The sequence below is a fragment of the Brevibacterium sp. LAARM3_SD1 genome (assembly GCF_057364765.1).
This window is the reverse complement of the sequence record NZ_JBNFOL010000030.1, coordinates 1-51,214: the sequence shown is the minus strand read 5'-3', so window position 1 is coordinate 51,214 and position 51,214 is coordinate 1. Positions and strand designations below refer to the sequence as shown.

Genomic DNA, 51,214 nt, shown 5'->3' with positions numbered 1-51,214 from the left:
GCCCTCTTCGCCGCGGCCGACCTTGGGCGAGACGTGGTGCCGCCGTCACGGTCATCACCCTCTTCGACCGCACTCACGACGAAGGGCTGGCTGCGGCACGGGCAGCCGGGGCACAGGTCGTCACCTTCACGACGGCCGAGTCCGACGCCGATCGTGCCGATGCCCTGAGCGAACTCTCTCGTGCGGACCTCGTCCTCGACGGCATCCTCGGCACCGGCGGTCGGCGCGGACTGCCCGAGCACATCTCCGCACTCATCGCCGACTGGGCCCCGCACCGCACCGGCCGCCTCATCGCCGTCGATGTTCCCTCCGACCTCGACCCGAACCACACCGGGGCAGAGAAACGACTCCACGCCGACCTCACGGTGACCTTCGGCGGCCTCAAGACCGAACTCATCGATCCGCGCGTGGACGAGTTCATCGGCACCATCGACGTCATTGATATCGGACTCGGTCTCGACCCCGGGCAGACGACCGCGGAGCTGCTCGATCACGATGATCTCGTCACCGGATTCCCGCGCCCCGATGCGACCGGGCACAAGTACTCCCGCGGTGTCACCGGGGTCCTCGCCGGCTCCGAGGACTACCCGGGCGCGGGCGTGCTCACCACCACCTCGGCGGTGAACACCGGAGCCGGAATGGTCCGTTACCTCGGCTCCCCGCTCGTCGCCGAATTCGTTCTCGGCCTCCACCCCGAGGTGGTCAGCGCGTCCGGACGCATCGACGCCGTCGTCCTCGGCCCGGGCGATCCCGAGTCCGAATTCGTGCAGGGCGTCGCCGACGCCCTGACCGGTAACCGCACACCGGTCGTCGTCGACGCAGGCGGCCTCGACATGATCGCCCGCGCCGAATCGATGGCCGACACCTGGCTGGCCGACCGGCCGCTCATCATCACCCCGCATGCCGCCGAGCTGGCGCGGCTGCTCAGCCGCCTCCTCGGCGAGATCATCACCGCGGGTCGGATCGGGGCGAACCCGATCCGGTGGGCGCAGCGAGCCGCGGAGCTGACCGGTGCGATCGTCCTGCTCAAAGGCCATCACACGGTCATCGCGGCCCCCGACGGGCACGTCGTCCTACCGACACCTGGGCCGGGCAGCCTCGCCACGGCAGGGTCCGGGGACGTGCTCGCCGGGATTCTCGGCACGCTCGCCGCGATCGCCGCCGCCCACGGACGCTACGACGGTGACGACCGGACACGTCCGCCCCGCGAGTGGGCGCGCCTGGTCGGGCTCGGAGTGCTGCTGCACAACGAGGCCGGCCGGCGTGCTGTGACCGCGTCCGGGTTCGCCGACGCCCTCGCCGAGGTGGTCAGTGAACTCATCCATGGTGCGGACTGAATCCGCTCGATCGGCCTCAGTGGATGAGGATCTGCGTCTTCGTCGATCCCTGCCACTTCATCGCTTTGACGAGGCTGGACTCGTACATCGACACGCAGCCGGCGGTCTTCATCGACTCCGTATTCGCGTGCAGGAAGATCGCCGATCCCTTGCCCGGGGTGCGCGCCTCGTTGTAGCCGATGACCTGGGCATACTTGTACGGCTTCGGTTGGTAGAGCGATTCGCCCTCAAACCCTTCCGACTTCAGCTGCATCGTGTTGTAGCCCTCGGCCTTCGTTGCATCGCCGTCGACCCAGACGTGGTCGCGGGTGACCTTCGTCCACGGTTTGCTCAGTCCGGGATTCGACGAGGTGCCGAAGCCGTCGCGCATCCAGAACACGCCCTTCGGGGTCTTCCCGTCGCCTTCCCGCTTGTTCGACGTCGTTCCGTTGTGGCCGAGGCGAGCCTTAAACGGGCCGCTGTCGCGGACGTACCGGTCGCCGGACTTCTTGCACAGGTAGATATCGGCGGTGATCGTCGACCGCTGCTTGACTTCGATGGCCTTCGCGGCAGTGACCGACGAGTTCGCCTCGACGCCGGTGCAGTACTTCGCGGCCGCCTCGGCGGGGCCGGTCTGACCGGCCACGGTGAGGACCGCAGCGAACAGGACTGCCGTGATCACCATTGCGAGGGTGCGGGCTGATGTGGTGTGCATGATGTCTCCTTCTTCATCGAATGACTCGTCGAGCCGGTCTTCGCCGAACGCGTCGTCGGCTGCACCTGCGACGACGGCACCAAAAGTGCTGACGGTCGCGGGGGACCAGCGTAACGAAGTCGCTGACCGGGGACGGAGCATTCTCACGATGACGATCCGGACCTCCGCACCCGTTGTGGGATCGGCCTCGTCCGGGTCCGACAGCAGGTCCCGATACTGCTGGTCGGCAAGGGTCGGCGGTAGTCTTATCCAGTGACATCTTTCGACATCCCCGAGGCTCTCGTCCGGGCCGAGATCGACGAGGCTGCCCTGTGCGGCAACGCCGCCGTCCTTGCCGATCGCCTCTCTCCCGCCCGCCTCAAATGCGTCGTCAAGGCCAACGCCTACGGCCATGGCATCGACCTCGTCGCCCCCGCCCTCTACTCGGCCGGGTGGCGCGAGTTCTGTGTGGCCACGATCCCCGAAGCCCTTCATCTCCGCAGCCTGCTCGGACCCGAAGCGCAGATCCTCGCCTGGCTCTATGGGCCCACCACCGACCTCGACGAGGCTGTGCGCGCCGACATCCAGCTGGGGATCTCAACGGTCGACTCCCTCGACCGACTCGCCGAGACGGCCCGCCGCACCGGCATCACCGCCCGCGCCCACCTGAAGGTCGACACCGGACTCGGGCGCAACGGACTGTCCCCGGAGGCCCTCGTCCGCGCCTTCGACTGGCTGCGCCGTCACGCCGAAGACAGTCTCGCCGCTGACACCGACCCTGATGCTGCTGCCGATATCCGCATCGTCGGGATCATGAGCCACTTCGCGGTCGCCGACGAACCCGAACGTCCCGAGACCGCAGCGCAGAGCGCGGTCTTCTCCTCCGCCCACGGGCAGCTGCGGGCAGTGCTCGACGCCACGGACGGCCGCCTCGGCGAATCGGATGACCTGGACGTCCACATCGCGAACTCACCGGGCGCACTCACCCTGGGACCGTGCCCGGGCACCTCGGCGAGGGTGGGACTCGCGCTCTACGGCCTGTCCCCGCTCGGAGACGGGGATCCGGCGGCTCTCGGGCTCCGGCCGGTCATGCGGCTGACCTCCAGCGTCATCAATCTCAAGGACATTCCCGCAGGTCACGGCGCCTCCTACGGGCTGACGTTCACCGCTGCGACCGACACCCGGTTCGCGCTCGTGCCCGGTGGGTACGGGGACGGACTGCCGCGGGCGGCATCGAACCGCGCCGAGGTGGCCATCCGCGGTCGTCGCTATCCCGTCGTCGGGCGCATCGCCATGGATCAGATGATCATCGATATCGGTGCCGGCAACACTGAGGTGGCGATCGGCGACGAGGTCGTCCTCTTCGGTCCCGGTGGGCCGAGCGCGGCCGAGTGGGGGACCTGGGCGAATACGATCAACTACGAGATCGTCACCCAGCTCAGCGCCCGCGTCGACCGGGTCGTCAAGAAGGAAGAGGAGTAATGAGGGTCCATCTCGAATCCCTGGAGCAGATGCGCACGTTCGCTGCGGCCGTGGCCGACCACCTGTGCGCCGGTGACCTGCTCATCCTCACGGGCAACCTCGGGGCGGGGAAGACGACGTTCACCCAGTCGTTGGGCAAGGCCCTCGATGTGACCGGGCGGATCACCTCGCCGACGTTTGTCATCGCACGCGAACACCTGTCGCGCACGGGCGGCCCTGCCCTCGTCCACGTCGACGCGTACCGGTTGGCCGATGGGGAGGAGCTCGAAGACCTCGATCTCGACTCCGAACTGGACGAGTCGATCACGGTCGTCGAATGGGGTGCCGGGATGGCCGAGCAGCTCAGCAGCGATCACCTCGACATCACCATCACACCGGTGGGGGACGTAGATGCCAGGGTTGCCGGGGACGCCGGGGACGCCGGGGGCGACGAGTTGGTCAGTGCAGATGACGAACTGGTCAGTGCAGACGACGAGGACGCACTCGAGGACGAACGGCGCACCGTCGACATCACCGGTCATGGAGCCGCCTGGGTCGCCCGCATGCCTGAGGTTGAGGCCGCCGTCTCGGCTCTAGCGGGCATCAGAGTCGACGGCTCGACCTCCGCAGACCGACCCGGTGAGGACTCGGCGAATGAGGGAGACGAACCATGATCATTCTGAGCATCGACACCTCGCAGTCGGCTTCTGTGGCGCTGGTCGACACAGACACCGGTTCGGTCATCGCTGCCGAACAGGCCGATGACCAGCGTCGACACGTCGAATTCATCGGCCCGGCCCTGGCCCGGATCCTCGCTGAGGATGCCCGACCCGAGCTCGTCGTCGTCGGCATCGGGCCCGGCCCCTTCACCGGATTGCGCGTGGGCATCGCCGCCGGAATCGCCGTCGGCCAGGCCCGCGGAATCCCCGTCAAGGGTCTGCTGTCCCAGGCGGCGATCGCCGAAGAATTCGTGCGCACCGAGGCGGATGAATCGGGCCGCCCCGTCCTCATCGCCTCGGACGCCCGACGCAAAGAGGTGTATTTCAGCGTCGTCGATTCCGCCGACGCCACGCTGAGCGCCGGACCGTTCGTGGCGAAACCGGCTGAGGTCGCCTCGGTTCTTGCCGACAACGGCTTTCAGCTCGACGCGATCGAGGAAAAGCTCGGCCGAGGGTTCCTCCTCTACCCGGACATCCTCGGAGGGCCGAGCGTCGAGTCGATCACCGATCCTCGCGCCGAGTACCTCGCCCTCGCCGCGGCACGGGAACTCGCCGCCGGCCGAGAGTTGCGCGAACCGATCCCCGAATACCTGCGCGAACCCGATGCGAAAGCGACCCCGGTACGCGAGAGCTCATTGAAATGACCTCCACGACCATCGCCGAGCTTCCCTGGTGGGACCTCGCCGAGGTGGCCCACCACGATGCGGCGATCTTCGGTCCGACCGCATGGACGCTCGGCTACTACTGGTCGGTCAAGGCGCAGAACGGCACGGTCATGCTCGCCGCCAGGACCGCCTCGGCGGGGGACGCGGACTCCACTTCCGCCGACAGGGACCACACCGCCTCGGCGGGGGAACTGGCGGGCTGGATCGTCATGTCGGGGGCCGGCGCGGAAGCCGACGTGATGACGATTGCGACCACCGGGGCGGCTCGCGGCAAGGGAATCGGCCGCGACCTGCTGCAGGCCGGAATCGATTGGGCGCAGGACCGCGGCTGCGAGGTCGTCCACCTCGAAGTCGATGAACGCAATGCCGCGGCGCTGGCGATGTACGCCTCGTTCGGATTCGAAGAGTGGGGACGACGCCCCGACTACTACCCGGGTGCGGCGGCAATCCTCATGCGGCTGCGGATCGGCGACTAGGTGTACTGACCGGACACGTTGATCAATCGTGAGAAGGGCGGCTGGTTGCCGCAGGCCGTGTGCGGACGATGTTGGTTGTACTGGTGCAGCCAGGATTGCAGGGCGTCGCGGCGATCCTGCTCGCTGCGGTAGCAGCGGGCGTAGGCCCACCCGTCGGCCATGGTGCGGTGGAACCTCTCGACTTTCCCGTTGGTCTGCGGGCGGTAAGGCCGTGTGCGCTTCGGTGTGATCGAAAGTTCCTCGCAGGTGTCGCGCCACAGGAGGGAGCGGTACGCGCCGCCGTTGTCCGACAGGACGCGTTCGATGGTGACGCCGCGGTCGGCAAACCAGTTGACCGCCCGGTGCAGGACGGCGACGGCGGTGATGGCGGTCTCGTCGTCGTGAACTTCGGTGTACGCGACGCGGGAGTGGTCGTCGATAACGGTGTGCACGAACGCGTACCCCAGCTTGGGGTTGTGCCACTTGCTGCGGGGCTTGCCTGGGGTGGCGGAGCGGTTCTTCTCGCCTTGGCGGCGGCCGACATAGCGCCAGCCGCCTCCGTCGGGGATGTTCCCGAGCTTCTTCACATCCACGTGCACGAGCGACCCGGGGTAGTCATGCTCGTAACGGCGGACAGGTTCGCCTGTGGCGCGGTCTACGTATGCGAGCCGGTTCAGCCGGGCGGTCGTGAGGATTCGATGCACGGTGGACGGCGCGATTCCGAGCCTGCTCGCGAGTTGGACCGGCCCTTCGCGAAGTCGCAGGCGCAGGCTCACGCACCGCTTCGTCGTCGCCTTGCGCGTCTTGTGCGGCGAGGTCTTCGGTCGCGAGGACCGGTCGTGCATCGATTCGCCATTTGCGTAGCGGCCTACCCACCGCTTCACTGTCGGCCAGGACACCTGGAAGCGAGCGGCGACCTCGCTGATCGGCCAGCCGTCATCTACGACCAGGCAAGCGACTTTGAGGCGGTGGCGGGGAGTCAGAGCGGCATTTGCGTGGGACATGGGACTCCTTAGGACTGTCGGACGGTCAGCAGGGTTACCCTGCTGACCGTCCGAGATGAGGTTCAAAAAGGGGAAAACGTTATGCGACAGCGGTTCCTTCGAGCTCGACCATCTGGCCGGGGATCGCCAGGCGGGTGACGCCGAGCATCGTGGTAGTCGGGGCGACTCCTGCCGCCCCGAGCTTCCCGGCGAGCACGCCGTAGTGCGGGAACATCGCGTCCACGTCGGTGGTGTAGACGTTGAGGCGGACCAGGTTCTCCATCGACATACCGGCCTCGGCGAGCACGGCCTCGAGGTTCGCCACGGCCAGCGCGAGCTGGGCCTCGACGTCCCCGTCATGCTCGGGCCGACCATCCTTGCTCATCGCTGTCTGTCCCGAGATGTACAGCGTCCGTGTCTCCCCTGAGATGACTTCGCCCTGGTTGAAGCCCATCTCCTGCGACCACGTCACCGGATTTACTGCCGTGCGTTCCATTGCTGCTCCGTTCATTCGTTCCGCAGCGCCCGGCCGCCCTATGGCCGCCGTCCTCGACGCTGCGCTACTAGCCTCCCAACGAATCACGACACCTTGTGTCGTGTTTTCTGGTAAAGATGGATGCATGCGAGCAGACCGACTGGTCTCGCTGGTGCTCTTGCTGCGCCAGCGAGGCCGAGTAACCGCCGACCAGCTGGCCAGTGAGCTCGAAGTGTCCACGCGCACCGTGTTGCGCGACATCGACGCCCTCTCGACTGCGGGCGTCCCCGTTTACGCCGACCGTGGTCGACACGGCGGCTATTCACTCCTTCCCGGCTTCCGCACCGAACTGACCGGGCTGAACCATGACGAGGCACTCGCGCTGCTCACCGCCGGATCAGACCGCGGCGAGAAGGTCTTCGGCCTCAGCGCACCGCTAGCCTCGGCGATGCGCAAGATCGTCGACGCGCTGCCCGAGGGGCACCAGGTGAGTCTCGGCGATGCGGCCAAACGGTTCCTCGTGGAGCCGGAGACCGACATGCTCTCTCGCCGTGCCCCCACCGAAGACCTGGCCGACGGCGTCATGAGCGAGGTCCGAGCCGCGGTGCTCACCGGCCGCCGGCTGCGATTCAACTACGCGGCACCTGGTAAAGCACCGAGTCGTCGAACCGTCGATCCGATTGGACTGGTCACCGTCCGCGGGCGCACCTACCTGCTGGCGACGAGGTCTGGAGACGATCGGACTTACCGTCTGTCTCGGATGCTCAGCGCCGAAGCGCTCCCCGAACCAGCGCAACGCCCCGCGCAGGTCGATCTCGACCGCATCTGGGCCGAGCGCACCGCACAGTTCCTCTCCGAGAAACACATCCCCGTCGTCGTCCGCATCAAGACCTCACGTCGTGAGGAACTGCTGGAGAATGCCAGCGCTGTCCGGGCCGAGGAACCGGAGCCGGATGATTGGATCCGCCTCGACGTGACCTTCGAAGACCTGCGCCACGCGGTGTGGGCAGTGTGGCGGCTTGATACGGACGCCGAAGTACTAGCGCCAGAATCCGTCCGCGATGCGATGTACGTGCGTGCCGAAGCATTGACGGCACGTTATCGATCCCGACGATCCGTACCGACTAACGTGTCCGGTCAGTGCAACTAGGCGACTGGAACCGTACGTGTCTGCAACGTTGGGGAATACGCGAATGCAGATCGCCAAAGCAGGCGGAGCATTGCGGCGACGCGAAGTCACCTGACAGCACTGATGAACTCAGTAACCGCAGTTCCGAGTACGTCATCCGGCACGCCATGCCAGTCACCGGCCAGCGTCCTGACCTCGCTTGTCGGCGCGTGCGACCCCACGAACTCCGAGAATTCCCTGAGCTGTGGTGGGCTGGCTTCGCTGGCCACGGCCAACACGGGGGCATTGATCTGTGCAAGTATCTCCGGCGTCAGGAGTTCGGCGATGCGGAGGTCGACAGGGATCGTACCGGCGTATGGTGCGCAGGCTTCGGCGAAGTCGGTCATGTGGTTGATCACGTCCTCTGGCATCCCTTGGTAGACGTAGAACTCGCGGACGGCCTCGACGTTGTGTCCGTTCGCGACTAGGGTTTCGGTCCTTGCTATGACGGTTTCGACGTCAGGGGGGTTCGACGGTGGCTCCATCACGACGAGAGCGCTCATCGGCACACCTCGCCCGCTTGCCAGCAGCCCGAGTGAACCTCCGGACGACAGTCCGTACACGGCAGGAGGGGCATCAGGAGAAGCCGCGTTGATGACCGCGCGTAGGTCAGCTATCTCGGAATCCGGCGTGATCGGACCCTCGCATGCAGAGTCGCCTTTGCCGCGGCGGTCGTAGCGGATCACAGTGAACGCCGAGGCGAGCTCTGCCTCCAGTGGGCCATTGGGGCTGAGTCGGCGGTCAACCATGATCGGGTCGATGACGACGACTGCGGGGCCGGTGCCTTCGGCCGACCACGAGATCGGTGTCCCGTCGGTGGATCGGATGTGGCAAGACATGATCACTCTTCTCTAGTGTCGGTGTGCAGCGGGGTAGGTGAGACGCTCGAGCTGGGCGACCGGACGACCGTCCCGTCGCCACCATGCCCCAGTCGTGGTCTGTGGCCAGCCCGCCGGCGAGTCTTCCCAGGTCTCCTGGCGCCCGAAGACGGTGCGGTCGAGGAGGCCGAGGATCGGGTCCATCACCTCGGTGCCTCGATCGGTGGTCTCGTAAGTGAGATAGGCGTCATCGCCGTCGCGTACGTAGCAACGTAGGAACTTCTCTCCTGCAACGGCGGGATTGCCGTAAGCGGCGGAGGTGGAATACCACGGCTGCGTCCAGCCCATGAATTGCCGGTATGAAGCGAGTTCGGGCCAGGAGCCTTCGGACATGACGGCGAGGGTGACGTCACGCTCGGAGAAGTAGGTCTGTGGGGGCAGCTGTGAAACTGAGAAGGTGCATCCCATGCACTGCTCCGAGGCTGGTCGGCCGTGGTTCCACATGAAGGTATAGGCGATGAGCAGTCGACGGCCCGCGAACGCTTTCGTGAAGGGGATCCTCCCCTCGGGGCCGATCAGCGTCGCCTCGCCGACTGGGGTGACGGGCAGTCGTCGCCGTAATGCGGCGAGGGCGTCACCAGTACGTGTGTGTGCTTTCTCCTGTGCGGTCACCTCGGCCAGGGAAGTGATCCAGCTTCCGCGATCAACGATCTTCAAGGGCAGGTCAGACGACGCTGTCTCATTCATGAAACTATGTTAAACATAGTAGGTGGTATGTTGTAAAGAGTCGTTTGGTACGATCGAACAATGCCAGTGAAGAAAACGTACGCGGATCATGGCGACGCATGCCGCACCGCTCATGCGATGGAGCTGATCTCCGAGCATTGGGCGTACATCGTGATCCGCGAGCTTTTCCTCGGGCCGAAGCGCTTCAGCGAGTTGCAGTCATCGGCACATGGCATCACTCCGGCGGTCATGACAACTCGGCTTCGAAGCCTCGAGGACCGGGGGATCCTCGAATCACGGGAGCTCGACCCGCCGGCGAGGGTTAAGGTCTATGAGCTCACCGCTTGGGGGCATGAGCTCGAGCCGATCATGCACGCTCTCGGACGGTGGGCTCAGCGCTCCCCGACCGTACCCGCCTCCGGCGGTCTTACTCCGGACGCGGCTGTTCTCGCGATGCGTTCGATGGCCTCGAACACTCGACTTGCCCGTGGCGTGCAGATCCAACTGCGCCTCTCTGATGTGAGGGGCCGCCAATTGTCGACATATGACTACGCCCTTGAATGTAACAGCAGAGGGCTGCGCATCAGCCGCGGAAGCCTCGAGCATCCTGACGCGCGCATCGACACAGTCGCTACCGACTGGGCAGCGGCGGTATTCGACGACGCTCCTCTGCCCGGGGGCGCCGTGTCTGGCAGCAGGGGCGAAGTGGAACGACTCCTGAAATCATTGCGCCAAGAGGTGGCCGCCAATGCGAATAGTGTCGGCGAAGGTCTGGCCGGCAACACTTAGGCGACGGGAACCGCGCGGTTATCGGTCGCCTCGGTGAGGTCGACGAGCAGCGCTCCATTGAGTCGGAACGCTTCCATCGTCTCGTCGACGACGATCTGCTCGTCACCGCCGGTCGCTGCAACCTGGTCGAGGAGTCGACGGTAGGCGTCCTTGTACGGCTTCGTCTTACCCAGAGCCGTGAAATCCCACATCGTCAGTGAGGTCGCCGGCAGACTGTAGTGCCGGCCCATGAGGGTGCCGATCGCCTGGCCGCCGGAGAGATCCCCGAGGTAGCGCGTGTAGTGGTGGGCGATGACCTGTTCGGCGCGCTCGAGCCCCGCAAGGTGCGTGGCATAGACGGTGGCACTGGGCATGACCGGCAGCTCGGTGCCGTCGAGCGCAGTCAGGTCGGCGGCAATGCGTTCGGCCCGGAACAGCGCGGCGTCGAAGAACGGCGCGAAGACCGGATCGTCGGCGAACTCCCGCGACCTCGACTCGAGCACGGCATAGATGACGTCGTACTGCTTGAGCAGAAGAGCGTATGCCTGGGAATCGAGCCGTCCCTCCATGAGATCGACTATGAAGGTGGTGTGTTCGACTTCGTCGTGGATGGTGGCGGTGCTGGCCTTGAGGCGAGCGGAGAACGGTTCAGACATGATGTTTCCTTGGGGGAGTGCGGCCAATCGATTGCTGGTCTGCCGCCGAGATGGTGTGACGGGCATCATTGCATCCCTATAGCTTAGCCTAACCTGAGTTCCGGGAGGTGGTCCGGCCCCGAAGCCGTGGAGGTCAAAAGGGTAGTCTGGGGGCTATGACACGTGTGCAATTGGCAGATACCGATCTCGTCGTTCACCCTCTTCAGCTGGGAGGCAATCCCTTCGGCTGGGGTGCGGATCGGGATCAGAGCTTCGCGGTCCTCGACGCCTATGCCGAGGCCGGCGGAAACTTCATCGACACCGCCGATGCGTACTCGGCCTGGGTCGAGGGGAACTCGGGCGGAGAATCCGAGACGATCATCGGCGAATGGATGAAGGCGCGCGGCAATCGCGACGACATGGTCATCGCCACCAAGGTCGGCATGCACCCGAAGGGACAGGGCCTCGACCCGGCGAACATCCGCAACTGCGTCGACGCGTCACTGCGCCGGCTCGGCACCGACCGCATCGACGTCTACTACGCCCACAAAGACGATCCCGACGTCGACCAGGTCGCCGTCGCCGAGACCTTCGACGCGCTCGTCCGCTCCGGCAAGGTCAGCTACCTCGGGGCATCGAACTTCAGCCTCGAACGTCTGCAGAAGGCGCGGAAGATCTCGACGAAGTTCTCCCTGGCCTGCTACCGGGTCGTCCAAGACCGTTTCAACCTCGTCTCCCGCGCCGCGGTCGATCCGCAGAAGCAGGCGTACCTGCGCTCCGAGGGCATCGCCGAACTGCCGTTCCACTCGCTGGCTTCCGGGTTCCTCACCGGAAAGCACACCGGCGGTGACGCCACCGGCAGTGTGCGCGGTGAACGTGTGGCCGATTTCGTCGAGGATCAGAAGGCACTCGGAGCTCTCGAAGTCCTCCACGATGTCGCCGCCGACCACGGTGCCACGATGACGGCCACGGCCATCGCCTGGCAGCTTACCCACGATTTCATTCCCTCGACGATCGCCTCGGCGCGCGTGCCCGAACAGCTCACCGAGCTGCTCGCCGGAACGGAGATGCAGCTGAGTCCTGATCAGAAGGCCGCCCTCGACGGAGCCTGGGTGGAAGCATGAGCGACACCAGACCGCGCCTGGTCACCTGGGAGAACGGCACCGATCTCGTCATCGAGCTGTTCCTGGGCCGCGACGTCGAAACGGTGTGGAACGCGCTGACCGATTCGGACAGTGTGCGGACATGGTTCGCGCCGTTCCGCCTCGGCGAGGACGGAGAGACACGCACGATTGCGTTCGCACTCGAAGACATCGATCTGAGCGGGTCCGTCCTCAGCTGCGAGGACTTCGACCACGTTCTGCTCGAACTCGACGACTTCGGAGTGCTCGGCCTCCGCGTGATGCCGCTCGAGGGGGAGACCGGTCAGGAGACCCTGCTCGTGTTCACCCACACTGCATCGGATGTTGAGACCGCCCGGGCCCAGGCCGCCGAGGTGGGGCCGATGTGGGACACACATCTGCGCCTGTTCGCCCGCACCCTCGGCATCGATATCGCCGAGGCGACCGAACCCGAACTCGTCGCCACCTATTCCGACCTCGACCTCGAAATCGCAGAGACTGCGGACGGCACGGAGGGCGAGGCATGAGCGAACCGCTCGTCCTGGGCATCGAATCCTCGTGCGACGAAACCGGGGTCGGTATCGTCCGCGGACGCACACTGCTGACGAACACCGTGTCCTCGTCGATGGACGAGCACGTCCGCTTCGGCGGAGTCGTGCCCGAAGTCGCCTCCCGCGCTCATGTGCAGGCCATCGGCCCGGCCATCGCGTCGGCGTGTGAGACCGCCGAAGTGGAGTTGGCCGATATCGACGCCGTCGCCGTGACCGCCGGGCCTGGGCTCTCCGGTGCACTCATGGTCGGAGTCGGCGCGGCCAAAGGGCTTGCCGCGGCGCTGAACAAACCGCTCTACGGAGTGAACCATCTGGCCGCGCATGTGGCCGTCGACCTCGTCGCCGAGGATATCGACGGATTGACCACGCCGACCATCGCTCTGCTCGTCTCGGGCGGGCACACTGAGATTCTGCGCATCGGAGATGTCGTCGACGACATCGAACTCCTCGGCGCCACCATCGACGATGCCGCAGGCGAGGCCTTCGACAAGACCGCACGCCTGTTGGGGCTCAACTATCCCGGCGGCCCGAACATCTCGAAGGCCGCCCTCGGCCTGCTCGATGGTACCGGAGCCCCCGGCGACCGGAATGCCGTGAAGTTCCCGCGTGGACTCGCGAAGAAGCAGGACCTCCGTGACCCCGAGCGACGCTACAATTTCTCGTTCTCCGGACTCAAGACGGCGGCCCTGCGCGAGGTGACGAAAGCGGAGACTCTGGGCGCGGACCTGCGGGTGGCCGATATCGCCGCTGGCTTCGAAGATGCCGTTGTCGACGTCCTCGTGACCAAGACTCTGCTCGCGGCGGCCGACACGGGAATCAACCATGTCGTCCTCGGCGGGGGAGTCGCGGCGAACACTCACCTGCGTGAGGTGCTCGCCGACCGCTGCGCCGAAGCGGGCGTGACGCTGCGGGTGCCGCCGCTGAAACTCTGCACCGATAATGGGGCCATGGTCGCGGCTCTCGGTGCGGAGCTCGTCTCCCGCGGAATCGGGCCGAGCGACCTGTCCTTCGCTGCCGTCTCCTCATTGGATGTCGATCATGTCCTCGTCTGAGAACGACCCGAACAGCGCCGCCGAGCGGAACTCACAGGCGGCGAAGTCAACGCGTCTGCCTGACGGTCGGCCGCCTCGGCGATCGGGTGATGGGTGGACGTACGGGTCCGATGGGAAGAAGCATTGGGGCCTCAACGGGGCCGCGGGGCTCATGCTCGTCGATCCCGAACGCGGGGTGCTCATGCAGCATCGGGCGCTGTGGTCGGTCGAGGGCGGAACCTGGGGCTTCCCCGGCGGGGCCCGCGATATGGGTGAGTCAGCCGTCGAAGCCGCGATCCGAGAATCGTGGGAAGAAGCCGGGGTGCCTGAGCAGGACGGATCGGGCATCGAGATCCTCGAGACGCATGTCCTCGACCTCGACACCTGGTCGTACACGACGGTGATCGCGAAGACCCTGCGACGTTTCGACGCCGTCATCAACGACCCCGAGAGCATCCAGCTGGCGTGGGTGCCGTTGGACGAGCTCGACGACTACGAGCTGCACCCGGGAGTCGCCTCAGCACTGCCGACGCTGATGGAACTGCTCCGCCCGCACCTGTGAGTGGGTGACTAGGGGTGGCGGGTCGGGTGCTTGTTCGCAGTGCACGCGCTCTGGCGCGACTCCGCGGCGGATTGTTTGGTCGATCCACGTTGATTCAGGCTCTCTGAACGCCGCGGATCGACCAGGAAATCGAGGGTGGCGACGTGTTGCGCGCGAAAAACGGGCTGAGGCTCACTTCGATTCGTCGAGAAACGGGCAACGTGTCGAGACACGGGTGTGCCGTGCGCAACCGTTTTTAGACGCTCAGCCCGTTTCTCGGCGAACGGCCAGGTCTCAGCTGTACGAATTGCGGAGGTCGCGGATGAGCGACCGGGTCACCTCGGTGAGCGAACCGGTGGCGCCGAAGACCTTCTGCAGACGCTGGTAGGGCACACCGCGTTCGATGATCGAGGTGATCGAGTGCAGCTCGTCGGAACAGCCGAGGCGTTCGGCGACGGGAGAGAGCCGCTCGATCTCATCGGCGAGGCATTCGGTGACGAGACGCTCGTCGGCCGCGGCGTTTTCGATGATGATCGCGTCCATGCCGTAGCGGGCCGCACGCCACTTGTTCTCGTTGTGGAACCAATCGGGCATCGTCGGCAGGGTCTCACCGGCGTCGAGGCGCTCCGACATGTCATCGACGAGGCACTGGATGAAAGCGGTGACTGCGAGGATCTCCTCGAGCGTCGGGAGTCCGTCGCACACGCGGACCTCGACGGTGCCCCAGTGCGGGGCGGGTCGGATGTCCCAGCGGATCTCGTTGATGTTGTCGATGATTCCGGTGGTGAGCATATCGTCGACGTACTTCTCGTAGTCCGCCCACTGATCGAACTGGAACGGCAGCCCCGCGGTCGGCAGCTGCTGGAACATCATCGCTCGGTTCGAGGCATAGCCGGTGTCCGTGCCGCCCCAGAACGGTGACGATGCACTCAATGCCTGCAGGTGCGGGACATAGGCGAGCAGTGCGTTGACGATCGGCAGCACCTTGTCGCGCGAGTCGATGCCGACGTGGACATGGACACCGAAGATCAGCATGTTCCGACCCCACCATTGGGTGCGGTCGACGAGTTCGAGGTAGCGGTCCTTCGCCCGGACCTCCTGCGACTGCCACTGCGCGAACGGGTGGGTACCCGCCGACATCAGTTCGATGCCGCGCGCCTCGGTCAGCTTCCGCAGCGCCCCGATCGAGGTGGCCAGATCCTCGGCGACGGTCGACACCTGGGTATGCACCCCGGTGACGAGTTCGATGGTGTTCGTCAGCATCTCACCGACGATGTGCTTCTCGAACTCGGGCGCATACTCGGCCAGGTCCGCCAAGAGGGTCTCGGCGGCCGGGGTCAGGTCCAGGCTGCGAGAATCCAGCAGAGCCAGTTCCCACTCGACACCGAGGGTGGAGCGGGGAGAGCGCGCGAAATCGACCATGATCCGATCATAAACGCGCACGCTCGATTCGCCTGTCTCGGCGGTGATATTCGAGCTGTGTGATGCCCCGCATTCCTCACGCGGCCCGGCGTGCGTCCGCTGACAATCGGCTGCCCGAAGCGGTGTCGAAGAGGTGCAGGCGCGCGGCGTCGGGAACGACGCGCACGGTGTCCCCACGACGGATCGTCGACCGACCGGCAACCCGCGCGACAACCGTCGTCTCACCCGAAGCCAGTCCCGCCCGGCCGTGGACATAGGCATCGGCGCCGAGCTCCTCGACGAGATCGACGGTGACCTCGAGCCCCTTGTCGTCGGTGACCTGCAGATCCTCAGGACGGATGCCGACAGTGACCGTCTCACCCGTGACCTGGTCACGCTGTTCCGGAGTGAGGGAGAGTTCGACATCGCCGAGGCGCAGCGACGTTCCCTGAACCGGCACGTCGATGAGGTTCATCGCCGGCGAACCCATGAAGCCCGCGACGAAGAGGTTCGCCGGACGATCGTAGAGATTCGCCGGAGTGTCCACCTGCTGCAGCCGTCCATCGGCGAGGACCGCGACCCGGTCGCCCATCGTCATCGCCTCCACCTGATCGTGGGTGACGTAGACGGTGGTGACGCCGAGGCGGCGGGTCAGTGACGCGATCTGCGCGCGGGTCTGCACACGCAGCTTCGCATCGAGGTTCGACAGCGGCTCGTCCATGAGGAAGACCTGCGGGGACCGGACGATGGCCCGACCCATCGCCACACGCTGCCGCTGCCCGCCGGACAGTGCCTTCGGTTTGCGGTCGAGGTACGCCTCCAGGTCGAGCAGGCGGGCGGCCTCCTCGACGCGCTGGTCGCGTTCCTGCTTCGAAATGCCTGCGATCTTGAGCGCGAACGCCATGTTCTCACGCACACTCATATGCGGGTAGAGCGCGTAGTTCTGGAACACCATCGCAATATCGCGTTCCCTGGGGGAGAGGTCCGTGACATCGTGGTCGCCGATGCGGATGTGCCCGGAATCGACGGGTTCGAGCCCGGCGAGCATACGCAGGGTCGTCGACTTCCCGCAGCCCGAGGGGCCGACGAGGACGAGGAACTCCCCGTCGGCGATGTCGAGGCAGACCTCGTCGACGGAGGGCTTCAATGCTTCAGGATACTGACGCAGTGCTTTGTCGAAGGTGACTGTGGCCATTGTTCTCAACCTTTCACGGATGCATCCGCACCCGAAGATCCACGATGATCGGTCAGTGATTGATCGGACAGAGTTTGATCGGACGGTGTTTGATCGGGCGACGAATTCTCGGACGATGAGCGATCGGGCGACGAGCTTTCGGACGAAACGAGACGCGCCGTCTGCTGTGCATAGAACCGGTACTGCTGACGCACCCGCGATGGCCGCGGATGCAGAGTGGCGACGAGCTCGACGCTCCAGTCCGGAAGGCTCCCCGACAGCGTCCACGCCGCCTGCCGGGCCGCCCCGATGGCAACGTATTCGGCCTGTTCGGGAACGTCGATGGGCACGGTGAAGATATCGCGGGCGACCTCCCGGACTGCCGGGTTGCGTGCCGCCCCGCCGATGAGCAGCAGCCGTCCGGCTTCCAAGCCCTGCGCCTGCACCGCGTCGAGGCCGTCCGCCAGACCGCACAGCATGCCTTCGACGAAGGCGCGCGCACGCTCTCCGCCGAGGAGTTGGCCAAGGTCATCCCCTCGAGACGAGCCGTGGCATCGGGCAGATTCGGGGTGCGCTCGCCCTCGAAGTACGGCACTAGTGTGAGCCCGTCCGCCCCCGGCTGGGACGCCAGCGCCAGGGCCGCGAGTTCGTCGTGGCTGACACGCAGCAGCTTCGCCGCCGAATCGAGGACTCGGGCGGCATTGAGGGTGGCGACCAGCGGCAGGCGTCCGCCGTCGGCCGAGGCGAATCCGGCGACCGCGCCGGTCGAATCGGCGATGGTCAGGTCGGTCGTGCCGAAGACGGTGCCCGAGGTGCCGATCGAGATGACGAGATCCCCCGAGGCGACCCCGAGTCCCAGCGCCGCGGCCGCATTGTCCCCGGCCCCGGGCCCGACGAGGATTCCGTCCGGGCTGTGCCCGGCCGCCTCGGTGGGGGTGAGAACGCGGGGAAGAATGATCGCCGAGGCGGCTTCCCCGTCCCCTCCCACGTCCAGTGACTCGACCTCCACGTCCGTATCCGTCGCGCACGGCAGGCCTGCGGCTTCACGAGCGAGCTGACCGAAGGCCGTGCGGAAGAGGTCGAGGTCGTAGCGGGAGGTCGAGGGATCGAAGTAGGCGGTGCCGCTGGCGTCGGAGGCGTCGGTGACCAGTGCGTCGAGCACGGGACCGCGAACGGAGACATCTGCGGGTCCGTATCCGAGGAAGCGCCAGGTCAGCCAGTCATGGGGGAGGGCGACGGCAGCGACCCGGGCGGCATTGTCCGGTTCGGCATCGCGCAGCCACCGCAGTTTGGCGCCGGTGAAGGAGGCGACGGGCAGGATCCCGGTGCGTGCGACATAGTCGGCGGCTCCGACCTCGGCGATGAGGTCCCTGGCCGCGGCCTTGCTGCGCAGGTCGTTCCACAGCAGGGCATCGCGGATGACCCGTCCCTCTGTGTCGAGGGCGACGAGGCCATGCTGCTGTCCGCTGATGCTCAATCCCGCGACATCGTCGAGTCCGCCGGCGCCGCGATCGCCTCGTGCAGGGCCGTCCACCACGCTTCGGGGTCGACCTCGGTGCCGGGTGGGTGCGGTGCCGAACCGGTGCGGATGATGTTGCCGGAGTCCGGGTCGGCGATGACGACCTTGCAGCTCTGGGTCGAGGAGTCGACACCGGCGACGAACCTGCGATGCGTGCTCATCGGGACTCCCCAGCGGAAGATGGGGGAGTGTCGGCCGCCTCGGCGAGGATCTCAACGGCGAGTGCACGGTCGATGATCGCGATGTCGAGGATCCCGGCGGCGCAGGCGGCGCGGACGGCGCGGGCGCGTTCGGCTCCGCGGGCGACTCCGACGGTCGTCGTGGCGCGGCGGAGCTGATCGAGAGTGACGGCGATGACGCGGTCGTCGAACGTGGTGACATCGGCTCCGTCGGCGGCGAACAGTCGTCCGGACACCTCGGCGATGGCGCCGTCGTCGATTCCTGCCTGACGCTGGGCAGGGGAGCACTTCTCCCACACGGAGGACAGTCCCTCGGCCCAGGAGGCCACGGAGACCACGGCGAGGTCGAGGTCATCGGCGGCGGCCAGGGCCCCGGAGATCTCGGGCAGGGCACGCAGGTCAGCGGCGGTTCCGGCCTCGGTGACGAGCAGCGGGGCCGGCAGGCGGACCATGCTCACGGCCGGATCCTGGCCCAGCCGGGTGAAGATCTCCGAGCTGGGACGGTGCGATTCCAAGCGGAGGGCGCCGGCGAGCTGGACGATCGTGCACCGGGGCAGAGCCGGGGTGAACGCGGCCGCGGAATCGAGCGTGCGCGACCAGGACAGGCCGATGCGCATTCCCGCATGAGCGTGCCTCCCGACCAGCGACAGTGCGGCCCGCCCCATCTGCTGGGAGGCCTGGGTGTCGTCGGGGATGTCGACGATGACGACCGAGTTCAGGCCCAGCGACTCGGCGACCTGCTCGGCCTGACCGTCGGCTTCACCGGCATCGGCTTCGATCGTGATGGTCACGACCCCGGTGTCGACGGCCTCTTGGAGGAGGCGGGCGACCTGAAACCGGCTGAGTCCGTTCGCCTTGCCGATCTCGACCTTCGACCGGCCCTCGAGGTAGTGATCGCGGGCCAGCTGCGCGAGGAAGCGGCGGTGGCGGGCGGTGGGCACCGTGGACATTGTCCTCCCTTCGGCGTCGACGTCTTTGTGTTCGCTCATATGTGAAGTGTTGCACATCTGATCGGTTCGTGACACAGTATTGCACATATGAGCACCGATGCTCATATGATTTTCTCGCAGCGAACCGATGGCGGGCTGCAATCCCGCAAGGACGAGGGAAGGCACAACGATGAAACACCTGATCACAGGCCGGAGAGTCACCTGGGCGGCCATCGGAATGGTCGGAGCGCTGGCATTGTCCGGCTGTGGCGGCGCCGGCGGCAGCTCGGCCGGAGGCGGCGGCGATGAGGTCAACGTCCTCATGGTCAACAACCCGCAGATGCAGGACCTGCAGAAGCTCACGGCCGACCACTTCACCAAGGACACCGGCATCAAGGTCAACTACACCGTGCTGCCCGAGAACGAGGTGCGGGCGAAGATCGGACAGGAGTTCGCCGCCCAGGCCGGCAACTACGATGTCGCCTCGCTGTCGAACTATGAGATCCCGACCTACGCGAAGAACAAGTGGCTCACGCCCATGGACGACGGCGTCGTCGATGCCGAGGGCTTCGACCAGGACGACATCCTCGCACCCATGGCCGAATCGATGACGGTCGACGACCAGATCTACGGCGAGCCGTTCTACGGTGAGGGGTCGTTCCTCATGTACCGCACGGACATCTTCGAGAAAGCCGGTGTGGAGATGCCGGAGAAGCCGACCTGGGACGAGGTCGCAGATCTTGCGGAGAAGGTCGACGGTGTGGAGAAGGGCACGAAGGGCATCTGCCTGCGCGGACTGCCGGGCTGGGGTGAGATGTTCGCCCCGCTGACGACCGTGGTCAACACCTTCGGCGGCACCTGGTTCGACGAGGACTGGAATGCCCAGGTCGACTCGAAGGAATTCAAGGAGGCGACGAACTTCTACGTCGATCTCATCAAGGAGCACGGCGAGTCCGGTGCCCCGCAGGCCGGCTACACCGAATGCCTGACGAACCTGCAGCAGGGCAAGGTCGCCATGTGGTACGACTCGACGGCCGCCACCGGCACCCTCGAGGCCGATGACTCTCCCGTCAAGGGCAAGATCGGCTACGTCGCGGCACCGGTGAAGGAGACGGAATCGAGCTCCTGGCTCTACACCTGGGCATGGGGCATCCAGGCCGCAGGCAAGAACCAGGACGCGGCGAAGGAATTCGTCGCCTGGGCCTCGTCGAAGGACTACGAGGAGACCGTGGCGGAGGAACTCGGCTGGCAGCACGTACCCGCCGGCAAGCGGACCTCGACCTATGAGAACCCCGAGTACCAGAAGGCCGCAGAGCCCTTCTACCAGCAGACCGAAGACGCCATCAACTCGGCCGATCCGGTCAGCCCCGGTGTCCAGCCGCGGCCGACGCTGGGCGTCCAGTTCGTGACGATCCCCGAATTCGCGGACCTCGCCACGGGCATCTCCGAAGACGTCAGCTCCGCCATCGCCGGACGCACGACCGCCGACGCTGCCCTGGAGAAGGGACAGAAGGCCGCGGAGAAGGTCGCAGACAAATACAAGAAGTGACTGCCCGCACCACCCGCCTGACGAAGGATGTTCGAAGTGTCAGCTCCAGCCGCTGAGCGTGCATCGCAGCCGATCACGCCGCCGAAACCCCGTGCCAAGGATCGATGGCTCAAACGTGCGCCCATGCTGCCGGCGCTGATCTTCGTCATCCTCGTCACCCAGATTCCGTTCGCGATCACGATCATCATCTCGTTCATGAACTGGAATGCCGCCTACCCCGATGACATCAGCTTCGGGACGCTGCAGAACTATGTCACCGTCTTCACCGATGCGAACCTGCTCAAGGCCGTGTTCGTCACCGTCGGGCTGACCGTCGGCGTCGTGCTGGCTTCCGCACTGCTGGGCCTGGGCATCGCCCTGCTGCTCGATCGGAAGTTCATCGGCCGAGGGGTCGTCCGCACCCTGATGATCACCCCGTTCCTCGTCGTTCCCGTCGCCGCCGCACTGCTGTTCAAGCACGCGATCTTCAACCCCTCCTACGGTTTGATCAACGGACTGCTGACCACCGTGTTCGGTGAGAATGCCCCGCAGCCGGACCTGATGACCTCGAATCCGCTGCTGGGCATCGGGATCGTCCTCGTCTGGCAGTGGACGCCGTTCATGATGCTCATCATGCTCGCCGGACTGCAGTCGCGACCCATGGACGTCTACGAGGCGGCGTTGGTCGACGGGGCCGGGCCGTGGCAGACCTTCCGCTTCATCACCCTGCCGCATCTGCGCCGGTACATCGAACTCGCCGCGCTGCTGGGCACGATCTACATCGTCCAGAACTTCGACATGGTCTTCACGATGACCTCCGGAGGGCTCGGCACCGCCAACCTGCCGTACGTCATCTACCAGGAGTTCTTCGTCGCCCAGGACTACGGAGTCGCGTCCGCCGTCGGCGTCATCGTCGTCGTCGCCTCGCTCATCACCGCGACCTTCGCTCTGCGCACCGCATCGACCCTGCTCAAGGAGGAGAACTCATGAGCACCCCCGACCTCACCGTGGACTCCCACCCCGCACCCGGGGTGACCCCCACCCCGACCGAACCGGGCGGACCCGGTTCCGCAGAGCCGCCTCGGCGGAAGGCGAACGCACCGAGGCGGCCCGGCCAGGGTCGGGCGGGCAAGATCCTGCTCGGCCTGTTGGCCTGGTTCGTCGGGCTCCTGTTCGTCTCGCCCCTGCTGTGGATGCTGCTGACCAGCCTGCACGCGGAGACCGACGCCTCGACGAACCCGCCGAGCTACTTCGCCCCGCTGACCCTGGAGTCCTACGCGAACTTCTTCGGCGGCGGCAACGGCGCGAGCCCATGGCCGTTCCTCATCAACTCCGCGGTCGCCGCGATCGTCTCGACCCTCATCGTCCTCGTGCTGTCGACGATGGCCGCGTACTCGCTGGCGATCCGCCGCATCGAACGCTGGTCGGACGTGCTGTTCTTCCTGCTGTCGACGAAGATGCTGCCGATGGTCGCGGGCCTCCTGCCCGTCTACCTCGTCGCGAAGTCCTTCGGCATCCTCGACACCTGGCTGCTGCTCATCATCATCTACTCGGCGATGAACATGCCGATCGCGGTGTGGATGATGCGCTCCTTCCTCGCCGAGGTGCCCGTCGAAGTCCTCGAAGCCGCCGAACTCGACGCGCCCGCCTGCCGCGCGTCTTCATGCAGATCCTGCTGCCGCTGACAGCCCCCGGACTGGCCGCGACTGCCCTGATCTGCTTCATCTTCTCGTGGAACGAACTCCTCTTCGCCACCGTGCTCACCTCCACAGCGGCATCGACGGCACCCGTGTTCCTCACCAGCTTCGTCACCTCCCAGGGCCTGTTCCTGTCGCAGGTGTGCGCGGCCTCGCTCATCATCTCCGTGCCCGTGCTCGCGGCCGGAATCGCCGCTCAGGACAAACTCGTCCAGGGCCTGTCCATGGGAGCCGTCAAATGACCGCACCGACCACCGCGCTGACCCTCAACTCCCACAACCTCGCCGAGGTGGCCGACCACGGCATCGCCGTGCCCACCTATGATCGGTCGGCCGTCCGTCCCGGCATCGTCCACTTCGGAGTCGGCGGATTCCACCGCGCCCATATGGCGATGGTCCTCGACGATCTCATGCAGAAAGGTCTCGTCTCCGACTGGGGGATCGTCGGAGCCGGAGTTCTGCCCCACGACGTGGCTATGCGCGATGCCCTGGCCGACCAGGATCATCTGTACACGCTGACGCTCAAGCATGCCGATGGAACGAAGGAACGTCGGGTGATCGGGTCGATCATCGACTACCGGTTCGGACCCGACGACCCTGCCGGACTGCTCGATCTGCTCACCGATGAGACGATCAGGATCGTCTCGCTGACCGTCACCGAGGGCGGGTACAACGTCAACCCCGTCACCGGGGAGTTCATCGCCGACGAGCCGACGATCGTCGCCGATGTCGAGGCCCTGCGCGCCGGTGAGCTGCCGGCGACCGTCTTCGGATACATCGTCTCCGCCCTGCGGGCGCGGCGCGAAGCCGGAGTCGCACCGTTCACCGTGCAGTCGTGCGACAACATCTCCGAGAACGGTGAGGTGGCGGCGAAGATGTTCGCTGCCTTCGCACGCCTCGTCGATGCCGAACTCGCCGAGTGGATCGGTGAGACCGTGTCGTTCCCGAACTCGATGGTCGACCGCATCACCCCGGCCACGACCGATGGTGACCGGGCCGACCTGCTGGCCGACACGGGAGTCACCGATGCCTGGCCGGTCGTCGCCGAGCCCTTCTTCCAATGGGTGCTCGAAGACGACTTCACCTCCGGACGTCCGCCCTACGAAGAGGCCCGGGTGCAGGTCGTCGACGATGTGCAGCCCTATGAGCATATGAAGCTGCGGCTGCTCAACTCCGGGCATCAGGGGCTCGCGTACTTCGGCCTCCTCGGCGGATACACCTTCGCACACGAGGCGATGGCGAACCCGGACATCCCCGTCTACCTGCGCCGATACATGGACGAAGAGGGAACGCCGAGCCTGTCGCCGCTGCCCGGGATCGACCTCGAGAAGTACAAGGATTCGCTCATCGAACGGTTCAGCAACCCGGAGATCCGCGATACTCTCGCCCGCCTCGGTGCCGAATCCTCCGACCGGATCCCCAAATGGCTGCTGCCCGTGGTCAAGGACAACCTCGCCTCCGGTCACCCCATCGAGGTGGCCGCGGCGATCTGCGCCTCGTGGGCCCGCTATGCCGAAGGACATGACGAAACCGGCGGTCGGTTCACCATCGTCGACCGCTATGCCGAGGAGCTGCAGGCGGTGGCCGCGAAACAGGGTGAGGACCCGCTGGCCTTCGTCCGGCAGGAACAGTTCTTCGGCCATCTGGCTGAGGAGCCGCGGTTCACCGAACCGTACCTGCAGACCCTGGCCTCGCTGCACGAACGAGGAGCGAAGGAGACCGCCCGCCGCCTGGCCGCTCACGAGGAGCTGTGAACAGGCGGTGCGCAGGCGAGAACGTTTAGCATGGAGGCATGTTGCGTTCTCGCCTGAGCCTCCTGGCCCTGACCACGACTCTCGCGCTCGTCGGCTGTTCCGGCGGAGCGTCGACGCCCGAACCTGATACCAATGACACGCAGTCATCTGCGGAATCGGCCGCTGAGTCTGATCCGCAATCGGGGGCCCAGACGGAGACCGAATCGTCTCTGGACGATCCCGCCGAAGCGGATCCGGGCGATTTCAAAGATGAGGCCGCGGACATCGTCGGCGACTTCTCCGACGACGAACTCGCCGGGTCCCTCATCATCGGCACCTGGGAAGGCACGGACACGCAGACCCCGGTGGACATGGTCAAGCAGAACCACCTCGGCGGGGTCATCGTCATGGGTTACAACCTGTCGGAGAATCCGACGAAGGATCAGGTCACGAAACTGACTGGTCAGATCTCCGGGGCACGGACCAAAGGCCAGCCCGTGTCGATCGGCGTCGACCAGGAAGGCGGTCCGGTGTCTCGGCTGAGCTCGGCCGCGCTGCCGTTCCCACCGCTCATGGGCTTGGCCGCCACCGACGATTCCGACCTCATCACCGACGCCACGACCGTGCAGGGGAAGAACCTCGCCGATCTGGGCTTTACCATCGACTTCGCCCCGGACTCCGACGTCACGGTCGGGCCGAAGGACAAGGCGATCAACGTCCGCTCGGGCGGCACCGACCATGAGGACGTCGCCGAGGTCGTCGCCGACGCCGTCGAAGGTTACCGCTCCGGTGGGGTGTCGAGTTCGGCGAAGCACTTCCCGGGACACGGCCGCCTCGGAGTCGATTCGCACGAGAGCCTGCCGGTGTCGGAGAAGTCGATCGAGGAGATGGAGGACTCGGATCTTCTGCCGTTCAAATCCGCGGTCAGGGCCGGGGTGCCGATGGTGATGATGGGCCATATCGGGCTGCCCGATGCGAAGACGACGCCCGCGACGCTGAATGAGAAGGCGTATTCGGCGCTGCGTGAGACCCTCGACTATGACGGCGTCATCGCCACGGATGCGCTGAACATGAAAGCCGTGCCGCAGAACCTGAACGGCGGAGAGACCGTCAAGGCGCTCGCCGCCGGAGCCGATATCGCGCTCATGCCCCCGGATTCCGGTGCGGCACAGAAGGCGATCGTCAAGGCGATGGGGGACGGGACGCTGAAGAAGAAGGACCTCGTCGAGAAGTCCGAGCGCGTCGTCGCCGCGCAGCTGGCCACCGCCGAGGCGCAGAAGAGCGTGCAGGCCGGTGACTCGGACGCCAAGGATCCGAAGAAGGTCCTCACGAAGGTCGCTGACAAGTCCCTCACCGTGCTCAAGGGCAAATGCTCCTTCGCGGGTACGGACTCGATCTCGATCGTCGGCGGCAGTGACAAGGAGAAGGCGGCGCTGAAGGAAGCGGCCGAAGCCGAGGACCTCACCGTCGGATCCGGCGGAACCTCCGTGAGCCTGAGCCCGTCGACCTCCGCCGAGGTGGCTGTGGGCACCGCTGCTCCGTGGACGATGCGCAGCACCTCGGCGAAATCCGCGGTGACCGCGTATGATTCGAACCCCTACGCGCTGCGAGCCGTGGCGAAGTGGTTGAAGGGCGACCTCGAAGCGGCCGGGCAGTTGCCTGCCGAATACGACGGCAGCGACAAAGCTCCCGACTGCGGGTGATCACGGCCGGCTCTGCGACTTCCGGACGATGCATGCCGGAAGACAACTGGGAATCCCGCACACATCGTCCGGAACTCGCTTCTCTGGCTCCTCGGTGAGAGGCTCAGCAGTTCCAGGGATTCGGAGACGAGAAAACCCCTCGTCGGCGCAGTGCCGGCGAGGGGATTCCTTATGTATTCAGTCCTGGGTGGAGATCAGAGCACGCGGATGTACTGGGCGCCCTGCTGGGTCATCCAATCGACGCTGCGGTAGCTGGTGTCCACCGAAGAGTTGCCAGCGTCGTACATCATGCCGTCGCCTGCGTAGATGCCGATGTGGCCCGGTGACCAGATGATATCTCCGGCCTTCGCCTCGGAGGCCGAGACGACCTGTCCGGCGCCCTTCTGTGCCGACGACGTGCGCGGCAGGTCCACGCCGACCTTGCCGTAGACGAATGAGGTGTAGCCGGAGCAGTCCCAGCCGCTGGGTGAAGTCCCACCCATCACGTAGGGCGTTCCGACGTACTGCTTCGCGATGGCGATGACCTGCTCGGCCTTCGATCCGTCCGGGACCTTGACGTCTCCGGAGCCCGAGTCCGCGCCGTCGTCCTTGCTCTTGTCGTCGCCCGAATCGGAGCCCTCATCGCCGGTGCCGGCGGAATCGTCGTCGGAGTTCTCGCTCGGCTCTTCCTTCGGCTCCTCGGCAGGCGCCGGCTCTGCGACGGTCTCCTCCGGCTCTTCCTTCGGCTCAGGCTTCGGTTTCGGCTTGGGCTTCGGCTTAGGGGCGGCCTCGGCCGTGACCACGTCCGTGTCGACGGTGACCGAGGAATCCTGATCACCCTTCTTCGAAGAACCGCCGGCATCGATGTTCGGCGTCTGGTTCTTGAACTCGACGGGAGCCTGCTTCTCGGACTCGGCTGCGACTTTCGCCTCGTCGTCGGTTCCCTGCCCTGCGGCGGGCATGATCGCTGCGGTGAGCAGTCCGCCGCTGGCGGCGACGACTGCGGCACGGCGGCCGAATGCGCCGGAGTTCGTTGCGAGCAGTTCGCTCAGCTCGGTCAGTGGTGTTTTGGCCTTGGCGTTCGCGGCGCGGCGGCCGTGCTGCTTAGATGCCACGATTTCCTCTCGTTGCCTGTCTGAGTATGACGATGTCCTCCACTGTAACGAATTCGTGATCTTCTGTCACGTTTTTGTTACAAACGGATTCTCGGGCAGATTATCGAGCATAATCCCAGGTCAGAGTGTTGCGTGCCGTGAGAATGGCATTGGAAGCGACGTCACGGAGTCTGAGAATGTCTGTGATTCAGCGCGCACTCCCGGTCCTGAATAACGTTTCGTGACAATCGACGTGTCAATCGTGGAGTGCAATTCTTGGGTCGATCCGCGGCGTTCTTCACGCCCAAACCACCGTGGATCGACCCAAGAATGCCGACGGCGCGGGATCGCGCGTGGTGGTGACTGAGCGTTAGGCTCCGGTCTCGACAGGTCGGCTGGGATCGGATGACCATCCGGACCAGCTCGCGGGGTAGAGACTGGGCTCGATGCCTAGGGTCGCCAGCGCCAGGGCATTGTGACAGGCGGTGACGCCCGAACCGCAGTACACGCCTACCGGCCCGTCGAGGGCGCCCAGCTCCTCGAAGCGTTCCCGCAGAAGAGCCTCGGGCAGGAACGTCCCGCGGGACGTTGTCCGTGGCCGGGGCATTCTTCGCCCCGGGAATGTGTCCGGCCTGCGGATCGAGCGGCTCGGTCTCTCCACGGAAGCGCTCACCGGCGCGGGCATCGAGCAGGACTCCGTCGAAGTCGGCCGCCGCCTCGGCGTCGATGACGGGCAGCTTCCCTGGGCTGATCTCCAATGAACTGGGTCTGACTTCGGGGGTGGGTCCTGTCTCGAGCGTCCCGCCGGCGTCACGGAACGCGGCGAGTCCGCCGTCGAGGACGCGGGCGCTCAACCCGGCCCATCGCAGCAGCCACCAGGCACGGGCCGCGCCGAGGGCGGAATTGTCGTCGTAGACCACGACCTCGGTGTCGGCATCGATGCCCCAGGAGCGCACAGTCTCTTGGAAGGCTTCGGGGCTCGGCAGCGGGTGCCGGCCGGCCGTCGGGTCGGTGCTGCCGTGGTCGGCGAGCTCGGTGTCGAGGTCGACGTAGAGGGCACCGGGGATGTGTCCTGCGGCGAAGTCCTCGCGGCCATCGGGCTTCGGCAGGGTCCAGCGGACGTCGAGCAGCCTCGGCGCCGGGGAATCGGCCATGCGGGTAAGCAGTTCATCGGCGCTGATGAGAACGTCGGAGCGGGTCAATTCGATCTCCTTCTTGTATAGGGTCACACCGTCTGGACGGGATCCAGGGACGGGGTCGCATCGGTCGGGACGGGGTCACACAGGTTGCAACAGGCTCACACCGGTTGGGTGAGCAGGACGACGTGCTTCTCGCCGAGGCGAGTGAACACGAGCGTGGCTTTGTCGCCCTTGGGCAGTTTGAGTTGGCGGCGGACCTGGTCGGGAACGATGTCGGCACCGCGCTTCTTGATCACGACCGAACCGATTCCGCGGGAGACGAGCTCCTTGCGCAGGCTCGGAACCTTCGCGGGCAGAACGTCGATCACCTCATAGGCGGTGACTCCTGCCGATGCCGGGCCGCTCGGTTCGACGTCGGTGGTGAGATAGGCGATCTTCGGGTGCAGCCGGCGCGCCTGCAGCGGTGCGCACAAAGCGGCAACGAGTCCGGCGCGCACGATCGCACCATCGGGCTCGAGCAGATACTTCCCAAGCTCCCCGATGTCCGCCTCGTCCTCGTCGGGTAAGTTGTCCTCGTGGACGAGGAGGGTGCGTTCGCCCATGACGAGGGCGCCGCGGCCGGGGCGCTGCCTGGCGGCACCGAAGTAGAGGCAGACCTCGACGACCTCGCCGTTGTGGGAGACCCACTGGGCTTCGGCGTCCTCGGGGACGAGGTCGTGGTCGAGTGCCGGGCCGAGCTTCACTCCGGCCGCCTTCGCCGCGCTGGCCTTCTCGATCACCCACGACAGAGAGGGGGAGAAGGCTTCGGGGTCGGTGATGCGGGACGTCGATCCGCGTTTGTCGGCCTTGCCGATGGTCCGCCGGGCCGGATCGAACCAGAGGGCATCGAATCCAACCAGGTCGACATCCTCGGCGCGAGCGTGTTCGACCGCGGCATCGGGCAGATGACGGAGGTTGAAGGCGGCGATGGCGGCGGTGACTTCGTCGGCGTCGACAGCCGAGACCTGCGCGCCCATTCCGGCGAAGGCGACCGAGTCCGCGCCGATGCCGCACCCGAGGTCGGCGATGCGGAAGGACTCACCCTCCGCCCCGTCGCCGATGAGGCGACGCGCATGATGAGCGGCGACCGGCAGCCGCGTGGCCTGGGCCAGTCCGTCGCGAGTGAAGAGCATGTCCTCCGCGAAGGGTCCGAGCTTCGCTGCCGCCTCCTGCCGCAGCCGGGCCTGAGTGAGCAGGGCTGCAGTCACCTCGGCGGAGAAGCCCTCTTTGCGCAGTGCGGTTGACCGTGCGAGCTCATCGCCTTCAAGGTCGTCGATGCGGTCGAGCCGGTCGAGGACGGCGACGTCGAGCAGTTCGGTCAGTGTCTGCGGATCCATGGCTTCACCCTATCGTCTGCGCAGTGGAGCGATCCCCTCGCCGAGGCGGCCCACCGCAACCGTGCCCACGCCGTCCGCGCTTCGCCGGGGTTCGCGCCCTCTGCCCTCACCGCAGCAGCCCGCCGAACCGCCGGGCGGCTGCGGTGATTGTGCGAGCCGAGCGGTGCGGTAAGTTGTTGGCTGTGACGTTATTGACCGCCCGCGATATCCGCGAATTAGCCGCTGACATCGGTCTGCGCCCGACTAAGCAGAAGGGCCAGAACTTCGTCATCGACCCCAATACCGTGCGCTCGATCGTCACCGCCGCAGGCCTCGAGGAGAACTCGAACGTCGTCGAGATCGGCCCGGGCCTCGGTTCGCTCACTCTCGGTCTGCTCGAGGCCGGTCATACCGTCACCGCGGTCGAGATCGACGAGGTGCTCGCGCAGAAGCTGCCGAGCACGGTCGAGACCTTCGCCGGCAGCGACGCGCCGTTCCAGCTGGTCAATGCCGATGCGCTGCGGGTCACGACGCTTCCGGCCCTGGAGCACACCACCGAAGCCGCGGTTGCCGCACCCGAAGCCGGCGGGAACCAGCCCGATGCCCTTGTGGCGAACCTGCCCTACAACGTGGCCGTGCCCGTGCTGCTGCACTTCCTCGAGACCTTCCCGAGCCTGAAGACCGTCCTCGTCATGGTCCAGCTCGAAGTCGCCGAACGCCTCGCTGCCGCTCCCGGCTCCCGCACCTACGGAGTTCCCAGCGTCAAAGCCCAGTGGTACGGGGACGTGAAACTGGCAGGCAAGATCGGCAAGAATGTGTTCTGGCCGGCCCCGAACATCGACTCCGGACTCGTCCGCATCGACGTCACTCGCACCGACCGCGACCCGACTGTCCGCAGCCGCCTCTTCACCCTCATCGACGCCGCTTTCGCCCAGCGTCGCAAGACCCTGCGCGCCGCCCTATCCGGCTGGGCCGGCAGCCCGCAGCAGTCCGAGGACCTGCTGACAGCGGCTGGAATCGACCCGAAGACCCGCGGCGAGGCACTCACCGTCGCCGACTTCGAACGCCTTGCTGCCGTCGACGGCGGCGCCACCGCACCGGCCGCGCCGAGCGAGGACCCCTCACCATGACCACCCCGCTTCACCCGCGCGCGACGATCCCGGCTCCGGTGAGAGTGCAGGCGCCGGGCAAGATCAACATCCACCTCGGTGTGGGTGCGGCGAACGACGGATATCACGAGCTCGCGACGGTGTTCCAAGCGCTCAACCTCGGCGAGACCCTGACCCTCATTCCGGGCGGGACACGATCGATCATCGTTCAGGGGCGGTATGCGGATGCCGCGGTCCCGCGCGACGAATCGAACTTCGCCAGGCGCGCCGTCGACCTCCTCATCACCGCGCTCGAAGGCGACCGTGACGTCGATGTGCTGCGCGATCTCGACATCGTCATCGACAAGCAGGTGCCCGTGGCCGGCGGAATGGGCGGGGGATCGGCCGACGCGGCTGCCGCACTCGTCGGAGCCGCCCACCTCATCGGTGGCGTCGACGAGGCGATCGTCCACGAATGCGCGGTCGCCGTCGGAGCCGACGTCGCGTTCCTCCTGCGCGGAGGAACGGCCATCGGCCAGGGCCGCGGGGAACAGCTGAGCCCCGTGCTCACCCGCGGAACCTTCCACTGGGTGATGGCAACCTCGGCGTCGCCCCTGCCCACTCCGGACGTCTACGCCCGCTTCGACGAACTCAACCCCGACCCGGCCCCCGCGGCAGTGCCCGATCAGGTGCTCAAGGCGCTTGCCGCCGGCGAACCGGACGCGCTCGCGGAATCCGCGGCGAACGACCTCACCGAGGCGGCCGTGTCGTTCATGCCCGAAATCGCCGAGGTGATGGAGGCCGGCCGTGACGCCGGCGCCGTCCTGCCCCTGCTCAGCGGGTCGGGGCCGACGCTCGGCTTCCTTGCCCGCGACGCCCACCACGCCCTCGATCTGGCCGTGCTCCTGCAGGCCACACGAGGCGTCAACGAAGCGCTGCGCACCACCGGCCCCGCGCCCGGAGCACATATCGTGGACGGCGGCTGATCTTGGGGGAGGAGAATCACACCCCCGCCGAGGCGGCCGCCAGTCCGAAATCGGGCCCGGAGAACCGCGGGAGCCTCCACGAAACGCTGCGTGATCAGGTCGGACAGGACATCGTCGCCGGACGGCTCGCCGCCGGGACGATCATCAAGGCCGAGGATCTGCGGGCCCGCTATGACGTGTCGCTGTCGGTGGTGCGCGAGGTCGTCCGAGTCCTCGAATCCCTCGGCATGCTGCAGCCGATCCGTCGCGTCGGTCTCGTCGTGCTCGCCATGAGCGAATGGATGCTGCTCGACCCGCTCGTCATCCGTTGGAGGATGACTGAAGCTCCGGCGAGGCAGCTGCGGTCGCTCACCGAGCTGCGAGTGGCCATCGAGCCCGAGGCTGCGGGGCTCGCCGCCCAACATGCTCCGGCGGAAGCCGCCGAGGAGATCATGGGCCTGGCCGCCCGCATGCGGGCATCGGGCAGGCAGGGCGATGTCGAAGCGTTCCTCGAAGCCGATGTGGCGTTCCACCGAGCAGTGCTCGGCGCCGGAGGCAACGAGCTCTTCGCCGCCTTCGACACCGTCATCGGTGAGATCCTCGCCGGCCGCACGGGGGCGGGACTGATGCCGAAGTTCCCGCACCCGGATGCCCTGCAATGGCATTTCGACGTCGCCGATGCCATCGGCGGACAGGACGCCGAGCGCGCCCGAGAGGCGATGGCGAAGATCGTCGCCAAGGCCGATGCGGAGATGGGCACCGTCTGGGCCGACGAACCCCGGCATCAGGGGAGCTGAGGACCGAAGCACTCGAGTGGCAGGAAACCCTGTCGCCTTGCCGCCCGGCACCCGGGCGGCCGAGAAACTGCCTCAGAACAGGCTGACGACTCCGTAGAGGGCGAGGCTGAGCAGGAATCCGACGGTGCCCAGCAGCGTCTCGGCGACTGTCCAGGTCTTCAGCGTCGTCTTCGTGTCCATGCCGAAGAAGCGGGAGACGAGCCAGAAGCCGGAGTCGTTGACGTGGCTGGCGAAGACCGAACCGGCGGCCAGCGACAGCACGATCGCCACGACCTGCAGGCTCGAGAAATCCGGGTTGCCGACGACGATGGGCTGGACGAGCGCCGCCGCTGTCGTCAGCGCCACGGTGGCCGAACCCTGTGCGATGCGCACGATCGCGGCGATGACGAAGCCGGCGACGATGACGGGCAGGCCGAGGGCGGACAGTGAATCGGCGAGGGAATCGCCGATGCCGCTGGCGCGCAGCACTCCGCCGAACATTCCGCCGGCTCCGGTGATGAGGATGATCGAGCACACCGGGCCGAGGGCTGAGTCGACGACGGTCTCGATGAGCGACTGGTCCTTCTTCTGCTTCCACCCGAGCAGCCACATGGCGATGACGACGGTGATGAGCAGGGCGATCGGGGTCTCGCCGAGCAGCCGCAGGGAGCTGATGAACACCGATTCGATATCGACCCACCCGGCCTCACCAGCGAAGTTCAGTCCGGTGTTGAGGAAGATGAGCACGAGCGGCAGGACGAGGAGGAAGATGACGTGGCCGAGTTTCGGACGTGAGGCGAAATCGGCGTACGAGTCGTCCTTTCCGGCCGAGAGCACCGTGGGGACGGCGACGTCGATGCGCTTTCCGATGATGAGTCCGAACAGGTAGCCGGTGAGATACCAGGCTGGGATGGCGATGATGATTCCGCAGATGAGGACGAGTCCGACGTTCGCGCCGAGCAGTCCGGAGGCCGCGACCGGGCCGGGGTGCGGGGGCACGAAGATGTGCATGGCGGAGAACGCCATGGCCGCAGGCATCGCGTAGAGCAGCAGAGATCCGCCGAGGCGGCGTGCGATCGTGAAGATGATCGGCAGCATGACGACGAGCCCGGCATCGAAGAAGATCGGGAAGCCGAAGAGCAGAGAGGTCACACCGAGGGCGAAGGGTGCTCGTTTCTCACCGAAAAGACGGATGAGAGCGTCGGTGAGCACCTCGGCGCCGCCGGAGAGTTCGAGCATCCGTCCGAGCATCGCACCGAGTCCCACGAGCAGGGCCACGCTGGCCAGGGTGGATCCGAAGCCGTCGTAGAGGACGTCGATGAGGTCACCGGGCATGATTCCCGCGGCCAGGGCCGTGATCACGGAGACGATGACGAGAGCGATGAAGGCATGGACTCGTGCCTTGATGATGAGCAGGAGCAGCACGGCGATGGCAGCGGCTGCGATTCCCAGGAGGGCTGGAGTCGACAGAGTCCAGGCCAATTCGAGTTCGGTCATTGTTCCTCTTCCTTGAGGTCAGGTAGATGGGCGGACGGTGGACGGGGCGATCATGGGCTCATCCGGTTCACGGACTCGAGGATCGCATTCAGGACATCGGGAATCGACTGGTCGACGTCGACGGTGGCATGTGCCTCCTCGGCAGCGAGCGGTTCGAGTGTGGCCAGCTGCGAGTCGAGCAGATCCGGGGACATGAACTCGTGGTCGCGGCGGGCCAGATGGTCGGCGATGACCTCGCGGGGGCCGTCGAGGTGGATGAAGACGAGCGAAGGTGCGGACCTGCGCAGCAGGTCACGGTAGGAGCGTTTGAGGGCGGAGCAGGCGATGACCGGGGCTGGGGTGCGGGCTGCTTCGATAGCGACGCTGTCGAGCCAGGGTGCCCGATCCTCATCCGTGAGCGGTACACCGGAGCCCATCTTCGCTTTGTTCTCACCGGAGTGCAGATCGTCGGCGTCGACGAACCGACGGTCGAGGGCATCCGCCACTTGCGCGCCGAGGACGGTTTTGCCGGTTCCCGAGACACCCATGATGACGAGCGGTGGAAGGAAAGGGCTGTGACCCATTACCGAACCTCTCGATAAAATATGAAGAAATATCTATAATCAGTTATTAAAACAGATTTATAGCACCGTAGTGCTGGTGGGAAGCGACTGTCAACACTGCTGATCACAGGGAAGAGGAATGCTCATGAAGGCCGATGTCGCGGTGATCGGAACCGGCGTGATGGGGTCGAACCTGGCCCGCAACCTCGCCCGTCAGTCGGGCCACCGAGTCGCCGTCTACGACCGCGACGTCGAGCGCGCCCAGAGGCTGGCCGCTGACTTCCCCGAAGCCGAGTTCATCGTCGCCGCCGATCCGGCCGACCTGGCCGAGAAACTCGCCGAACCGCGGGTGGCCATCCTCATGGTCAATGCCGGAGGAGCCACGGATGCGGCGATCGGCGATCTCGCCGAGGCGTTCGTTCCCGGTGACATCATCGTCGACGGCGGCAACTCCCACTTCCGGGACACGATCGCCCGCGGGGCCCGCCTCGAGGGCACCGGCGTCGAGTTCGCCGGGGTCGGCATCTCCGGGGGAGAGGTCGGCGCTCTGCTCGGACCCTCTCTCATGGTCGGCGGAACGGAGACCGCGTGGCAGCGCCTGTGTCCCCTGCTCGAACCCATTGCCGCGAAGGTCGGAGACGAAGCCTGCGTCGATCACATCGGCACCGACGGAGCCGGGCACTTCGTCAAGATGGTCCACAACGGCATCGAATACGCCGATATGCAGCTCATCAGCGAGGCCTTCACGCTCCTGCGCGACGACCTGGGGATGACGCCCGCCGAAATTGCTGAGGTCTACGCCGACTGGAACACCGGAGAGCTCGAGTCCTACCTCATCGAGATCACCGCCGACGTCCTCGCCCATGTCGATGAGGCGACCGGTCGACCCTTCGTCGACATCGTCGCCGACGCCGCGAAGGCCAAGGGCACGGGTGCATGGACGGCGCAGGTCGGTCTGGACCTTGGGGTCCCGGTGCCCACCATCGCCGAGGCGGTCTTCTCCCGTTCGCTGTCATCGGCCGTCGATCTGCGCGCCGAGGGACTCAACCTGGCCGGTCCCCGGCCAGGCGCCGAGCCGTCTTCACTGTCTGCGGACGATCGTGCGGCCCGCATCGACGAGATCGGCAAGGCCCTGCTGCTCGGCAAGGTCATGGCCTACGTCCAGGGCTTCCACGAGATCGCCGTCGGCGCCCGCGAGAACGACTGGGACATCGATCTCGGGGCACTCGCCGGAATCTGGCGGGCCGGCTGCATCATCCGGGCCCGCCTGCTCGATCGCATCGTCGCGGCCTTCGACGTCCCGACTCCGCCGGAGAACCTGCTCGCCGCCGACTTCGTCCGCGCGGTCGGCGACCGCTGCCAGGAATCCCTGCGCTCGACGGTCGTCCGGGCCATCGGTCACGGAATCGCCGTGCCGGGACTGTCCTCGACGCTGTCCTACTTCGACGGTCTGCGCACCGAGGCGGGCAGTGCCGCTCTCATCCAGGCGCAGCGTGACCGCTTCGGTTCGCACACCTATGCGCGCACCGACCGTCCCGGGACCTTCCACACTCTGTGGTCCGGCGATCGCAGCGAAGTCGAGGTCTGAACGGCGGGGCCGCCTCGGTGAGGGTCGACCGGTACGACGGGGCCGCCTCGGTGCAGGTCGACACCGACGTTCTGCCGCCTCGGCGACGGTCGCCGCGGTCTCACTGATCGACTCTGGTGGCCCGGATGGCGGACTGTCGATATGTTAGAGCCATGACTTTGCCACACGAAGATGTTGACCCAGACGGACTGCTCGAATACTCGGTGGTCTTCACCGACCGATCGCTCAACCACATGTCGCAGCGGTTCGTGTCCGTGATGCAGGAGATCAACCGGATCCTGCGCTCGGCCTACGACGCCGATTCCGCTGCCATCGTCCCCGGCGGCGGCAGCTACGCCATGGAATCCGTTGCCCGTCAGGTCGCCACCGGCAAGAAGGCGCTGATCGTGCGCAACGGTCTGTTCTCCTTCCGCTGGTCGCAGATCCTCGACGCCGGAGCCATCGCCTCGGAGACGACCGTGCTCAAGGCCTCCCCGGACAGTGCCGGGCACCAGTCGCCGTGGTCGCCGGCCCCCATCGCCGAGGTGGTCGCCGCCATCGAGCGCGAGAAGCCCGCTGTCGTGTTCGCTCCCCACGTCGAGACCGCCTCGGGGATGCTCCTGCCCGATGACTACGTTCGCCAGGTTGCCGAGGCCGTGCACTCGGTCGGCGGAATCTTCGTTCTCGACTGCATCGCCTCGGGCGCGGTGTGGGCGTCGATGACCGACCTCGGTGTCGATGTGCTCATCTCCGCCCCGCAGAAGGGGTGGAGCGGATCGCCGTGCGCCGGCTACGTCATGCTCAGCAAGGCCGGCCGTGCCGCCGTCGAGGCATCCACCTCGACGAGCTTCGCGATGGACCTGAAGAAGTGGCTGTTCATCGCCGACGAATACGAAGCCGGCCGTGCGCCGTACCACGCGACGATGCCCACCGATGCCTTGGCGCACAATGCCAAGCTCATGGCCGAGAGCGAGGAGCGCGGCTTCGACAAGCTCGCCGCTGCGCAGGCCGAACTCGGTGAGCGGGTGCGCACCGTCTTCGCCGAACGCGGACTGCCTTCGGTGGCGTCGGACGAGTTCGCCTCGCCGAGCGTTGTCGTCGTCCACACCGACAACCCGAAGCTCGCCACCGGCGCCAGCTTCAAGGAAGTCGGCGTGCAGATCGCAGCCGGAGTGCCGCTGCAGTGCGATGAGCCCGAGGACTTCTCGAGCTTCCGCATCGGCCTGTTCGGTCTCGACAAGCTCGGCGATATCGACGGCACGATCTCGCGCCTCGAAGCTGCTCTCGACTCGATCGGCGTCACCGCCGAAGCCTGAGCGCCCAAGCGCGGTCGGTGAGCATCCCTCACCGCTAGCGTCTTCGCCTCCGCGTAGTCGCGCAACATACAGTCGGCGCCATAACCTCCCGTTGCAACGAGGGGTTATGGCGCTGACTGTATGTTTCGGCACTACCGGTGCGGGATGCTCAGCTCTGACGCGGAGTGGACCTGTATCACGAGCTGCTGCCGAATCTCACCCGTCCCTGGACACGAAAGTCGGCTGCGGTCACATTTCGAAACCAGACACTGCAGGTGCTGATCGGCCTCGCGCGGCGCTTGTGCCTGAATTGTTGGGTCGATCCACGGTGGTTTTCGAGGTCAGAACACCGCGGATCGACCCAACAATGCACACTGTCGGCGACCAGCTCGTGCCTCGCGGTCCCTAGACCTTTCCCGAGGCGTGCGCGAACAGCCGCGCACCGTCTTCTCGGCTCGACTCAGGCGGTGTCTCCGAGGGCGACGACGTTGTCGGCGAGCCGTTCGTTGCTGCCGTACATGAAGTGGTTGGCCATGTTCTCGGAGAACCGGCTGGCATCGGTCGTCAGCCCGACCGCCTCGGCGACTTCGCGGATGTGCATCGGGGTCGCGCCGCAGCACACGCCGATGTAGTTGACGCCCAGGTCGAAGGCCTCCTTGGCGAACGCACCGATCTCGTAGCGGTTGGTCTGCAGGGGATCGAGAGCGGTGGGGAACGTGCGTCCGTGCGGGGAGGCCACCTCGGCGCGGGGGTCGGAGAGGTTGAAGAACGTCGGCTCGTTCTCCGTGGTGCGGTAGGGGATCGGCAGGGCGCCGACGTGACAGGACACGGCCGCGCGGATCTCCTTCAGCCACGGCAGCATCGTTGCCGGTCCGCGGAAGCAGTTGAGGCCGACGACATCGACGCCGAGCTGTTCGAGGCGCTGCGCGGTCTCGACGATCCCGACTCCGTCGGCCATCTCCTGGAAGCCCATCGGTGCGAGGGTGAGGACGACGGGCAGGCCGCTGGCCTTGGCGATCTCGGCCGCCGCGATGGCCTCACCGGCGAAGTAGAAGGTCTCGCCGATGATGAGGTCGGCGCCTTCCTCGACCGCCCAGGCGACCATCTCGGCGAACATAGCCCGCACTTCGGCCTGCTTGGACTCATCGGCGGGGTCCCAGATGTTCGAGTTCGAGATGTTGCCGGCCATGAAGTTCCCGGGCTTGGCGTCGGCGACGGACCGGGCGATCTGCAGAGCGGCGCGGTTAAGCGGCTCGAGCAGGTCCTCCTTGCCGATCACGCGCATCTTCTCACGGTGTCCGTTGTAGGTGAAGGCCTCGACGATGTCGGAACCGGCCCGCTGGAAGTCGACGTGGAGGGAACGCAGGGCGTCGGGGAATTCGAGGGCCACCTCGGGGACGAACTCGCCGGCGGACAGATATCCGCGCTTCTCGAGCTCGAACAGGAAACCTTCCGCGCAGATCACGGGGCCGGCGTCGAGGCGTTGGGTCAGGGCGTTGGTCGCGGTCATGGATGCTCTCCGATTCGATGATGTGGTCGAGCCCGGGCGAGCGGCCCGAACTCCGGTATCACACCATCAAACGGGGGAGCGAGGAGCGTCACATCGACATAAAACGACGCCGATCGCCATGAAATGACACGACCCTCGCCGAGGCGGCCCGACGAAGAGCAAGCAACGCAGGGTTCCGGTAGGTGACAGGGTCCGCCGAGGCGGCCCGACCGTCAGTGGTCGTCGCCGCTGAGGTACACCGGCAGCCGGCGGTAGCGCACCGCCCGTTGGGCGGCACCGGCGGGAACTTCCTGAGTCGGTTCATAGGTGGCGTTGTTCTGCGGAACCTCGTGCGAACCGGGCAGTGGGAACGGGTCGCCCGTGGCAGGGGCGGGGGAGGCGAAGGACTGCTGCTGACCGGGCTGCTGTTCGTAGCCGGGAGAGTGTTGGTAGCCGACACCGGGCAGCGGCTGCAGGCCGAGGCCCTGCCGGTCCGGTCCGTCGCCTTCGCTATAGGCGTTGCCGGGATGATGAGTGTCGCCGGGGTAGGCGGCATGGGCGTCGACGTCCCCACGACGACCACGCCCGCTGCGACGGTCGGAATCCTCCGGTCGCAGGAACGGGAACGGTTTGAGCAGGAGGCCCGTGACGGTCGAGGACCACCAGCGCAGGGCGCGTTCGAAGGGCGACCAGGCCAGCAGGCCCGTCCACGCCACGGCCAGGGCCACACAGATGAGGAGGACGACGGCGTCGTGGAGGACGTTGCGGCTGTCGTCGAGGACGGGTTGCAGGGCGCGGACGACGAAACCGTGGAGGATGTAGACAGCGAGGCTGTTCTTGCCGATCTTCGCGAGCGTGTCCTTGGTATTGCCCAACCAGGACAGAAGGGCCAGTGTCAGCAGCACCGCTCCGATGTCGACGATGAGTCGCAGTCCCACGCCTTCGGGAACGCTGACGGCGAAGTGGGCGAAGTTGAGGCTGCCGTAGAGCCAGTTGTGATCGACTTCGTCGAGATAGAAGTATCCGACGGCGCCGAGGGCAGCGGCGCTGAGGCAGAGCTTCTGCCAGATCGCAAGACTGCCCGCCCAGCCGATGATCTGCTTGCCGTAGAGCTTGCCGATGACGAAGAACGGCCAGAACGCCAGCGTCCGAGCAGCGGAGAGTTCGGTGTCGAGGATCGGCAGTATTCCGCCGAAGAGCCCGGCGACGAGCGAGGCGACGAGCATCGTGCGCGGGAAGCGCTCGATGAAGGGGACCGTGATCATCCACCACGCCATCGACAGCAGGAACCACGTGTACCAGAAGGGTCGGAGGAAGTCGTAGTCGGGATTGAGCCCGAAGAGCCACATCCACCCCCACATGAGCGGCAGCACCGTGGCCAGCAGAACGAAGTAGGTCAGAACCCGCTCGGCCAGTTTGTTCGACTTCGCCGTGATGCCGGCGAGGAAGACGAACGCCGGCATGTGGAACATGTAGATGAAGTACATCGGCGCGCCCAGGATGGGCGACTCCCACGGAGAGGTCCGAGCGAGAAGGTGGCCCAGAACCACCAGGAAGATGAGTATTCCTTTGGCGCGGTCGATGCGATAGTTCCGTGTTGACACGCCGATACACTACCGTACCCGGCCGTATAAGGGGAAAGATCACAGCTTCGCCGAGGCGGCCGGACGCTCCCGTAGGGCCGTGTACTCGCGCGTGCGAACGGGGTTGTGGATTTGTGGATGCCTAGCTGCGGGCGGCGCAGTCCACGCATTTCGCCGCGTAGGGGCGAGCTTCCAGTCGCGCCTCGGCGATGGGCTTGCCGCAGTCGATGCAGGTTCCGAACGTTCCCGCGGCGAGGCGGTCGAGCGCCTCGGCGATCTCTGTGAGTCGATTCTCGGACTGTTCGAGCAGGGTCGCGGCCTGCGAGCGTTCGAAGGCGAGCGTCGCGCCCTCCGGATCATGTTCGTCGTCGCTGTTGTCACCCTCGCGGGCGGCCGAGACGTCATCGATGCCCTGGGTCAGGCGGGCGATGAGCGCCTGCGCATCCTCCCGCTCCTCCTCGAGCAGTCTCCGCATCTTCGCTTCGTCGATCATCGTCTTCTCCTCGATTCCTTCCGGCTGTGTCGCCGGTGGCCTCTAGTGAAGGCCCCGAACGTTCAGGTCGCGAGCGCTCGGGCCTCGAAAGCTCAGGCTTCGAGTGCCTCGGACGCTTCGAGCCAGCGCATCTCGAGTTCGTCGAGTTCGTCCTGGTACTCACGGATCGCGGCCGTGAGAGTGGCCAGTCCTTCGAAGTCGGTCTGGTCGTGGGCGGCCATCTCCTCGTGCTTCTTCGCGATCTGAGAATTGAGCTTCTCCATCCGCCGCTCGATCGAGGACACTTCCTTCTTCGCCGCGCGGGCTTCCGCGCCGGTGAGCTTCGCGGCCGTTTCCGATCCCTCGCTCGCCGAGGCGGCCCCACCGGAATCGTTCCCGCCGGCTCCCGCCGTGGCCCCGTTCGAACCGGCGGTCTTATTCGAACCGGCAGAGCCTCGGCGTTCCTGTTCGGCGCGCAGCCGCAGGTACTCTTCGACGCCGCCGGGAACATGCCGCAGACCGTTGTCGAGGATCGCGTACTGCTGATCGGTGACGCGCTCCAACAGGTACCGGTCGTGGGAGACGACGATGAGAGTGCCCGGCCAGGAATCGAGCAGATCCTCCATCGCCGCGAGCATGTCCGAGTCGACGTCATTCGTCGGCTCGTCGAGGATGATGACATTGGGTTCGGCCATGAGCAGCATCAGAAGCTGGAGCCGGCGCTTCTGTCCACCGGAGAGTTCCTTGACCCGGGCAGACAGATGTTCCTTTGCGAAGCCGAGGCGTTCGAGCAGCTGAGCCGGAGTGAAGTCCTTGCCCTCGATGTTGAATGAGGTCTTCGACTCGGCCAGAACCTCACGTACTCGCGCATCGGCGATTCGGGCCAGATCCTTGAACTGCTGATCGAGCACTCCGATCTGCACTGTCTTGCCGCGCTTGACCCGACCGGCATCGGGTTCGATCTCCCCTGAGACCAGGCCGAGCAGGGTCGACTTCCCGGCACCGTTGGGGCCGAGGATCCCGGTGCGCTCACCGGGACCGATGCGCCACGTGACATCCTCGAGGATCGTGGTCTGGCCGAAGTGCTTGGACACGTCGAGCAGGTCGACGACGTCCTTGCCCAGACGGGCCGTGGCCATCTTCTTCAATTCGATCGGATTGCGCACCTCGGGCACATCGGCGATGAGCTGATTGGCCGCTTCGATGCGGAACTTCGGCTTCGACGTTCGGGCGGGTGCACCGCGCCGCAGCCACGCGAGTTCCTTGCGCATGAGATTCTGTCGCTTCGCCTCGGTGGCGGCGGCGATCCGGTCGCGTTCGACCCGCTGGAGGACATAGGCGGCATAACCGCCTTCGAAGGGTTCGACGATGCGGTCGTGGACCTCCCAGGTCTTCGTGCAGACTTCGTCGAGGAACCACCGGTCGTGGGTGACCAGCAGCAGGGCGCCGGAGTTCTTCGGCCAGCGGGCGCGAATATGCTTCGCCAACCATGCGATGCCGTCGACGTCGAGGTGGTTCGTCGGCTCATCGAGGATGAGCATGTCCCAATCGCCGATGAGCAGAGCCGCCAGGGCCACTCGGCGGCGCTGACCGCCGGAGAGTGAGGAGATCTGCGCATCCCAATCGAGATCGGCGATGAGACCGGAGATGATGTCTCGGGCCTGCGGATCTGCAGCCCATTCGTGATCGGCGGCATCGCCGACGACGGAGAAGCCGACCGTGGCCTCGTCATCGAGGTCATCACGCTGTCCGAGCATCCCTAAGCGCAGACCACCGCGGTAGGTCACCCGTCCGGAATCGGGTTCGATGGTGCCGGCGAGCATGCCGAGCAGGCTCGATTTGCCGTCGCCGTTGCGGCCGACGATGCCGATCATGTCGCCGGACTCGACGCCGAGGGTGACGGAGTCGAAGACGACGCGCGTGGGGTATTCGAGGTGGAGGGCTTCTGCCCCGAGGAGATGTGCCATAGGACTCTCTAGCCTAGTTCACGACGGGCGGACTCGTGTGCCTGCCGGGCGTCTGCCGACACGTCGGTCGACTCACTGCACTCGTCGGCTGACTGTCTCAAAGTCGAGGGCTTTCGCGTTCGCATTCTGGACCGAAAACGGTCGTGGATGACGGAGTATTTCTTTTTCATATCGGTGTGCGTGATTGAAGTGTTATCGGAGCCGCTGAAACGAGTTCAGTGCATTAGACTGACCGAAACTCATCAAAATATGACAGTTCGTCCAGTGGTTTCACATTTTCGGTAAGGGCAGACAGGGCCCTCATCCGTGTGCGCTGTCTGAATCAGAAAAGAGAAAACGTGAAGAAGCTCGCTTCCGCGGTGTCGATGATCGCCGCCTCCGCCCTCGTCCTCTCCGCCTGCGGTTCCGGCGAAGGCGGCGAATCCGGCTCGGACTACCTCGCCTGCATGGTCTCCGACTCCGGCGGCTGGGACGACCAGTCGTTCAACCAGTCGAGCCGCGAGGGCCTGGACAACGCGAAGAAGAACCTCGGCATCGAGGAGAGCCTCGCCGAGTCCCAGGGCGACGCCGACTTCGGGCCGAACGTCGACAACATGGTCCAGCAGGGCTGCAACCTCACCTTCGGTGTCGGATTCCTCCTCGAGGACACGATCCAGGAAGCCGCCGAGGCGAACCCGGACCTCAACTTCGCCCTCATCGACTCGGGCTTCTCCGACGCCGACGGCAAGCCGGTGACGCTCGAGAATGCGAAGCCCGTCGTCTTCAACACCGCAGAGGCCGCCTACCTCGCCGGCTATGTTGCGGCCGCGACCTCGAAGTCCGGCAAGGTCGGCACCTTCGGCGGCGTCCAGATTCCGTCGGTGACGATCTTCATGGACGGCTTCTCCGATGGTGTGAAGAAGTTCAACGAAGACAAGAAGAAGGACGTCAAGCTGCTCGGCTGGAACAAGGAGAAGCAGGACGGATCGTTCTCCGGTGACTTCGAGAACCAGGGACAGGGTCAGGAACTGACCAAGCAGATGATCTCGCAGGGTGCCGACGTCATCATGCCGGTCGCCGGACCCGTCGGCCTCGGTGCCGCCGCTGCGGCGAAGGAAGCCGGCGACGTCAAGCTCGTGTGGGTCGACTCCGACGGCTACGAGTCGACCGAATACGGCGACATCATGCTCACCTCGGTGGTCAAGCAGATCGCCAACGCAGTCGAGGACACCGTCAAGGAAGGCACGGAGGACAAGTTCACCAACGAACCCTACGTCGGCACCCTCGAAAACGAAGGCGTGGGCATCGCTCCCTACCACGACCTCGACAAGGAAGTTCCCGAAGACGTGAAGAAGGAAGTCGAAGAGCTCAAGAAGCAGATCATCGACGGCAGCCTCGTCGTCGAGTCGGAGAGCACACCGAAGTAAGCTCGTCGGTTAAACTGCAGGGCCGGACATTGTCGGCCCTGCAGTTTTCAAGTTTGTGAGGAGAACCGGAAGCAGTGAAACTCGAGCTTCGCGGGATGACCAAGGTGTTCGGATCGTTCGTGGCGAACGACCACATCGATCTCACCATCGAGCCGGGCGAGATCCACGCTCTGCTGGGTGAGAACGGCGCCGGCAAATCCACCATGATGAATGTCCTCTACGGACTCTACGATGCCGATGGGGGAGAGATCCTCATCGACGACAAGCTGGTGAAGTTCTCCGGCCCCGGCGATGCCGTGGCGCGGGAATCGGCATGGTCCACCAGCACTTCATGCTCGTGCCCGTGTTCACCGTCGCCGAATCCGTGGCGCTGGGCTACGAACCGACGAAGAGCCTCGGGCTCCTCGACATCAACGAGGCGCGGAAGAAGGTCAAGGAGATCTCTTCGCGCTTCAACTTCAACATCGATCCCGACGCCCTCATCGAGGATCTGCCGGTCGGCGCACAGCAGCGTGTGGAGATCATCAAGGCTCTGTCCCGGGATGCCAAGATCCTCATCCTCGACGAGCCGACGGCCGTGCTGACTCCGCAGGAGACCGACGAACTCATCTCGATCATGCGCCAGCTCAAGGAGCAGGGCACATCGATCGTGTTCATCACCCACAAACTCCGTGAGGTCCGCGCGATCGCCGACGCGATCACGGTCATCCGCCGCGGCAAGATCGTCGGCGAGGCCTCTCCCGAATCGACCGAGACCGAACTGGCCAGCCAGATGGTCGGCCGTGCCGTGTCGCTGACGACCGAGAAGGAAGCCGCCGATCCGGGAGATGCCACCTTCCAGGTTCGCGGACTCACCGTCGTCGACAAGGCCGAGAACGTCGTCGTCGACGATGTGTCCTTCGACGTCCGCCGTGGTGAGATCCTCGCTGTCGCCGGCGTCCAGGGCAACGGGCAGACGGAACTGGCAGAGACGATCATCGGCCTGACCGAACCGCGTCTGGGTACGATCACTCTCGACGGGAAGAAGCTCGTCGGGAGCTCGGTCAAGGACCGCCTCGGTGCCGGCATCGGCTTCGTTCCCGAAGATCGTTCGACCGACGGCATCATCGCGGAATTCGCGATCCGCGAGAACATGATCCTCGACGTCTACGACCGTGAGCCCTATGCCAAGGGACTGAATATGCGGTCGAAGGTCATCAACGAAGAGGCGAAGAAGAAGGTCGAGGAATTCGACATCCGGCTCGGCAGCGTCTCCGATCCGATCTCGACGCTGTCCGGCGGAAACCAGCAGAAGGTGGTGCTCTCCCGCGAGCTCGGTCGACAGCTGCGACTGTTCATCGCCAGCCAGCCCACTCGCGGCCTCGACGTCGGATCGATCGAATTCGTGCACAAGCGCGTCATCGCCGAACGCGATGCCGGCACCCCCTGCATCATCGTCTCGACCGAACTCGACGAGGTCTACGGACTCGCCGATCGCATCGCCGTGATGTACGCCGGACGCATCGTCGGCATCGTCGGACCCGAGACCTCCCGTGAGGCACTGGGCCTGATGATGGCCGGCGTTCCCGCCGACGAAGCCCTCGAAGCAACGGCCGGCAGCACGAGCACCGATGACGCCGCGAACCCTGCAGACGATGCGGAACCGGCCGCCACCTCGGCGGGCTCCGCGGACGACGACTCAGCCACCACCTCGGCGGAGGAGACCAAATGACGACTGATATCTCACCGGCGGCTCCCGCGGCGGCACCGCCGCCGGAGTCCGAGGCCGAGGACGGCAAGGAACAGACGCTGCTGCAGCAGATCATGTCGGGTTCGTGGCTCGTCTCGCTGTTGGCGATCGTGCTCGCACTCCTCCTCGGCGGTGTCCTCATCGCCGTGTCGAATGCCGAGGTCGTTGCGGCCGCCGAGAATTTCTTCGCCGCCCCCGGCGAGTTCTTCTCCGCCCTCTTCCAAACCGTCGGAAACGCCTATTCGGCGCTGTTCCGCGGCGCGGTCTTCGACTGGGAAGCCCGCACGACCGAACGTGCCATCCGCCCCCTGACCGAGTCGATGGTCTCGGGCACACCGCTCATCCTCACCGGTCTCGGCATCGCTCTGGCCTTCCGCTGCGGTCTGTTCAACATCGGCGGACAGGGCCAGGTCATCCTCGGTGCGACCATCGCCGGTTTTCTCGGCTATGCGCTGCCGCTGCCTCCCGTCGTCCACATGCTCGTGGCTGCGATCGGCGGCATCATCGGCGGTGCGATCTGGGCCGGAATCGCCGGTGTCCTCAAGGCGCGCACCGGCGCCAACGAGGTGATCGTGACGATCATGCTCAACTCGATCGCCGGGTATGCGCTGGGCTACCTGCTCAAGGAGAACTGGTTCACGCACACGACGTCGGCGAACCCGCAGTCACGCGTCGTCGACGACTCCGCGCAGATGTTCCTGCTCCTGCCGCCGCCGTTCCGCCTGCATTTCGGCTTCATCATCGCCATCCTCGCCACGATCTTCGTGTGGTGGCTGCTCGAACGCTCGACCGTCGGCTTTGAGTTCAAGGCCGTCGGCGCGAATCCGCACGCGGCCCGGACCGCAGGCATCTCCGTGTCGAAGGTGACGATCCTCGTCATGATCGTCGCCGGTGCCCTGGCCGGACTCGGCGGTGCCGTTCAGGTGCTCGGCACCGAATTCAAACTCACCGGCGGCATCAGCGGATCGATCGGCTTCGACGCGATCACCGTGGCCCTGCTGGGACGGTCGAAGCCGCTGGGCACATTCCTCGCCGGTCTGCTCTTCGGTGCGTTCAAAGCCGGCGGCTACCTCATGCAGTCCCAGACGGGAACGCCGATCGACATCGTGCTCGTCGTCCAGTCCGTCATCGTGCTGCTCATCGCGGCCCCGCCTCTGGTGAGGTCGATCTTCCGGTTGCCCACACCGGTGCTCAAGCGGAAGGAGGACTGAGATGACTGCTCAGACCGTGGATAGAACACCTTCGACCCAGGTGAAAGCGCTTGCGCCGATCGCCTGGAAGTTCCCGATCGTCTATACGATCCTCGCCCTCGTCTCACTCATCTTCTTCGGCCTCATCGGCCGTGACGGCGACACGACCTTCCGAGTGGCCACCGGCGGAGACTTCTTCGCCATCCCGGACTTCGCCGTGTCCTCGACCGCGGCAGGTCTGACGCTGGGCATCATCCTCGTCATCATGGCCGCCGTGTCGATCTATGTGTCGGTCAAGCGCATCGACCTCGGCTCCTGGTTCCCGATGCTCTTCGGCGTGATCTTCGTGCTGTCCTTCCTCGCGTGGGCCGGCGGCGGATCCGGTGGCGTGATCCCGCTGACCACGCTGCTCGCCGGTGCCCTGGCGCTGTCCGTGCCGCTGATCTTCGGCGCCATGTGCGGTCTCGTGGGAGAGCGTTCGGGCATCATCAACATCGCCATCGAAGGCCAACTGCTGGCCGGTGCGTTCCTCGCCGCGGTCGTCGCCTCCGTGGTGAAGAACCCGTACGCGGGTCTGCTCGCCGCTCCCATCGCCGGTGCCCTGGTCGCCGTGGTGCTCACCTTCTTCGCGGTGAAGTACTGGGTCAACCAGATCATCATCGGCGTCGTCCTCAACGTCCTCGTCGTCGGCGTCACGAGCTTCCTCTACTCGACGGTTCTCACCCAGGATCCGGAACTGTGGAACTCCCGCCAGAAGCTGCCGAATCTGCCGATTCCGCTGCTTGCGGACATTCCGGTGCTCGGACGAGTGCTGTTCGACCAGAACATCCTCGTCTACATCATGTACGTCGTCGTCATCGCCCTGCAGATTTTCGTCTTCCGCTCGAAGTGGGGTCTGCGGATGCGGGCCGTCGGTGAGCACCCGAAGGCCGCGGACACCGTCGGCATCAAGGTCAACTTCACCCGCGTGCGCAACACTCTGCTCGCCGGCGCCATCGCCGGCCTGGGAGGTGCCTTCTTCACCGTCGGCTCCGGACTGGCGTTCGGCAAGGAGATGTCGGCAGGACAGGGCTACATCGCCCTGGCCGCGATGATCCTGGGCAAATGGAACCCGAAGGGTGCGCTGTTCGCGGCGCTGCTGTTCGGCTTCTCCAAGAGCCTCGGCAACACTCTGCAGTCCATCGGCACCCCGGTGGCCAACGAGCTGCTGCTCATGCTGCCCTACATCGTCACCGTCTTCGCCGTCGCCGGCTTCGTTGGTCGGGTCCGCCCGCCGGCCGCGGAAGGTGTGCCCTACGTGAAGTGAGTCCCGCCTCGGCGACGAATCAGCACGACCCCTCGAATACCCCACAGTCACAACCGCAATGGAAGAGGTATCCCCATGACTGTCCCCGAACCCCGCTCTTCCGCACCCGAGTCAACCGACCCGGTCTGGAGCGAGGAACCCACCCCCGTCTGCCCCGAGGATCTCAGCGAAGGCACCTGGGAGCTGCTGCGTGCCGAAGCGAAGCGAGCGATGACGAAGGCCTATGTGCCGTATTCGAACTTTCCCGTAGGGGCGGCCGGGCTCGTCGACGACGGCCGCATCGTCGGCGGATGCAATATCGAGAACGCCTCGTTCGGGGTGACCTTGTGCGCGGAATGCTCGCTCCTCTCCGAGCTGTTCATGACCGGCGGGGGCCGCCTCGTTGCCTTCGACTGCGTGGACGGGGAGGGCAACACCCTCGTTCCCTGCGGACGGTGCCGGCAGCTGCTGTTCGAACACGGCGGCAACGACCTCGTCCTCAACATGCCCAGCGGACGCGCTCCGATGTCCGTGGTCCTGCCCGAGGCTTTCGGACCCGACCACCTGGCCGGGGGCGCCCAGCGGCCATGAGGCCAAGCACTGAAGCGACATCCCCTCGCCGAGGCGGCTGTGGCTTTGGGTGGGACGGTGGTCGTGGCTTTGTTCGTGGCCGGATTGCGACCGCAGGTGCTGATGACAACGAAGATTTCGACGACAACGAAGGATTGAGACCGTGAGCGTAGAAGCATTCGACACCGTCGACGTCATTGCCGCCAAGCGTGATGGCCGTGCCCTGAGCAAGGAGCAGATCGACTGGGTCATCGACGCCTACACCCGCGGCGCCGTCGCCGACGAGCAGATGGCTGCCCTGGCCATGGCGATCTTCATCAACGACATGGCACCGGTTGAGATCGCGCACTGGACGCAGGCGATGATCGACTCCGGTGAGCGCATGGACTTCTCGTCCCTGTCCCGGCCGACCTCGGACAAGCATTCGACCGGGGGAGTCGGTGACAAGATCACCCTGCCCCTGGCCCCGCTCGTCGCGGTATTCGACGTGGCCGTCCCGCAGCTCTCCGGTCGCGGTCTCGGCCACACCGGCGGCACCCTGGACAAACTCGAATCCATTCCCGGCTGGCAGGCGGGACTGAGCAATCAGGCGATCGTCGATCAGCTCGAGGACGTCGGAGCCGTCATCTGCGCGGCGGGAACCGGTCTGGCTCCGGCGGACAAGAAGCTCTACGCTCTGCGCGACATCACTTCGACGGTCGACTGCATTCCGCTCATCGCCTCGTCGATCATGTCGAAGAAGATCGCCGAGGGCACCTCCGGTCTCGTCCTCGACGTCAAGGTCGGTTCCGGTGCGTTCATGAAGGACCTGACGAAGGCCCGCATCCTGGCCCAGACGATGGTCGAGCTCGGCAAGGCCGCCGGGGTGAACACCTCGGCGCTGCTGACCGATATGTCCACGCCCTTGGGCCTGACCGTCGGCAATGCCCTCGAGGTCCGCGAATCCGTCGAGGTCCTGGCCGGCGCAGGACCAGCCGACGTCGTCGACCTCACCGTCGCCTTGGCCGAGGAGATGCTGCGCCTGGCCGGCAAGACCGATGTCGACGTCCGCGCCGCACTGACCGACGGTCGTGCCATGGACAAATGGAAGCAGATGGTCCGCGCCCAGCACGGTGACCCCGACGCCGCTCTGCCCGTGGCCGAGCACACCGAGGTCGTCACCGCGACCGAGTCCGGGGTTCTCACCGGGCTCGATGCGCTCTCGGTGGGAGTCGCCTCTTGGAGGTTGGGCGCAGGACGGGCACGGAAGGAAGATCCGGTCCAGGACGTCGCCGGCATCGAACTGCACGCCAAACCCGGGGACACGGTCACGGCCGGTCAGCCGCTCATGACACTGCACACGGCGACCCCGGAGCGCTTCGAACGGGCGATCGAAGCGCTGGACTCCGCGGTCGAGATCGGCGGGGACGCCGCCTCGGTGCCGGAGTCGATCGTCTTCGAGACGATCACCTGAGTTCGATCACACACCGGCGGTCCTACTGTGCGGCCGCCGACCTCACTACTCTGGAACCACAGCCCTAGAACCTGGATCACCGAACTTGGAGGAACCCATGACCAGCCGCACCGATGTCGCAGCCATGATCGACCACACCCTGCTCAAGCCCGAAGCGACCCCCGCCGACGTCGATGCCCTCGTGGCGGAGGCGAAGGAGTTGGGCGTGCTCGCGATCTGCGTGTCGCCGTCGATGCTGCCGGTCACCGATCCGGGTGAGCTCGTCGTGGCTACCGTCGTCGGGTTCCCCTCCGGTCAGGTGAAGCCGGAGATCAAGGCAGCCGAGGCGAAGCAGGCCGTCGCCGACGGTGCCGCCGAGGTCGACATGGTCATCAACATCGGTCAGGCCGTTGCCGGGGACTTCGACGGGCTAGAGGCCGATATCCGCGGTGTCGTCGAGGCCAGCGGGGATGCCGTGGTCAAGGTGATCATCGAATCGGCGGCGCTGACCGATGAGCAGATCGTCGAGGCCTGCCGTCGCTCCGAGGCCGCCGGAGCGGGGTTCGTCAAGACCTCGACCGGTTTCCACCCGGCCGGTGGCGCGAGCGCACACGCCGTGTCGCTCATGCGCGAGACCGTGGGCGACCGCCTCGGCGTCAAGGCCTCCGGCGGAATCCGCACCGCCGAAGCCGCCGAAGAGATGATCGCCGCCGGCGCCAGCCGCTTGGGCCTCTCCGGCAGCAAGACCATCCTAGAACTCCCTCTAATTACTACCTGACGGCGGCCCAGCAACCTCGCGCGAGGT

General features: G+C 65.9%; 43 protein-coding genes and 4 pseudogenes. 28 read left to right on the top strand and 19 right to left on the bottom strand.

Features of this window, described 5'->3' with window-relative positions; genetic code table 11:
• Positions 1–1,337, top strand: a 1,337-nt coding sequence (locus AC2W7L_RS15015) for a bifunctional ADP-dependent NAD(P)H-hydrate dehydratase/NAD(P)H-hydrate epimerase (protein ID WP_486005077.1), incomplete at its 5' end; no start/stop codon positions are given.
• 16 nt (positions 1,338–1,353) lie between these two features.
• Here the strand turns inward: AC2W7L_RS15015 and AC2W7L_RS15010 are convergent.
• The gene (locus AC2W7L_RS15010) at positions 1,354–2,031 is read right to left on the bottom strand and encodes a hypothetical protein (protein WP_486005076.1); all 678 of its coding nucleotides are present in this window, start codon (positions 2,029–2,031) and stop codon (positions 1,354–1,356) included.
• A gap of 252 nt (positions 2,032–2,283) precedes the next feature.
• Here AC2W7L_RS15010 and alr point away from each other — a divergent pair, with 252 nt between their 5' ends.
• Genes alr through AC2W7L_RS14990 form a run of 4 tightly spaced genes read left to right on the top strand, consistent with a single transcriptional unit; the run spans position 2,284 to position 5,331 of the window.
• Positions 2,284–3,492, top strand: coding sequence for an alanine racemase (alr, locus tag AC2W7L_RS15005; protein ID WP_486005075.1), 1,209 nt, complete (start codon positions 2,284–2,286; stop codon positions 3,490–3,492).
• Positions 3,492–4,145: a tRNA (adenosine(37)-N6)-threonylcarbamoyltransferase complex ATPase subunit type 1 TsaE gene (gene tsaE / locus AC2W7L_RS15000; protein ID WP_486005074.1), complete on the top strand. Its 654-nt coding sequence runs from the start codon at positions 3,492–3,494 to the stop codon at positions 4,143–4,145. The genes alr and tsaE overlap by 1 nt, the downstream gene beginning before the upstream one ends.
• Positions 4,142–4,834: a tRNA (adenosine(37)-N6)-threonylcarbamoyltransferase complex dimerization subunit type 1 TsaB gene (gene tsaB, locus AC2W7L_RS14995; RefSeq protein ID WP_486005073.1), complete on the top strand. Its 693-nt coding sequence runs from the start codon at positions 4,142–4,144 to the stop codon at positions 4,832–4,834. The genes tsaE and tsaB overlap by 4 nt, the downstream gene beginning before the upstream one ends.
• On the top strand, positions 4,831–5,331 hold the full coding sequence (locus AC2W7L_RS14990) for a GNAT family N-acetyltransferase (RefSeq protein WP_486005072.1): 501 nt from the start codon (positions 4,831–4,833) through the stop codon (positions 5,329–5,331). Before tsaB ends, AC2W7L_RS14990 begins: the two co-directional genes overlap by 4 nt.
• On the opposite strand, the gene AC2W7L_RS14985 is transcribed toward AC2W7L_RS14990, so the two are convergent.
• On the bottom strand, positions 5,328–6,314 hold the full coding sequence (locus tag AC2W7L_RS14985) for an IS481 family transposase (RefSeq protein ID WP_486005071.1): 987 nt from the start codon (positions 6,312–6,314) through the stop codon (positions 5,328–5,330). The genes AC2W7L_RS14990 and AC2W7L_RS14985 overlap by 4 nt on opposite strands.
• A gap of 79 nt (positions 6,315–6,393) precedes the next feature.
• A complete protein-coding gene (locus tag AC2W7L_RS14980; RefSeq protein ID WP_012832594.1) occupies positions 6,394–6,789 on the bottom strand; it encodes a RidA family protein in 396 nt (131 codons plus the stop codon).
• Between the two features lie 124 nt (positions 6,790–6,913).
• Between AC2W7L_RS14980 and AC2W7L_RS14975 the strand changes: the two genes are divergently transcribed.
• The gene (locus AC2W7L_RS14975; RefSeq protein ID WP_486005070.1) at positions 6,914–7,918 is read left to right on the top strand and encodes a helix-turn-helix transcriptional regulator; all 1,005 of its coding nucleotides are present in this window, start codon (positions 6,914–6,916) and stop codon (positions 7,916–7,918) included.
• A gap of 86 nt (positions 7,919–8,004) precedes the next feature.
• Here the strand turns inward: AC2W7L_RS14975 and AC2W7L_RS14970 are convergent, their stop codons facing one another.
• Together AC2W7L_RS14970 and AC2W7L_RS14965 are read right to left on the bottom strand one after the other, a co-directional pair.
• Positions 8,005–8,775: an alpha/beta fold hydrolase gene (locus AC2W7L_RS14970; protein ID WP_486005069.1), complete on the bottom strand. Its 771-nt coding sequence runs from the start codon at positions 8,773–8,775 to the stop codon at positions 8,005–8,007.
• Between the two features lie 12 nt (positions 8,776–8,787).
• Positions 8,788–9,501 carry a DUF899 family protein gene (locus tag AC2W7L_RS14965; RefSeq protein ID WP_486005068.1) on the bottom strand — a complete coding sequence of 238 codons (714 nt, stop codon included), beginning with the start codon at positions 9,499–9,501 and terminating at the stop codon, positions 8,788–8,790.
• 60 nt (positions 9,502–9,561) lie between these two features.
• Between AC2W7L_RS14965 and AC2W7L_RS14960 the strand changes: the two genes are divergently transcribed.
• Positions 9,562–10,269, top strand: a complete 708-nt coding sequence (locus tag AC2W7L_RS14960) for a winged helix-turn-helix transcriptional regulator (RefSeq protein WP_486005067.1) — start codon at positions 9,562–9,564, stop codon at positions 10,267–10,269.
• On the opposite strand, the gene AC2W7L_RS14955 is transcribed toward AC2W7L_RS14960, so the two are convergent.
• Positions 10,266–10,904: a biliverdin-producing heme oxygenase gene (locus AC2W7L_RS14955; protein ID WP_486005066.1), complete on the bottom strand. Its 639-nt coding sequence runs from the start codon at positions 10,902–10,904 to the stop codon at positions 10,266–10,268. The two genes, AC2W7L_RS14960 and AC2W7L_RS14955, sit on opposite strands and share 4 nt — an antisense overlap.
• 155 nt (positions 10,905–11,059) lie before the next feature.
• Here AC2W7L_RS14955 and AC2W7L_RS14950 point away from each other — a divergent pair, with 155 nt between their 5' ends.
• Genes AC2W7L_RS14950 through AC2W7L_RS14935 form a run of 4 tightly spaced genes read left to right on the top strand, consistent with a single transcriptional unit; the run spans position 11,060 to position 14,148 of the window.
• Positions 11,060–12,007 carry an aldo/keto reductase gene (locus tag AC2W7L_RS14950; RefSeq protein ID WP_486005065.1) on the top strand — a complete coding sequence of 316 codons (948 nt, stop codon included), beginning with the start codon at positions 11,060–11,062 and terminating at the stop codon, positions 12,005–12,007.
• Complete coding sequence (locus tag AC2W7L_RS14945; RefSeq protein ID WP_486005064.1) at positions 12,004–12,531, top strand: SRPBCC domain-containing protein; 528 nt, start codon at positions 12,004–12,006, stop codon at positions 12,529–12,531. The genes AC2W7L_RS14950 and AC2W7L_RS14945 overlap by 4 nt, the downstream gene beginning before the upstream one ends.
• A complete protein-coding gene (gene tsaD / locus AC2W7L_RS14940; RefSeq protein WP_486005063.1) occupies positions 12,528–13,607 on the top strand; it encodes a tRNA (adenosine(37)-N6)-threonylcarbamoyltransferase complex transferase subunit TsaD in 1,080 nt (359 codons plus the stop codon). The genes AC2W7L_RS14945 and tsaD overlap by 4 nt, the downstream gene beginning before the upstream one ends.
• On the top strand, positions 13,594–14,148 hold the full coding sequence (locus AC2W7L_RS14935) for an NUDIX domain-containing protein (RefSeq protein ID WP_228281323.1): 555 nt from the start codon (positions 13,594–13,596) through the stop codon (positions 14,146–14,148). Before tsaD ends, AC2W7L_RS14935 begins: the two co-directional genes overlap by 14 nt.
• Positions 14,149–14,421: 273 nt before the next feature.
• On the opposite strand, the gene AC2W7L_RS14930 is transcribed toward AC2W7L_RS14935, so the two are convergent.
• The 4 genes and pseudogenes from AC2W7L_RS14930 to AC2W7L_RS14915 form a co-directional block, all read right to left on the bottom strand.
• On the bottom strand, positions 14,422–15,549 hold the full coding sequence (locus AC2W7L_RS14930) for a glutamate--cysteine ligase (RefSeq protein ID WP_486005062.1): 1,128 nt from the start codon (positions 15,547–15,549) through the stop codon (positions 14,422–14,424).
• Between the two features lie 76 nt (positions 15,550–15,625).
• The gene (locus AC2W7L_RS14925) at positions 15,626–16,723 is read right to left on the bottom strand and encodes an ABC transporter ATP-binding protein (RefSeq protein WP_486005061.1); all 1,098 of its coding nucleotides are present in this window, start codon (positions 16,721–16,723) and stop codon (positions 15,626–15,628) included.
• A gap of 169 nt (positions 16,724–16,892) precedes the next feature.
• Positions 16,893–18,382 (bottom strand): annotated as a pseudogene (locus AC2W7L_RS14920) (xylulokinase); the annotation flags it as partial.
• Entirely contained in the window at positions 18,379–19,389 is a 1,011-nt protein-coding gene (locus tag AC2W7L_RS14915) for a sugar-binding domain-containing protein (protein WP_486005060.1), read from the bottom strand. The gene AC2W7L_RS14915 and the pseudogene AC2W7L_RS14920, both read right to left, overlap by 4 nt.
• A gap of 130 nt (positions 19,390–19,519) precedes the next feature.
• On the opposite strand from AC2W7L_RS14915, the gene AC2W7L_RS14910 reads away from it, so the two are divergent.
• From AC2W7L_RS14910 to AC2W7L_RS14890, 5 genes and pseudogenes are all read left to right on the top strand, one after another.
• On the top strand, positions 19,520–20,878 hold the full coding sequence (locus tag AC2W7L_RS14910) for an ABC transporter substrate-binding protein (RefSeq protein WP_486005059.1): 1,359 nt from the start codon (positions 19,520–19,522) through the stop codon (positions 20,876–20,878).
• Positions 20,879–20,905: 27 nt separating this feature from the next.
• Complete coding sequence (locus AC2W7L_RS14905; protein WP_486005058.1) at positions 20,906–21,847, top strand: carbohydrate ABC transporter permease; 942 nt, start codon at positions 20,906–20,908, stop codon at positions 21,845–21,847.
• Positions 21,844–22,796 (top strand): annotated as a pseudogene (locus AC2W7L_RS14900) (carbohydrate ABC transporter permease). The gene AC2W7L_RS14905 and the pseudogene AC2W7L_RS14900 overlap by 4 nt, the downstream one beginning before the upstream one ends.
• Positions 22,793–24,307, top strand: a complete 1,515-nt coding sequence (locus AC2W7L_RS14895; RefSeq protein ID WP_486005057.1) for a mannitol dehydrogenase family protein — start codon at positions 22,793–22,795, stop codon at positions 24,305–24,307. Before AC2W7L_RS14900 ends, AC2W7L_RS14895 begins: the two are co-directional and overlap by 4 nt.
• 38 nt (positions 24,308–24,345) lie before the next feature.
• A complete protein-coding gene (locus AC2W7L_RS14890) occupies positions 24,346–25,989 on the top strand; it encodes a glycoside hydrolase family 3 N-terminal domain-containing protein (protein WP_486005056.1) in 1,644 nt (547 codons plus the stop codon).
• Positions 25,990–26,183: 194 nt separating this feature from the next.
• On the opposite strand, the gene AC2W7L_RS14885 is transcribed toward AC2W7L_RS14890, so the two are convergent.
• The 3 genes and pseudogenes from AC2W7L_RS14885 to AC2W7L_RS14875 all read right to left on the bottom strand — a co-directional run bounded on the left by AC2W7L_RS14885 (position 26,184) and on the right by AC2W7L_RS14875 (position 29,577).
• Positions 26,184–27,083 (bottom strand): C40 family peptidase, encoded by a 900-nt coding sequence (locus AC2W7L_RS14885; RefSeq protein WP_486005055.1) that lies wholly within the window; start codon positions 27,081–27,083, stop codon positions 26,184–26,186.
• A 349-nt stretch (positions 27,084–27,432) separates the two neighbouring features.
• Positions 27,433–28,216 (bottom strand): annotated as a pseudogene (locus AC2W7L_RS14880) (sulfurtransferase).
• Positions 28,217–28,359: 143 nt separating this feature from the next.
• Positions 28,360–29,577 carry a class I SAM-dependent methyltransferase gene (locus tag AC2W7L_RS14875; RefSeq protein WP_486005054.1) on the bottom strand — a complete coding sequence of 406 codons (1,218 nt, stop codon included), beginning with the start codon at positions 29,575–29,577 and terminating at the stop codon, positions 28,360–28,362.
• Positions 29,578–29,759: 182 nt separating this feature from the next.
• Between AC2W7L_RS14875 and rsmA the strand changes: the two genes are divergently transcribed.
• The 3 genes from rsmA to AC2W7L_RS14860 are packed head-to-tail and all read left to right on the top strand — an operon-like array spanning position 29,760 to position 32,406.
• Complete coding sequence (gene rsmA, locus AC2W7L_RS14870; RefSeq protein ID WP_486005053.1) at positions 29,760–30,686, top strand: 16S rRNA (adenine(1518)-N(6)/adenine(1519)-N(6))-dimethyltransferase RsmA; 927 nt, start codon at positions 29,760–29,762, stop codon at positions 30,684–30,686.
• Complete coding sequence (locus tag AC2W7L_RS14865) at positions 30,683–31,630, top strand: 4-(cytidine 5'-diphospho)-2-C-methyl-D-erythritol kinase (RefSeq protein WP_486005052.1); 948 nt, start codon at positions 30,683–30,685, stop codon at positions 31,628–31,630. Before rsmA ends, AC2W7L_RS14865 begins: the two co-directional genes overlap by 4 nt.
• A gap of 2 nt (positions 31,631–31,632) precedes the next feature.
• A complete protein-coding gene (locus AC2W7L_RS14860) occupies positions 31,633–32,406 on the top strand; it encodes a FadR/GntR family transcriptional regulator (RefSeq protein ID WP_486005051.1) in 774 nt (257 codons plus the stop codon).
• A gap of 72 nt (positions 32,407–32,478) precedes the next feature.
• Here the strand turns inward: AC2W7L_RS14860 and AC2W7L_RS14855 are convergent, their stop codons facing one another.
• Positions 32,479–33,882, bottom strand: a complete 1,404-nt coding sequence (locus AC2W7L_RS14855; RefSeq protein WP_486005050.1) for a GntP family permease — start codon at positions 33,880–33,882, stop codon at positions 32,479–32,481.
• 50 nt (positions 33,883–33,932) lie between these two features.
• A complete protein-coding gene (locus tag AC2W7L_RS14850; protein ID WP_127364705.1) occupies positions 33,933–34,445 on the bottom strand; it encodes a gluconokinase in 513 nt (170 codons plus the stop codon).
• A 124-nt stretch (positions 34,446–34,569) separates the two neighbouring features.
• Here AC2W7L_RS14850 and gndA point away from each other — a divergent pair, with 124 nt between their 5' ends.
• Both gndA and AC2W7L_RS14840 read left to right on the top strand, forming a co-directional pair.
• Entirely contained in the window at positions 34,570–36,012 is a 1,443-nt protein-coding gene (gndA, locus tag AC2W7L_RS14845) for an NADP-dependent phosphogluconate dehydrogenase (RefSeq protein ID WP_486005049.1), read from the top strand.
• Positions 36,013–36,164: 152 nt separating this feature from the next.
• A complete protein-coding gene (locus AC2W7L_RS14840) occupies positions 36,165–37,307 on the top strand; it encodes a pyridoxal-phosphate-dependent aminotransferase family protein (RefSeq protein WP_486005048.1) in 1,143 nt (380 codons plus the stop codon).
• A gap of 439 nt (positions 37,308–37,746) precedes the next feature.
• Here AC2W7L_RS14840 and AC2W7L_RS14835 read toward each other — a convergent pair whose 3' ends face one another.
• From AC2W7L_RS14835 to AC2W7L_RS14820, 4 genes are all read right to left on the bottom strand, one after another.
• Positions 37,747–38,796, bottom strand: a complete 1,050-nt coding sequence (locus AC2W7L_RS14835; RefSeq protein ID WP_486005047.1) for a homocysteine S-methyltransferase family protein — start codon at positions 38,794–38,796, stop codon at positions 37,747–37,749.
• A gap of 212 nt (positions 38,797–39,008) precedes the next feature.
• Positions 39,009–40,379 carry an acyltransferase family protein gene (locus tag AC2W7L_RS14830; RefSeq protein WP_486005046.1) on the bottom strand — a complete coding sequence of 457 codons (1,371 nt, stop codon included), beginning with the start codon at positions 40,377–40,379 and terminating at the stop codon, positions 39,009–39,011.
• 121 nt (positions 40,380–40,500) lie between these two features.
• Complete coding sequence (locus tag AC2W7L_RS14825; RefSeq protein WP_486005045.1) at positions 40,501–40,851, bottom strand: TraR/DksA family transcriptional regulator; 351 nt, start codon at positions 40,849–40,851, stop codon at positions 40,501–40,503.
• A 92-nt stretch (positions 40,852–40,943) separates the two neighbouring features.
• A complete protein-coding gene (locus tag AC2W7L_RS14820; RefSeq protein WP_486005044.1) occupies positions 40,944–42,797 on the bottom strand; it encodes an ABC-F family ATP-binding cassette domain-containing protein in 1,854 nt (617 codons plus the stop codon).
• A gap of 338 nt (positions 42,798–43,135) precedes the next feature.
• Between AC2W7L_RS14820 and AC2W7L_RS14815 the strand changes: the two genes are divergently transcribed.
• The 7 genes and pseudogenes from AC2W7L_RS14815 (at position 43,136) to deoC (ending at position 51,187) form a co-directional block, all read left to right on the top strand.
• Positions 43,136–44,203 (top strand): BMP family lipoprotein, encoded by a 1,068-nt coding sequence (locus AC2W7L_RS14815; protein WP_486005043.1) that lies wholly within the window; start codon positions 43,136–43,138, stop codon positions 44,201–44,203.
• Positions 44,204–44,277: 74 nt separating this feature from the next.
• Positions 44,278–45,914, top strand: a pseudogene (locus tag AC2W7L_RS14810) (ABC transporter ATP-binding protein).
• Positions 45,911–47,143: an ABC transporter permease gene (locus tag AC2W7L_RS14805; RefSeq protein WP_486005042.1), complete on the top strand. Its 1,233-nt coding sequence runs from the start codon at positions 45,911–45,913 to the stop codon at positions 47,141–47,143. The pseudogene AC2W7L_RS14810 and the gene AC2W7L_RS14805 overlap by 4 nt, the downstream one beginning before the upstream one ends.
• Position 47,144: 1 nt before the next feature.
• Positions 47,145–48,428, top strand: a complete 1,284-nt coding sequence (locus tag AC2W7L_RS14800) for an ABC transporter permease (RefSeq protein ID WP_167198180.1) — start codon at positions 47,145–47,147, stop codon at positions 48,426–48,428.
• A 75-nt stretch (positions 48,429–48,503) separates the two neighbouring features.
• The gene (locus tag AC2W7L_RS14795; protein ID WP_486005041.1) at positions 48,504–48,998 is read left to right on the top strand and encodes a cytidine deaminase; all 495 of its coding nucleotides are present in this window, start codon (positions 48,504–48,506) and stop codon (positions 48,996–48,998) included.
• A gap of 142 nt (positions 48,999–49,140) precedes the next feature.
• A complete protein-coding gene (locus AC2W7L_RS14790; protein ID WP_486005040.1) occupies positions 49,141–50,430 on the top strand; it encodes a thymidine phosphorylase in 1,290 nt (429 codons plus the stop codon).
• A 97-nt stretch (positions 50,431–50,527) separates the two neighbouring features.
• Positions 50,528–51,187: a deoxyribose-phosphate aldolase gene (deoC, locus tag AC2W7L_RS14785; RefSeq protein ID WP_486005039.1), complete on the top strand. Its 660-nt coding sequence runs from the start codon at positions 50,528–50,530 to the stop codon at positions 51,185–51,187.
• The last annotated feature ends 27 nt before the right edge of the window (positions 51,188–51,214 follow it).

What these genes read in the sequence shown, in the direction of transcription:
- AC2W7L_RS15010 (WP_486005076.1), bottom strand. Translation starts at nt 2,031, where the DNA reads ATGCACACCACATCAGCCCGCACCCTCGCAATGGTGATCACGGCAGTC.
- tsaE (WP_486005074.1), top strand. Translation starts at nt 3,492, where the DNA reads ATGAGGGTCCATCTCGAATCCCTGGAGCAGATGCGCACGTTCGCTGCG.
- tsaB (WP_486005073.1), top strand. Translation starts at nt 4,142, where the DNA reads ATGATCATTCTGAGCATCGACACCTCGCAGTCGGCTTCTGTGGCGCTG.
- AC2W7L_RS14990 (WP_486005072.1), top strand. Translation starts at nt 4,831, where the DNA reads ATGACCTCCACGACCATCGCCGAGCTTCCCTGGTGGGACCTCGCCGAG.
- AC2W7L_RS14985 (WP_486005071.1), bottom strand. Translation starts at nt 6,314, where the DNA reads ATGTCCCACGCAAATGCCGCTCTGACTCCCCGCCACCGCCTCAAAGTC.
- AC2W7L_RS14980 (WP_012832594.1), bottom strand. Translation starts at nt 6,789, where the DNA reads ATGGAACGCACGGCAGTAAATCCGGTGACGTGGTCGCAGGAGATGGGC.
- AC2W7L_RS14975 (WP_486005070.1), top strand. Translation starts at nt 6,914, where the DNA reads ATGCGAGCAGACCGACTGGTCTCGCTGGTGCTCTTGCTGCGCCAGCGA.
- AC2W7L_RS14970 (WP_486005069.1), bottom strand. Translation starts at nt 8,775, where the DNA reads ATGTCTTGCCACATCCGATCCACCGACGGGACACCGATCTCGTGGTCG.
- AC2W7L_RS14965 (WP_486005068.1), bottom strand. Translation starts at nt 9,501, where the DNA reads ATGAATGAGACAGCGTCGTCTGACCTGCCCTTGAAGATCGTTGATCGC.
- AC2W7L_RS14960 (WP_486005067.1), top strand. Translation starts at nt 9,562, where the DNA reads ATGCCAGTGAAGAAAACGTACGCGGATCATGGCGACGCATGCCGCACC.
- AC2W7L_RS14955 (WP_486005066.1), bottom strand. Translation starts at nt 10,904, where the DNA reads ATGTCTGAACCGTTCTCCGCTCGCCTCAAGGCCAGCACCGCCACCATC.
- AC2W7L_RS14950 (WP_486005065.1), top strand. Translation starts at nt 11,060, where the DNA reads ATGACACGTGTGCAATTGGCAGATACCGATCTCGTCGTTCACCCTCTT.
- AC2W7L_RS14945 (WP_486005064.1), top strand. Translation starts at nt 12,004, where the DNA reads ATGAGCGACACCAGACCGCGCCTGGTCACCTGGGAGAACGGCACCGAT.
- tsaD (WP_486005063.1), top strand. Translation starts at nt 12,528, where the DNA reads ATGAGCGAACCGCTCGTCCTGGGCATCGAATCCTCGTGCGACGAAACC.
- AC2W7L_RS14935 (WP_228281323.1), top strand. Translation starts at nt 13,594, where the DNA reads ATGTCCTCGTCTGAGAACGACCCGAACAGCGCCGCCGAGCGGAACTCA.
- AC2W7L_RS14930 (WP_486005062.1), bottom strand. Translation starts at nt 15,549, where the DNA reads ATGGTCGATTTCGCGCGCTCTCCCCGCTCCACCCTCGGTGTCGAGTGG.
- AC2W7L_RS14925 (WP_486005061.1), bottom strand. Translation starts at nt 16,723, where the DNA reads ATGGCCACAGTCACCTTCGACAAAGCACTGCGTCAGTATCCTGAAGCA.
- AC2W7L_RS14915 (WP_486005060.1), bottom strand. Translation starts at nt 19,389, where the DNA reads ATGAGCGAACACAAAGACGTCGACGCCGAAGGGAGGACAATGTCCACG.
- AC2W7L_RS14910 (WP_486005059.1), top strand. Translation starts at nt 19,520, where the DNA reads ATGAAACACCTGATCACAGGCCGGAGAGTCACCTGGGCGGCCATCGGA.
- AC2W7L_RS14905 (WP_486005058.1), top strand. Translation starts at nt 20,906, where the DNA reads ATGTTCGAAGTGTCAGCTCCAGCCGCTGAGCGTGCATCGCAGCCGATC.
- AC2W7L_RS14895 (WP_486005057.1), top strand. Translation starts at nt 22,793, where the DNA reads ATGACCGCACCGACCACCGCGCTGACCCTCAACTCCCACAACCTCGCC.
- AC2W7L_RS14890 (WP_486005056.1), top strand. Translation starts at nt 24,346, where the DNA reads ATGTTGCGTTCTCGCCTGAGCCTCCTGGCCCTGACCACGACTCTCGCG.
- AC2W7L_RS14875 (WP_486005054.1), bottom strand. Translation starts at nt 29,577, where the DNA reads ATGGATCCGCAGACACTGACCGAACTGCTCGACGTCGCCGTCCTCGAC.
- AC2W7L_RS14865 (WP_486005052.1), top strand. Translation starts at nt 30,683, where the DNA reads ATGACCACCCCGCTTCACCCGCGCGCGACGATCCCGGCTCCGGTGAGA.
- AC2W7L_RS14855 (WP_486005050.1), bottom strand. Translation starts at nt 33,882, where the DNA reads ATGACCGAACTCGAATTGGCCTGGACTCTGTCGACTCCAGCCCTCCTG.
- AC2W7L_RS14850 (WP_127364705.1), bottom strand. Translation starts at nt 34,445, where the DNA reads ATGGGTCACAGCCCTTTCCTTCCACCGCTCGTCATCATGGGTGTCTCG.
- gndA (WP_486005049.1), top strand. Translation starts at nt 34,570, where the DNA reads ATGAAGGCCGATGTCGCGGTGATCGGAACCGGCGTGATGGGGTCGAAC.
- AC2W7L_RS14840 (WP_486005048.1), top strand. Translation starts at nt 36,165, where the DNA reads ATGACTTTGCCACACGAAGATGTTGACCCAGACGGACTGCTCGAATAC.
- AC2W7L_RS14835 (WP_486005047.1), bottom strand. Translation starts at nt 38,796, where the DNA reads ATGACCGCGACCAACGCCCTGACCCAACGCCTCGACGCCGGCCCCGTG.
- AC2W7L_RS14825 (WP_486005045.1), bottom strand. Translation starts at nt 40,851, where the DNA reads ATGATCGACGAAGCGAAGATGCGGAGACTGCTCGAGGAGGAGCGGGAG.
- AC2W7L_RS14820 (WP_486005044.1), bottom strand. Translation starts at nt 42,797, where the DNA reads ATGGCACATCTCCTCGGGGCAGAAGCCCTCCACCTCGAATACCCCACG.
- AC2W7L_RS14805 (WP_486005042.1), top strand. Translation starts at nt 45,911, where the DNA reads ATGACGACTGATATCTCACCGGCGGCTCCCGCGGCGGCACCGCCGCCG.
- AC2W7L_RS14800 (WP_167198180.1), top strand. Translation starts at nt 47,145, where the DNA reads ATGACTGCTCAGACCGTGGATAGAACACCTTCGACCCAGGTGAAAGCG.
- AC2W7L_RS14795 (WP_486005041.1), top strand. Translation starts at nt 48,504, where the DNA reads ATGACTGTCCCCGAACCCCGCTCTTCCGCACCCGAGTCAACCGACCCG.
- deoC (WP_486005039.1), top strand. Translation starts at nt 50,528, where the DNA reads ATGACCAGCCGCACCGATGTCGCAGCCATGATCGACCACACCCTGCTC.